45 protein-coding genes and 2 pseudogenes are annotated in these 48,759 nt (G+C 39.0%); 45 read left to right on the forward strand and 2 right to left on the reverse strand.

Features of this window, described 5'->3' with window-relative positions:
- The first annotated feature begins 422 nt into the window (after positions 1-422).
- The 9 genes from ACESZG_RS17710 to ACESZG_RS17750 all read left to right on the forward strand — a co-directional run bounded on the left by ACESZG_RS17710 (position 423) and on the right by ACESZG_RS17750 (position 11,409).
- The gene (locus tag ACESZG_RS17710; RefSeq protein ID WP_022380176.1) at positions 423-1,625 is read left to right on the forward strand and encodes a TlpA disulfide reductase family protein; all 1,203 of its coding nucleotides are present in this window, start codon (positions 423-425) and stop codon (positions 1,623-1,625) included.
- Positions 1,626-1,628: 3 nt separating this feature from the next.
- On the forward strand, positions 1,629-1,793 hold the full coding sequence (locus ACESZG_RS17715) for a CD1871A family CXXC motif-containing protein (RefSeq protein WP_044996303.1): 165 nt from the start codon (positions 1,629-1,631) through the stop codon (positions 1,791-1,793).
- Positions 1,794-2,705: a 4Fe-4S binding protein gene (locus ACESZG_RS17720; protein WP_022380178.1), complete on the forward strand. Its 912-nt coding sequence runs from the start codon at positions 1,794-1,796 to the stop codon at positions 2,703-2,705. It begins immediately after the preceding gene.
- Between the two features lie 242 nt (positions 2,706-2,947).
- Complete coding sequence (locus ACESZG_RS17725) at positions 2,948-3,886, forward strand: helix-turn-helix transcriptional regulator (protein WP_020993241.1); 939 nt, start codon at positions 2,948-2,950, stop codon at positions 3,884-3,886.
- 7 nt (positions 3,887-3,893) lie between these two features.
- Positions 3,894-4,403 carry a hypothetical protein gene (locus tag ACESZG_RS17730; protein WP_226840139.1) on the forward strand — a complete coding sequence of 170 codons (510 nt, stop codon included), beginning with the start codon at positions 3,894-3,896 and terminating at the stop codon, positions 4,401-4,403.
- Positions 4,404-4,729: 326 nt separating this feature from the next.
- Positions 4,730-6,019 (forward strand): ABC transporter substrate-binding protein, encoded by a 1,290-nt coding sequence (locus tag ACESZG_RS17735; protein ID WP_055054103.1) that lies wholly within the window; start codon positions 4,730-4,732, stop codon positions 6,017-6,019.
- Between the two features lie 197 nt (positions 6,020-6,216).
- The gene (locus ACESZG_RS17740; protein ID WP_020993240.1) at positions 6,217-7,116 is read left to right on the forward strand and encodes a carbohydrate ABC transporter permease; all 900 of its coding nucleotides are present in this window, start codon (positions 6,217-6,219) and stop codon (positions 7,114-7,116) included.
- Positions 7,109-7,936: a carbohydrate ABC transporter permease gene (locus tag ACESZG_RS17745; RefSeq protein ID WP_020993239.1), complete on the forward strand. Its 828-nt coding sequence runs from the start codon at positions 7,109-7,111 to the stop codon at positions 7,934-7,936. The genes ACESZG_RS17740 and ACESZG_RS17745 overlap by 8 nt, the downstream gene beginning before the upstream one ends.
- A gap of 326 nt (positions 7,937-8,262) precedes the next feature.
- On the forward strand, positions 8,263-11,409 hold the full coding sequence (locus ACESZG_RS17750) for a response regulator (protein ID WP_373218862.1): 3,147 nt from the start codon (positions 8,263-8,265) through the stop codon (positions 11,407-11,409).
- 129 nt (positions 11,410-11,538) lie between these two features.
- Here ACESZG_RS17750 and ACESZG_RS17755 read toward each other — a convergent pair whose 3' ends face one another.
- Positions 11,539-13,128 (reverse strand): response regulator, encoded by a 1,590-nt coding sequence (locus tag ACESZG_RS17755; protein ID WP_173679180.1) that lies wholly within the window; start codon positions 13,126-13,128, stop codon positions 11,539-11,541.
- Positions 13,125-14,882, reverse strand: coding sequence for a sensor histidine kinase (locus ACESZG_RS17760; RefSeq protein WP_119246023.1), 1,758 nt, complete (start codon positions 14,880-14,882; stop codon positions 13,125-13,127). The genes ACESZG_RS17755 and ACESZG_RS17760 overlap by 4 nt, the downstream gene beginning before the upstream one ends.
- Before the next feature lie 174 nt (positions 14,883-15,056).
- On the opposite strand from ACESZG_RS17760, the gene ACESZG_RS17765 reads away from it, so the two are divergent.
- The 36 genes and pseudogenes from ACESZG_RS17765 (at position 15,057) to ACESZG_RS17940 (ending at position 48,566) form a co-directional block, all read left to right on the forward strand.
- On the forward strand, positions 15,057-16,388 hold the full coding sequence (locus ACESZG_RS17765) for an ABC transporter substrate-binding protein (RefSeq protein ID WP_373218864.1): 1,332 nt from the start codon (positions 15,057-15,059) through the stop codon (positions 16,386-16,388).
- Positions 16,389-16,446: 58 nt separating this feature from the next.
- A complete protein-coding gene (locus tag ACESZG_RS17770) occupies positions 16,447-17,310 on the forward strand; it encodes a carbohydrate ABC transporter permease (protein WP_119246025.1) in 864 nt (287 codons plus the stop codon).
- Positions 17,310-18,137 (forward strand): carbohydrate ABC transporter permease, encoded by an 828-nt coding sequence (locus ACESZG_RS17775; RefSeq protein WP_118247769.1) that lies wholly within the window; start codon positions 17,310-17,312, stop codon positions 18,135-18,137. Before ACESZG_RS17770 ends, ACESZG_RS17775 begins: the two co-directional genes overlap by 1 nt.
- 56 nt (positions 18,138-18,193) lie before the next feature.
- Positions 18,194-19,009, forward strand: coding sequence for an MBL fold metallo-hydrolase (locus ACESZG_RS17780; RefSeq protein WP_118247770.1), 816 nt, complete (start codon positions 18,194-18,196; stop codon positions 19,007-19,009).
- A 289-nt stretch (positions 19,010-19,298) separates the two neighbouring features.
- Entirely contained in the window at positions 19,299-20,630 is a 1,332-nt protein-coding gene (locus ACESZG_RS17785) for an ATP-binding protein (RefSeq protein ID WP_195481399.1), read from the forward strand.
- 179 nt (positions 20,631-20,809) lie between these two features.
- Positions 20,810-22,015 carry an ATP-binding protein gene (locus ACESZG_RS17790; protein ID WP_055057922.1) on the forward strand — a complete coding sequence of 402 codons (1,206 nt, stop codon included), beginning with the start codon at positions 20,810-20,812 and terminating at the stop codon, positions 22,013-22,015.
- 216 nt (positions 22,016-22,231) lie between these two features.
- Positions 22,232-22,507, forward strand: a pseudogene (locus ACESZG_RS17795) (TnpV protein); the annotation flags it as partial.
- Positions 22,508-22,709: 202 nt separating this feature from the next.
- Complete coding sequence (locus ACESZG_RS17800; RefSeq protein WP_081026437.1) at positions 22,710-23,840, forward strand: YhcG family protein; 1,131 nt, start codon at positions 22,710-22,712, stop codon at positions 23,838-23,840.
- A 76-nt stretch (positions 23,841-23,916) separates the two neighbouring features.
- Complete coding sequence (locus ACESZG_RS17805) at positions 23,917-24,768, forward strand: tyrosine-type recombinase/integrase (RefSeq protein ID WP_055057923.1); 852 nt, start codon at positions 23,917-23,919, stop codon at positions 24,766-24,768.
- A gap of 666 nt (positions 24,769-25,434) precedes the next feature.
- Positions 25,435-28,098: a collagen binding domain-containing protein gene (locus tag ACESZG_RS17810; RefSeq protein ID WP_373218868.1), complete on the forward strand. Its 2,664-nt coding sequence runs from the start codon at positions 25,435-25,437 to the stop codon at positions 28,096-28,098.
- Positions 28,099-28,334: 236 nt separating this feature from the next.
- Positions 28,335-28,661 carry a YdcP family protein gene (locus ACESZG_RS17815; RefSeq protein WP_003059926.1) on the forward strand — a complete coding sequence of 109 codons (327 nt, stop codon included), beginning with the start codon at positions 28,335-28,337 and terminating at the stop codon, positions 28,659-28,661.
- Between the two features lie 15 nt (positions 28,662-28,676).
- Positions 28,677-29,060: a YdcP family protein gene (locus ACESZG_RS17820; RefSeq protein WP_002347267.1), complete on the forward strand. Its 384-nt coding sequence runs from the start codon at positions 28,677-28,679 to the stop codon at positions 29,058-29,060.
- Between the two features lie 101 nt (positions 29,061-29,161).
- Positions 29,162-29,599, forward strand: a complete 438-nt coding sequence (locus tag ACESZG_RS17825) for a hypothetical protein (protein WP_055273894.1) — start codon at positions 29,162-29,164, stop codon at positions 29,597-29,599.
- Positions 29,600-29,691: 92 nt separating this feature from the next.
- Positions 29,692-31,086: an FtsK/SpoIIIE domain-containing protein gene (locus ACESZG_RS17830; protein ID WP_195285011.1), complete on the forward strand. Its 1,395-nt coding sequence runs from the start codon at positions 29,692-29,694 to the stop codon at positions 31,084-31,086.
- Between the two features lie 183 nt (positions 31,087-31,269).
- Positions 31,270-32,466, forward strand: coding sequence for a MobT family relaxase (mobT, locus tag ACESZG_RS17835; RefSeq protein ID WP_195659001.1), 1,197 nt, complete (start codon positions 31,270-31,272; stop codon positions 32,464-32,466).
- A 33-nt stretch (positions 32,467-32,499) separates the two neighbouring features.
- Positions 32,500-32,613 (forward strand): annotated as a pseudogene (locus tag ACESZG_RS17840) (DUF3789 domain-containing protein); the annotation flags it as partial.
- Complete coding sequence (locus tag ACESZG_RS17845) at positions 32,614-32,835, forward strand: hypothetical protein (protein ID WP_055057929.1); 222 nt, start codon at positions 32,614-32,616, stop codon at positions 32,833-32,835.
- A gap of 67 nt (positions 32,836-32,902) precedes the next feature.
- Positions 32,903-33,322, forward strand: a complete 420-nt coding sequence (locus ACESZG_RS17850) for a nuclear transport factor 2 family protein (RefSeq protein ID WP_009243012.1) — start codon at positions 32,903-32,905, stop codon at positions 33,320-33,322.
- 91 nt (positions 33,323-33,413) lie between these two features.
- On the forward strand, positions 33,414-33,710 hold the full coding sequence (locus ACESZG_RS17855; protein WP_055057930.1) for a hypothetical protein: 297 nt from the start codon (positions 33,414-33,416) through the stop codon (positions 33,708-33,710).
- On the forward strand, positions 33,629-34,132 hold the full coding sequence (locus ACESZG_RS17860) for an antirestriction protein ArdA (RefSeq protein ID WP_173700319.1): 504 nt from the start codon (positions 33,629-33,631) through the stop codon (positions 34,130-34,132). The genes ACESZG_RS17855 and ACESZG_RS17860 overlap by 82 nt, the downstream gene beginning before the upstream one ends.
- 17 nt (positions 34,133-34,149) lie before the next feature.
- Positions 34,150-34,653 carry an antirestriction protein ArdA gene (locus tag ACESZG_RS17865; protein WP_002323345.1) on the forward strand — a complete coding sequence of 168 codons (504 nt, stop codon included), beginning with the start codon at positions 34,150-34,152 and terminating at the stop codon, positions 34,651-34,653.
- Positions 34,654-34,761: 108 nt separating this feature from the next.
- Positions 34,762-35,160: a conjugal transfer protein gene (locus tag ACESZG_RS17870; protein ID WP_055273902.1), complete on the forward strand. Its 399-nt coding sequence runs from the start codon at positions 34,762-34,764 to the stop codon at positions 35,158-35,160.
- A complete protein-coding gene (locus ACESZG_RS17875; protein ID WP_055273904.1) occupies positions 35,138-37,588 on the forward strand; it encodes an ATP-binding protein in 2,451 nt (816 codons plus the stop codon). The genes ACESZG_RS17870 and ACESZG_RS17875 overlap by 23 nt, the downstream gene beginning before the upstream one ends.
- Complete coding sequence (locus ACESZG_RS17880; protein ID WP_055273906.1) at positions 37,588-39,798, forward strand: CD3337/EF1877 family mobilome membrane protein; 2,211 nt, start codon at positions 37,588-37,590, stop codon at positions 39,796-39,798. Before ACESZG_RS17875 ends, ACESZG_RS17880 begins: the two co-directional genes overlap by 1 nt.
- The gene (locus tag ACESZG_RS17885) at positions 39,795-40,802 is read left to right on the forward strand and encodes a lysozyme family protein (RefSeq protein WP_195659000.1); all 1,008 of its coding nucleotides are present in this window, start codon (positions 39,795-39,797) and stop codon (positions 40,800-40,802) included. The genes ACESZG_RS17880 and ACESZG_RS17885 overlap by 4 nt, the downstream gene beginning before the upstream one ends.
- A gap of 16 nt (positions 40,803-40,818) precedes the next feature.
- Positions 40,819-41,730 (forward strand): conjugal transfer protein, encoded by a 912-nt coding sequence (locus tag ACESZG_RS17890; protein ID WP_055273910.1) that lies wholly within the window; start codon positions 40,819-40,821, stop codon positions 41,728-41,730.
- A gap of 144 nt (positions 41,731-41,874) precedes the next feature.
- Complete coding sequence (locus ACESZG_RS17895) at positions 41,875-42,189, forward strand: DUF6442 family protein (RefSeq protein ID WP_009243022.1); 315 nt, start codon at positions 41,875-41,877, stop codon at positions 42,187-42,189.
- Between the two features lies 1 nt (position 42,190).
- Complete coding sequence (locus ACESZG_RS17900; protein ID WP_005342572.1) at positions 42,191-42,400, forward strand: helix-turn-helix transcriptional regulator; 210 nt, start codon at positions 42,191-42,193, stop codon at positions 42,398-42,400.
- A 14-nt stretch (positions 42,401-42,414) separates the two neighbouring features.
- Positions 42,415-42,744, forward strand: a complete 330-nt coding sequence (locus ACESZG_RS17905; RefSeq protein WP_009243023.1) for a DUF3784 domain-containing protein — start codon at positions 42,415-42,417, stop codon at positions 42,742-42,744.
- Between the two features lie 15 nt (positions 42,745-42,759).
- On the forward strand, positions 42,760-42,990 hold the full coding sequence (locus tag ACESZG_RS17910; RefSeq protein ID WP_003060191.1) for a hypothetical protein: 231 nt from the start codon (positions 42,760-42,762) through the stop codon (positions 42,988-42,990).
- Between the two features lie 166 nt (positions 42,991-43,156).
- Positions 43,157-43,927, forward strand: a complete 771-nt coding sequence (locus tag ACESZG_RS17915) for an ABC transporter ATP-binding protein (RefSeq protein WP_003061398.1) — start codon at positions 43,157-43,159, stop codon at positions 43,925-43,927.
- Positions 43,917-45,884, forward strand: a complete 1,968-nt coding sequence (locus tag ACESZG_RS17920) for an ABC transporter permease (RefSeq protein ID WP_055057939.1) — start codon at positions 43,917-43,919, stop codon at positions 45,882-45,884. The genes ACESZG_RS17915 and ACESZG_RS17920 overlap by 11 nt, the downstream gene beginning before the upstream one ends.
- A gap of 58 nt (positions 45,885-45,942) precedes the next feature.
- Positions 45,943-46,602, forward strand: coding sequence for a DNA-binding response regulator (locus tag ACESZG_RS17925; protein ID WP_055057940.1), 660 nt, complete (start codon positions 45,943-45,945; stop codon positions 46,600-46,602).
- Positions 46,599-47,603, forward strand: coding sequence for a sensor histidine kinase (locus ACESZG_RS17930; RefSeq protein WP_055057969.1), 1,005 nt, complete (start codon positions 46,599-46,601; stop codon positions 47,601-47,603). The genes ACESZG_RS17925 and ACESZG_RS17930 overlap by 4 nt, the downstream gene beginning before the upstream one ends.
- Before the next feature lie 293 nt (positions 47,604-47,896).
- The gene (locus ACESZG_RS17935) at positions 47,897-48,316 is read left to right on the forward strand and encodes an RNA polymerase sigma factor (RefSeq protein ID WP_044998991.1); all 420 of its coding nucleotides are present in this window, start codon (positions 47,897-47,899) and stop codon (positions 48,314-48,316) included.
- Between the two features lies 1 nt (position 48,317).
- The gene (locus ACESZG_RS17940; protein WP_004613734.1) at positions 48,318-48,566 is read left to right on the forward strand and encodes a helix-turn-helix domain-containing protein; all 249 of its coding nucleotides are present in this window, start codon (positions 48,318-48,320) and stop codon (positions 48,564-48,566) included.
- Positions 48,567-48,759: the final 193 nt, after the last annotated feature.

Genomic DNA, 48,759 nt, shown 5'->3' on the forward strand with positions numbered 1-48,759 from the left:
AAAGATCCGTAACCGGATAAAAAAGAACCGCGGGACACGCGGGGATAGCCTGTTTTAGCTTTGCCCTGAAGGGCAATTGAGCAGGAAGCTCCCACTTCAAAATCTGTAAGATTTAAGTGGCGAGAGCATGTCACCAAGTTTCAGATTTGTCTGTGACTGGCCATGAAATAAAATTTTGAAAAAAGTTATTTTCTTAACACAGATTTTATTTCTCAGATGCTATAATGTGTGCATATCAATAAAACGATGCCTGTTATGCGGGGACAAAATCCAAATCTGCGGACAGACATAAGGAATTAACCAATTAAACTGTGAAGCAGTTATTTGGTTAGGAGCAGGTAGAGAAGTGTATGTTTTTATCGGCTTGGCTTAAAAGTAATATAAAAATCATAACAGTAAAAAATGAAGGGAGCTTACTTATAATGAAAAACAGAAGAATGAGATTAATGGCGATTTTTGCAGCAGGTGTATTAAGTGTGACATCTATGGGAGGTATTGTAACTGCACATGCAGAGGAAACTCTTTCAGTACCTGCAGAGGAAGCCGGTGCAGGTGCGGTTCAGATGGATGGAAAGGATGCTCAGGCAGCAGAAGATGGCAGTGTGGCAGCTTCCGAGGGCTTGATCGCAGGATCTTTCAAACCGTCAGAGATTGCTCAGCCGGCACAGGATACTTATGAATATCCATTCCTTGGAATGAAATTAGGGATTTCCAAAGATCTGAAAGAGCAGATGGAGAAGAAGAACATTTCCATGTTTACAGATGAGAGATGGAATGACAATGCAGATGCAGTCACATATGCCACAGCAAGCTGGTGCACCCTGACAGATGAGCAGAAGGATGCAGAGGTGGACAAGATGGGTACCGGATATGACGACTGGCTGAAAAGTCTCAGCAGAGTAGGTGTGATCGGAATGTATGATGAGGAATCCCAGAAAGATCTGGATACGATTACCGGCTGTACAGAGCATAAAGAACTGGGTACCAGCAGTGACGGTAAATATAAATATTATCTCAGCACAAACAAGGATGCAGATGCAGACCTGTTAAAGGATGTGGAGGGGATTGAGGTAACACTTACAGAAATGACTCCTTTCCAGATGCTCTCTGCATTTGACCAGCCACAGGATACTTCTGACAGTACAGAGGCGACTGAAGGAACAAATGTAGGTAAATTTGAAACAACAGGAGTTGATGGAAAAACTTACACACAGGATATCTTCAGCAAATATGATCTGACTATGGTAAATATTTTCACCACCTGGTGTTCTCCATGTGTCAATGAGATTCCTGATCTGGAGAAACTTTATCAGGAGATGAAGGATAAAGGTGTGGGAGTAGTAGGCGTGACACTGGATACAGTAGGCAGTGGTGGAAAGCAGGATGAGGAAGCAGTGAAAAAGGCTCAGGTACTTCAGAAGAAAACAAAGGCATCTTATCCATTCCTGATCCCGGATTCCGGAATGATGAACGGACGTCTCAATGGAATCTCTGCTTTCCCGGAAACCTTCTTTGTTGATAAGAACGGAAATATTGTAGGCGAAACTTACTCCGGAAGCCACAGTCTGGACGAGTGGAAAGAGATCGTGGAAAAAGAGCTGGAGAATGTAACAGAGGGAAAATAAAAAATGGATGAATTGAAAACCAGCAAAATATGGAACAGTAAATGGCCGGCGTTGATTCTTATGCTTGTAGGAGTCTGCTTTATGGGATATGGGATTTCCCGCGGAGAGCTGGCAGTGGTGTTTACAAAAGCCATTAATATCTGTATGGAATGTGTAGGAATAGGATAAATGAGTAACAAAAAGAACAGCGATAACAAAAGTAATAAGAAACAAAACACAAAAAATATGAAGATCAATGAGTGGCCCCGCCACGGAATCCAGGCACTGTGGGCGTTCATTACAAACAGTCATGTTACCGGCTTTGTCACAGGCAAAATTTACACAGGCAAATTGAAAAATGCCTGTGTTCCGGGCCTGAACTGCTATTCCTGCCCCGGTGCTGTTGGCGCCTGTCCTATCGGTTCTCTTCAGGCTGTGATAGGGAGTTGGAATTTCAAGATGGCTTATTATGTGGTGGGATTTCTTATCTTCATCGGAGCTATGGTGGGAAGGCTGATCTGCGGTTTTCTCTGTCCCTTCGGACTGATTCAGGATCTGCTGAATAAGATTCCATTTCCTAAGAAAATCCGCACATTCAAAGGCGACAAGCTGCTTCGTAAGCTGAAATATGTGATTTTCGCAGTATTTGTAATTCTGCTTCCATTGTTTCTGGTGGATATTATGGGACAGGGGGCACCCTATTTCTGCAAACTAATCTGCCCGGCAGGAACACTGGAGGGCGGACTGCCACTGGTACTTCTGAATAAATCCATGCGCAGTGCACTGGGCTGGCTGTACATATGGAAGAATGTGATCCTGATCATAACGATTATTCTCTCCATTTTGATCTACCGTCCGTTCTGCAAATATATCTGTCCTTTGGGAGCACTTTATTCCATCTTTAATCCTGTTTCCCTGTATAAATACAGAGTGGATAAAGATAAGTGTATAAAATGCGGAAAATGTGCAAAAGCATGCCAGATGATAGTAGACCCTGTGGAAAACTCCAACAGTCCGGAATGTATCCGCTGTGGCAGATGCCGAAAAGCCTGTCCGACAAATGCAATCCAGTGTGGAATCAGAAGAAAATCACAATCATGAAAAAAATAAAGTGATACCAGAGGTATGTATAGAACTGTTATCAGTCAAAATTATTCAGATCCAGCCCATAAAATGATTGATAACAACAGATATGGAAAAGGGATACCTGGCAGATTATAAAAAGTAGTCTGCCAGGTATTTTTGTATGTTTTTATTGAAAAATGTACAAAAATATCGAAAAATATATAAAAAACTGGTAAAATCATATTATGAAAATACAGAACAGAAAATGAGGTGACTGTATGGCAAAGAAGAGAAAAAAACCGAAGATGGAATTCCGTTATTATCAGATGCCTGCCGGAAGTCCGATCCTGGCTCTTCTGGGACAGAAGTGGGTTCAGAATTATGGAAATGATGTGGATTATCTTCATTTTCATAATTATCTGGAGATTGGTTTCTGTTACGAAGGGGATGGATTTATGGCGTTTGGTGAGGCTAAAATGCGGTTTTCGGGAAGAGAATTTACGGTGATTCCACCCAATTATGCTCATACGACTAACAGTGATCTGGGTACGGTCAGTAAATGGGAGTATCTTTTCATAGATGTGGAAGGTTTCATGAAAAAATTTCTGAACAATCCGGTAAAGGCTGAAAAAATGATTCAGAGAATATATTCTAAGGCTTTATTTCTGAAAGAGAATGAGTTCCCCTCTATAGCTGCAAAAATTCTTAAGATCATGAATATCATGCGTGAGGGAGAAGAATTTTATATTGAAGAATCCAGTGGAGTTCTTGCGGCATTACTAGTAGAAATTGCCAGACTGAACCGGGCTTCACCGGAAGACAGGGTGGAAGAGGAAACAGGGAAACTTACAAATATGATCACCCGCGTACTGGATTTTGTTTCTTATCACTATATGGAGGATATCCGGATAGAGGATCTGGCGAAGATCTGCCATATCAGTGAAACTCATTTCAGAAGAGTGTTTACATCGCATATGAAGGTAAGTCCTCTGGAGTATATTAATTCTGTGCGGATTCATACTGCCTGTGAATTTCTGCAGAAAACAGATATACCGGTGGCAGATATTGCGCACAAATGTGGTTTCACGACCAATTCAACGTTTAACAGGAATTTCAGACAGATAATGGGAGTGACTCCGGTTGAATGGAGAAAGCGGCCGGAGAATTATGAACAGCAGCTTTTGGATTTCTATATTCATTCAGAGGAAGGATGGTAAAAAAGTTATGAACTATAAGATTGTGGAGCAGGTATCAAGAAAGAAAAAGAGTATGTCCGGAGTCCTGCGTGTGGTAATGATTATTTTTGCAGTGCTTTTTGTGGTTATGGGAATCACGATTTCCCAGGCATTTATGCTTCCGGGATTTCTGCTTGCAGGGCTGTATTTTGTCTTTGATATATTCAGTCAGAAGGATTATGAATACATGATGGAAAACGGTCAGTTTGAAATAGATGTGATCTATGGCAAGAAGTATCGCAAAACAGCTCATATACTGGAACTGAGTAATCTGGAGACAGTGGCACCGCACTGGCATGAAAGTGTTGCAAGGTACAAAAAGAATGGTGGAACGGAGAAGCTGAAAAAATACGATTATACCTCTTATGATGAAGATACTCCTTATTATACAATGATCATCCGGGAAGACGGGCACAAAATAAAACTGCTTCTTGATCTTAATGAGGAACTGCTTCATGCGATGAAAACACAATATCCTGAAAAAGTCTATTTTGCATAAAATAAATTAAAAACTGTAAAATATGTACAAAAATTGAACGGAAAATTTATGAAATAAGAACAAAAGCCATTTTTAAAGACAAAAATATATATTTTTTTGTCCATGAAAGTGGCCTTCGTTATTAAAATTATATAGTAAAAACATAGTAAATGAGAAAGTGAACAAAAAATATATTTTTAAATATTTTTAATAGTGCAAAATACATAAAATGGTCGAAATTGCACATTATGTGTGCGGTTATGCAAACTATACCTGAAAATCGGATGCTATAATCAGCTTACAAGCAATTCGGAAGAAAGAATAAGCTTAATAAAGGAGGATATAATATGAGAAAAAAATTACTCGCAGTATTAATGACCGGTGCTATGGTAGCATCCTTTGCAGGATCAGCTACAGCTGTTTTTGCGAAATCTGATGATGACAACAAGTTAACTGTATGGGCGTGGGATCAGAACTTCAACATCAAATCCATGCAGATCGCAGCAGATCAGTATGCAAAAGATCATGAGGGATTTTCTGTAGATATCGTAGAGACATCTTCTGATGACTGCCAGACTAAACTGACAACAGCAGCAAATGCAGGCGATTACAGCACACTTCCTGATATCGTTCTTATGCAGGACAACAGCTATCAGAAATATCTGAAGAGCTATCCGGATGCATTCACAGATCTGAAAGATATCAACATTAACTGGGATGATTTTGGTAAACTGAAACAGTCCTATTCCATGGTAGATGATACACACTATGGTGTTCCGTTTGATAATGGTGCTGTTATTGCATGCTATCGTACAGATATCCTTGACGAGGCAGGATATACTATTGATGATCTGACAGATATCACATGGTCCAAGTTCATGGAAATCGGTAAAGATGTTCATGAAAAAACCGGAAAATATCTTCTTACAAGTGAAGCTACAGGTGGCGATACTCTGATGATGATGATGCAGTCCTGCGGAGCTAACTTCGTAAACGAAGATGGCGAAGCTTACATCGTAGGCAATGAAGTTGCAGAGAAATGCATCAATCTTTATGTAGATCTGGTTAAGAATGACGTTGTTAAACTTGTAAATAACTGGGATGAATATATCGCTACTATTACAGGCGGTGAGGCAGCAGGTATTGTAAATGGTAACTGGATCACAGCTACTCTGATGTCTACAGAAGATCAGAAGGGTCTGTGGCAGATCACAACAATGCCTAAAGTAGACGATGTTGATACAGCTACAAACTATGCAAACAATGGTGGATCTTCCTGGTATGTTACATCCAACTGCCAGAATGTAGAACTTGCAGAAGATTTCCTTGCAAGTACATTTGGTTCCAGCACAGATTTCTATGATGCAATCCTTCCGGAAGCAGGTGCAATCTCCTGTTATCTGCCGGCAGGTGAATCTAAGGTTTACAACGAGCCAAATGAATTCTTTGGTGGACAGCCAATCTTCTCCACAATTGTAGAATACTCTTCTCATATTCCGGAGTTCACAAAAACACCGTATCATTATGAAGCAAGAGAATGCGTCAACACAGCAGTTGTAAATATCGTAAACGGCACACCTGTAGAAGATGCTCTTCAGGAAGCTCAGGATACTCTGGCATTCAAGATGACTGAATAAATTCTGATCGCAGGATCAGATGATGTCAGGATTGCGGGAACAGTGAAACTGTGAAGCAATCTGTAGACAGTGATTAAGTGAATGAAAACAGGTAAGTGCGGGGGACTACCAGCAGTCCCCCATCTTACTGCAAAGAGTTGGTAATTGTCCGGCAAAATGCTGAACAGTTACAGAGTTTTTTGAAAGGAGGAGTTCACGTGAATTCTAAGAAAAAAGGTATGTCTCTGCTTGGCAAGCAGAGGGCAGCAGGATGGACGTTCCTGGCTCCTGCAACTATCATGATCGCGATCATGAGCTTTTATCCAATGATACGTGCATTTATCATTTCCCTGCAGACCGGAGCCGGAGCAAATATGAGATTTGCAGATCCGATCTTCAGCAACTATAAACGTATTCTGGCAGACAAGGTATTTCAGCAGTCTATTGCAAATACATTCCTGTATCTGATCATTCAGGTGCCAATCATGCTGATACTGGCAATTCTTCTGGCACAGCTTCTGAATAACAAAGATTTGAAATTTAAGGGATTTTTCCGTACCTGTGTATTTCTTCCATGTGCGACATCCTTGGTATCCTATTCATTGATCTTCCGTTCCATGTTTGCTACAGATGGTCTGATCAACAGTATTCTGATCAAACTTGGAATCTTATCTACCGGCTATAATTTCCTGGGGAATTCCGCCAGTGCCAAGATTGTAATTATCCTTGCGCTGATCTGGAGATGGACAGGATATAATATGGTATTCTATCTGGCAGGACTTCAGAATATTGAATATTCTGTATATGAAGCAGCAAAGATTGATGGCGCCAATGGCTGGAAGACTTTCTGGAAGATTACTGTTCCGCTTCTGAAACCGACAATTATTATGACATTTATCATGTCAATTAATGGTACACTGCAGCTGTTCGATGAGTCTGTCAACCTGACAAAGGGTGGACCGGCAAACTCAACAATCACAATGTCCCACTATATTTACAATACATGTTTTATTAACGTACCAAACTTTGGATATGCAGCAGCAATGTCATTTATCATATTCATTATGGTAGCTGTACTTGCATTTATTAATTTGAAAGTAGGTGATACACGTGACTAAGAAAAACAAATCAGCCATTCAGAGAAGATTGATTCCAACCTATATTTTTCTGATCATCGTGTCATTTATTTCAGTATTCCCGTTATACTGGATGATTTCAGCTGCAACTAATACATCCACAGATGTATCACGTGGACGAATTATTCCGGGAAGCCATTTTATGGAAAACTTCCGTAATCTTACATCCCAGCAGCCACTGTGGAGAGCACTTGGAAACTCTTTCTTTTATGCAATCCTTACTACAGTGATCTGTCTTCTGATCTGCTCTATCGCAGGTTACGGATTTGAAGTTTACCATGATAAGTGGAAAGACAGAGTATTTTCAATCCTGCTTCTGGCTATGATGGTTCCGCAGGTTGCAACTATGGTTCCGTTATTCAAAATGTTCTCCAAGGCAGGACTTTTGAATACAGCAGTAGGTTTTATCCTTCCGATTATTTCCACGCCGTTTATGATCATGATGTTCCGTCAGAATGCCAGATCATTCCCGGTTGATATTATTGAAGCTGCACGTATTGACGGACTCAGCGAAGTAAGGATTTTCTTCCAGATGTTCATTCCTACAATGAAATCTACATATGCGGCAGCTGCTGTTATTACCTTTATGAATGCATGGAACTCTTATCTGTGGCCAAAGGTAATCATGACAGACAACAAGGCAATGACCATGCCAATGCTGATCGCCAACCTGATCACAGGTTATGTGACAGATTATGGTATGCTGATGTGCGGTGTATTGTTCTGTTCTATTCCTACAATGATTGTATTCTTTGTATTACAGAAACAGTTTGCAGAAGGTATTACCGGAGCAGTCAAATAAAAAACTGAAAAAGAAAAATATAACTTCGACCGTCTGGAAGACATTATCAATAATCTATACAGAGAGGGCGAAAGAGAACACCCGGCAGATTATGAAAAGTAATTTTGCCGGGTGTTTTTGATGCCTGTTTGGAAATTTATAGCAAGCCTCTTAATTAATATGCATTACTGCAACTATACAGAACCATATGGTTCCGAAAAGGTAGCATTATTTTATGGAATCGATATAGTATTAATAAATTTGTGGTGGGCATAACGGAAAAAGTACGGTAAAATAGTTAGAATGCAGAAAGTATTTTTCCAAAATAAAACAAAAGGGGGAGGGCCATGTCTGAAGTAAAGAATAAGAAAAAGAAATCAAGTATTATTCAGGTCAGTATTGGTGTTCTGGCAGTTATTCTGGCTATCCTTATTATCATAATGATGGGAATTGTCTCAGATATTCAGGGAACGGCCCGTATTGTAAATTATACCGGTTTAGTCAGGGGAGAGACACAGAGACTCATAAAACTGGAGCTTTCCACGCAGCAGGAAAATGAGATGATCCATGATATAAGAACTTTTATTGACGGTTTGCGAAATGGAAATGATGAATTAAATCTTGTGCGTCTCGATGATGTTGATTTTCAGAATAAAATGCAGGAACTGGATGATAAATTCTCTGACCTGTATAAGAAAATTTATCTTGTGAGGTTTAAAGGGGCCAGAAACACAGATATTATTCCGGAAAGTGAGGAGTTTTTTGTAATCTGTGATGAAGCAACAGGTCTGGCTGAAAAATATTCGCAGAAAAAAGCCACATCCTTATCATTGCTTGAGAAATATATCACAGCAGATATAGTTGTGTTGATGCTGCTGATCGGATATGAGTTCATAAAAGCAATACAATATGCTGCAATGAACCGCCTGCTGCAGCGAAAAATATATCTGGATGATGCGACGGGACTTCCGAACAAAAATAAATGTGAAGAATTACTGAGTGAGGAAGAACCGGATGCAGATACCGGTGTCTGCAGTTTTGATCTTAATAATCTCCGGCGCATTAATGACAGCAGAGGTCATGAAGCCGGTGATGCCTATATCCGTAGATTTGCCATCTGCCTGCGGGCTTCCATGCCGGCAGAGCAGTTTGTGGGAAGAGCAGGTGGAGATGAGTTTCTTGCAGTTACCCATGGACTGGACAGGGAACAGATGACACAGTGCCTTGAAAAGGTGCGCAGAGATATGAGAGAGGAATCCAAAGTGTATCCGGATACTCCCCTGAGCTATGCAGCAGGCTTTGCACTGGCCGGCGATTTTCCCGGAAGTACAATGAGAGAACTGTTTAACTGCGCAGACAAAAACATGTATATCAATAAGAATCATGTAAAAAGGGAAGAAGCTGCTGCAGAAAAGCATCAGGGATATCAGCTGTTAAAGCTGCTTAATCAGCATGGCAGTAATTTCTCGGATTGTCTGTACTGTGATGCCAGGATGGATACTTATCGGGCAATCCGTTCCAGTGAAAAATTTTTCCTGGCCTCTGATGGTGCATATTCCGGAGCAGTGGAACAGATCATAGAGGAACAGGTTGAAAAATCCAGTCAGGCAGATATCCGCGAAGGACTGCAGATTTCGGAACTTCAAAAGAAGATGCATACGAAGAAAGATGTTCTGGAATATGAGTATAATATCGGAAAACAGGGGGCATATAACCGCTTGACACTGATTCCGGTGGACTGGGATGAGGACAAAAAGCTGCATCATTTTCTTCTGGCATTTGAAACCATCCGAAAGACTTCTGAAGGTCAGACAGGTGCGAAAGAGCAGCTGCAGCTCTATTATGAACAGCTGAAACAGTCTATCCTGGAAAATGACAGCTATGTGGATGCGCTTCTGGAATTGTCAGATGTGATCTATACAGTAAATCTGACAAAGGATGCTCTGGAAAGAAGGATCGTACTGAATGGAAAAGAACAGAAGAGCCGGGAACTTTTTATGGACTACCCGCTTCCATGTTCTTATCGGGATTATTGCTGGGAATATGAGAAAAAAATCACCCAGGAAACAATTGCCGGTTACTGCATGACAGATAACTGTGAAAAACTTCGTAAGAGGTTTGAGAACGGAGAAACAAATATGTCTGTGGAATATTGTGCCCGCGAAGATGATGGAAGTATCCGCTGGGTACAGAAAACAGTTCTTATGACCAGGATGGTGGTGTTTGATACAGAAATTCTTGCTGAGGTGCCTATGATCTATGCGATTATTCTGCTGCAGGATACCACACAGAGACATGAACGGGATGAGCAGGAACAGGCACGCCTTCAGGCCGCCTTCAATGAGATGCGTGCTGAAAGCAGGGCAAAAACGAATTTCCTCAGCCGTATGAGCCATGATATCAGGACACCTCTGAATGGTATTATTGGTCTGTTAAAGATTGACGAGACTCATTTTGAGGATAAGGAACTGATACAGGAAAATCATAAAAAGATGAAGATAGCAGCGGATTATTTGCTTTCCCTTATCAATGATGTTCTGCAGATGAGTAAAATAGAGGAAGGTCATATTGTTCTGACTCATGAATATATCTGCCTGAAAGATCTGGTCTATGAGATTGAGAGTATTATCACTCACAAGGCAGCAGATGAGGATATTCAGTGGATTTATGAGAAAAATAAGGAGAATATCCCTTATCCTTATGTCTATGGAAGCTCACTGCATCTTCGCCAGATTTTTCTGAACATCTATGGAAACTGTATTAAGTATAACCGGCCGGGAGGAAAGATTACTACGGTAATGGAGGCTGCAGATGTACAGGATGGGATCTGTACATACAGATGGACGATTTCTGATACAGGTATAGGGATGAGTCCGGAGTTCCTGAGTCATATTTTTGATCCGTTCTCACAGGAAAAAACAGATGCCCGTAGTGTTTATCAGGGAACCGGTCTGGGAATGGCGATCACTAAAGGCTTGATTGAGCAGATGAATGGAAGTATTGAAGTGACAAGTCAGGTGGGAGTTGGATCTGTGTTTGTCATTACCATTCCTTTTGAGATTGCCCGGGAACAGAAAAAGGATGAGGAAATTGCAGAGCAATATGATATTCGTGGATTGCATCTGCTGGCGGTCGAGGATAATGAGCTTAATGCTGAAATCATAGAAATGCTGCTGACAGATGACGGTGCGAAGGTTACAGTTGCAAAAAACGGCAGACAGGCGGTGGAGTACTTCGAAAGTAATCCTCCGGGAATTTTTGATGCCATATTAATGGATGTCATGATGCCTGTTATGGATGGTATTGCAGCAACAAAAGCCATACGTGCCATGGACAGGGCAGATGCAAAAACAATTCCGATCATTGCAATGACTGCAAATGCATTTGAGGAAGATGCCAAAAGATGTCTCGCAGCCGGCATGACTGCACACCTGGCAAAACCATTTCAGATAGAAGATGTGGAGAAAACCATTGTGGGGTGCTGTGGAAAGTAAAAGCATTAACATTAAACATTTTAAAAGGTGCTACCTGGGGGACAGTAGGAATCAGAACCAGGTCAGCACCTTTTGTTTGTCAGACAGTCTCTTAGGATATATTTCTGGTGGGCGGTCTTTGAAAGAATGTTACAACTGTTTCATGATAAAACGATAATCTGTAGGCGTCATCTGGAAATTAGCATAAAAAACCTGGTTAAAATACTTGGTAGAAGTATAGCCTACTTTTTCTGAAATATCAGATACTTTCATGGTAGTATGGGCAAGAAGATCCTTAGCGGCTTCCATTCGGCGTTCTGTGAGAAGTTGTGAAAAGCCCATGGAAAGTTCTTTCTTGAGTAATCGGGAAATATAGGAGCTATTACGGTTTATAAATTCTGCGGCATCATTTAATCCAATTTGTTTTTCGTAGTTTTTATGTATGTATTCTATAACAGCATTAACGATTATCCCTGTGTTTCGTGTGGTGACACTGGACAGCTCCTGGATGATGTTTTTAATACAGTTGGAAAAAACAGTTCTGCTGTGTTCGCTGCAAGGTTGTTCCATACAATAGCGTGTGATCGGAGTAGTAAGGTAATTACTATCTTTAGAGTCATCCAGGAAATTTTTAAGCTGGATATGGAGGTTTAATTCTACTAGTTTGATAGCATCCTGCTGATTGAGCAGATTTTCATTCTGTATCAGTGAAAAAAAAGCATCTCCGATTTCCAGCGCATCACAAAGATTACGTGTCTGAATGGCATTGATCAGATTGGAAATGATCTCGTTAATCTCAATAATACTGGAATTGTAATCATTTATTTCTGCAAAAAATAAAATGCTGTCTTCTAGTGAAACAATATCGGAAGCTTTATAGGAAAAGCAATACTGTATCTGTTTATTGAGCTTTGGAAACTGTTGAATAGAATTGCCAAGTTCACTGATTCCGATTGTGATAGAAGAAAAAAGTTTTTCCCTGGTATAGCAGACAAGTGAATGGGCCAGACTTTTGGCTTCAGCAATAGGATCAGCAGATGTAATAGGCATGAGAATATATACAATGTTTCCAATATAACAGGATGCAATGCCCTCATAATCTTTATTGATCTTCTTAGACAGAGAATAAGAAATATAGTATTCCTGATTCTGGAGGATGTTCATCCTGTTCGTAGTGTTACACTTAACCCCAATTAAATAAAATAGATCCGGGTTTAGACCAAGTGAGAGACATTGTCGGAGTTGTTCTGGTGAAAAACTGGTAACAGGATTAATCAGCAAAGTTTCTATAAACTGTTTTTTCAAAAGACTTTGATTTTCCTTAAAAAATTTGGAAAGTATTTTTTTCTGCTTTTCCATATTTTCCTGTTCCTGAATTGCATTTATGGCTTTCTTTAGACAGGAAAGAAATACCTCACTGTTCAGTGGCTTGAGAAGGTAATCAAAAGCATCATATTTCAAAGCTGCCTGTGCATAAGAAAATTCAGAGTATCCGGAGACAAAGATGACCAGCAGTTTTAGCTGTGATTCGGATATTTTCTGAAGAAGACTAATTCCGTTTTCACAGGGCATTTGAATGTCCGAAAACAGAATATCTGGATTCTCTGTCTGAATGATGGTCCAGGCATCTGCTGCATTAGAAGCTGTCAGGATGGTATGGGATTTAAAGTCAGACTGCCGGATTATATTTTCCATGGTCTGAAGTGCAATTGATTCATCGTCAACAAGTAATATTTTCATTTCAAATTTCCTGCTTTCTCAATTGGTTTTTCTACTAGTTTCAAAGGAAGGCGGACTATGATACATGCTCCGCTGTTTTCATTATTCTGTAGGATCAGTCCATGATCTTCGCCGTAATAGAGCTTTAGTCGTTTATCAATATTGTAAATGCCATAAGAGGTGGCTGGCTTTTGCTGAAAACTTTTGGAAAAATCTTCAAGAAATTCCCGGGAAAAACCTGGACCGTTATCTTTTACACAAATCTGAAGGTTGGTACCATTGGTACTTCCAAGAATGGCAATGATACCTTTGTCAGAGATTTTTGATGTTCCGTGGATCACTGCATTTTCGATTAGAGGCTGGATGATCAGTTTGGGAATATAGTAATGGTATAGTGATTTGGGAATATCAATTAAAATGGACAGATTATCTCCGAAACGGAGCTTCTGTATATAGGTATATTCTTTTACATAATACAAAGCTTCTTCTATGGTGCTGAATGGCTTGCCTTTCAGGGACATGCGTTCAATATCTGCAAGTGCAGTCAGAGCATGATGACATTCTTCTTTTCTATCCATATCTACCAGGCCGGAAATACAATTTAAAGTATTGTAAAGAAAGTGAGGATTGATCTGTGCCTGGAGGCTCTCAATTTCAATGTTTTTTGTAAGAATTTCCTGTTCATGGATCTTTTCAGATAATGCATGGATACGTGAAAGAGTCTGATTGTATACATTGGATAACTGGGAAAATTCAATGGAACTCTCCATATGGATAAATGCATCATTATTGATCGCTTTTGTTTTATTCAGTTTTTCCATAAAATAGTCAAATTCATCTGCTATGCTCCGGGAGATAAAGCGTGTTGCTCCGATGATTGCAATCAGAGCAAGAATAGAGGGGAAAAGCAACAGGATTACAAACATCCGGGCATTTTTATAAACTAATGACTGATTAGTTATCAGCAATAATTGCAGATTATTTATGCTGGTGGAAAAAGAAGATGCTGTATATTTATACGTCTGTGTATTCAGACGTTTATTTTCTACGAGCTCAAAAATGTTCTGTTCTGAAAGTTCAGTAGTATTTCTAAAAATATGATGATTATTATCAATTAAAACAAATTGGTACACGTTACTATTAAGGGAAAAGATTTTGTCAAAAACAGTAGCCTTGGGTTCTACGATTAGTGTACCAAGACGATTCTTTCCTGTAGTTTCAGTTTTTCCAGTCCATTGATAAATATTTCTACATATGTACAATTTATCTGAATCATCAGTACTCCCAAAGAGAAAAGGTAATCCGTGAAAATCATCACCTTTTTTCAGAATCTCTGTAATGTAAGAGGGAGAAAGATCGGATACCAGCTGTGATGAGTAGTTGGTTGTTGAAATCAGCTTTCCGTTGTTAGTGATAAAAAATACATTATCTGAATAGTTCATGCTTAAAGAAGGATAATAGGGAGCATCGTTTAATAAAAGTTGTTGGAATTCCAGCCCATCATCCTGTGTTATATTTATAAGATTGTTCTGTGTTGCATTTTTATAGAAAAAGATACTGGAATCGGAGGTAAACTGAGAAAAATAGGATTCCAGTGATGTGAGCGCCGTATTAGAGTAGGCTGTTTGTTCATGTTCGGAGGATTCCTTCACAGAATGAAAATAAAATATGGTATCAATTGCTCCGATGGAGAGAAATGTGATTAGTAAGATAGGAATCACATAACGTGTGTATTTGATTCGAATACTGACGGGGCGAGTTATTTTTTGTTTCATACAAACCTCTTTCTTATAAATGTATCAAATTATTCTGCTTTTTTATTATAACATATGAGATTCGGAAAAAAAGAGGTGGTAAAAAATTTGGTATAGGATGTCATTATTCTGGAATCGAAAAATACTATAAATGAGAATATAATAAAGACATCAAAGAACAGGAGGTTTTTATTTATGAGAAAGAGAGTAATCAGTACCTTGTTGGCAATGGCAACAACAGCAGGTTTATTTGCCGGAAATGTATCTGCAGTGTACGCAGAAGGAAAGTCATCCGGAGATTATGAATATCAAGAGCTTGAGGATGCCGAGATTACATATTATAATTATTCTGTAGAAGGAAAAGAACTGTATGAGAAGGAAATCGCTGCTTACAATGAAGTTCATCCGAACGTGAAAATTAATCTTGAACTTGTTGGCGGCGGTACAGACTGGTGTTCTACATTAAAGGCTGAAATTTCAAGTGGTCAGGCACCGGATCTTGTGGTTATGGAAGGTGCATCAGATTTTGATACATTTGGCGATATGATTGAAGATCTTAGTGACCAGCCATGGGTGGAGCATATATATGAAAACAATGTCAGTGACTGTAAAGTTGGGGATGCAATAGTTGGTGCACCATCAGGTGTAGTGTGCTATGGTCTGCTGTATAACAAAGCTGTTTTTGAGGCTTGTGGCATTGATGGTTCTACATTAAAGAGTTACGATGATATTGATGCAGCTTTTGGCAAAGTTCAGGATGCTATTGATGCAGGAGAACTTGCAGATCAGTTCCCAGATCTTGAAGCAGTTGTTTCACTTCCGGCGGCAGAATCATGGGTACTTGCAAATCATGGTGCAAATCCGGCAATTCAGGCAGAGTTTGGAACTGCATTTGAAACTTATAAAGCGAAGTCTCTTGATTTTAAATATGCAGATGCATTAAAGGACTATATTGATCTGATGGTAAAATATTCTCCTGATGCAGACAAACCAGAAGCATTGGTTGGAGTTGATTATGATAGTGCAATGGGCGGTTCCTTCTGTATTGGAAAAACAGCTGTTATTCAGATGGGGCAGTGGGTTGCTCCTGTAATCGATGAAATTGATCCGGAACTTCGTGAGAACATTGGCGTTCTTCCAATGCCTTTAAAGGGAGTGGACGAAGATAATATCTGTTATGGTATTGCTTCCTATTTTGTTGTCAACAAGAATTCAGATGATGCAAAAAAAGCTGCTGCAAAAGATTTTGTAAATTGGCTGCTTATGTCTGATGAAGGAAAAGCATTAATTACTTCTAATATCAGTCTTCCATTTGATAATTTTGCAGATTTTCCATCTGAAAACGTAATCAGTCTTGCATGTGAACCATATGCAAAAGAAGGAAATACTTTCTCATTAGTATTTGGTGGTTATCCAGATGGTTGGTCTGATTTATTAGGCGCTGGAATCCAGAGCTATATTGCCGGAGAAAAAGAGTGGGATGCTGTTGTTGAAGAAGCAAAAGCAAACTGGGCAGAAATGAGATAAAGAAAAATTTCAGGACAGCCGGAAAACACTCTGGCTGTCCTTTTATGGAGGAAACGATATGCGTAAATCGAAAAAAATATTCTGGCTTTTTCTTGCTCCCTGTTTGATTACTTTTTGTATTGCTGTTGTAATTCCTACAATAACAGGTATTTATTATTCTTTTACAGACTGGGACGGACTCCATTCAAATTGTGATTTTGTTTTCCTGGACAATTACATCAGTGCATTTCATGATATTTACTTTCAAAATGCTTTTGTTTTTACTTTTAAATTTGTAATTATAACAGTGATAGCGGTAAATGCGGTTGCATTTGCAACTGCTATGTTGGTAACTCAGAATATAAAGGGAAAAAATTTATTTAGAAGTATTTTCTTTATGCCTAATCTGGTAGGTGGTGTGCTGGTAGGATTTGCATGGCAGTTTATTTTTTGTGATGTATTTGACAGTGTTGGAGAGCTTCTTGGAATTAACTGGCTTTGTGATTGGCTTTCTACTAAGTCTACAGGTTTTTGGGGTTTGGTTATTCTTGTTGTATGGCAGATGAGTGGATATATGATGCTGATCTACATTGCACAGATACAGAATATTCCGGAAAATCTATTGGAGTCTGCGAGAATTGATGGTGCAAGTTCTTTTCAGTGTTTCTGGAAAATTAAGCTTCCATTGATGATGCCTGCTTTTACTATTGGACTTTTCCTTACTCTTACAAATTGTTTTAAACTGTATGACCAGAATCTGACTTTAACTGGAGGTGGCCCGGCGAAATCTACAGAAATGCTTACTATGGATATTTGTAATACAGCATTTTCAAGAAACATGTATGGAATGGCACAGGCAAAAGGAATTATCTTCCTTGTTGTAGTTGCACTTATTACAGTAAGCCAGCTGATGTTTACCAAATCTAAGGAGGTGGAGATGTAATGCAGAGGAAAAAAATAATCTCTAAAACAGTGATTATCTTGTGTTGTATTATACTGGCAGCATTTTTTATCTTCCCGATTTTATTATTGTTTATTAACTCATTTAAATCTTTAAAAGAAATTTATATTAGTGTTCTCCAGCTTCCTAAGACACTGAATTTGGACAATTATATTTCAGCGTTCAAAGAACTGGATTACCTGAATGCCATCAAAAATTCCCTGATCATAACCTGTACGGTAACGGTTGCAAACGTGATCTGCTGTTCTATGGCAGCGTGGGTACTGGTACGATATAAGACAAAAACAAGCAAACTGATATTTACCATTTTTTCTGTTGCAGTGCTTGTTCCATTTCAGTGTGTTATGCTTCCATTACTGGCAGAAATGGGAAAATTAAATATGATTAATATGCCAGGACTGATGCTTGTAAATCTTGGATTTGGTTCTTCTATGTCGATCATTTTGTTCCATGGATTTATGAAAAATGTTCCGGTAGAGTTAGAAGAGGCTGCGTCAATTGATGGTGCCAGCCAGCCAAGAATATTCTTTACAATTGTGTTGCCCCTGATTAAGGGAATTGCAGTAACCGTTGCAATCTTGAATGTTATGTCTCTTTGGAATGATTATTTACTCCCATCGTTGACAATCAACCGAAGTGGAACGCAAACTCTTCCTCTTCGGACTTATCTGTTCTTTGGTGCTTACACAAAGAAATGGAATCTTGGTTCTGCGGCGCTTGTTATGGCAATTATTCCGGTAATTATTTTTTATGTTCTTTGTCAGAAGCACATTATTAAAGGTGTAACTGAGGGAGCGGTGAAAGGTTAAGTTTTACTGGCTGTGATGAATAGTGACGGTTAATACGGAAAAAGGAGATAGAAAATATGTGTTGGACTGTAAATGAAATAAAAAAAGGTGTTTGGCATGTTGATGAGAGTGGATTGAATGCCATGTATGTAGTAAAGGGTAGTAAAATGTCTGCAGTAATTGATGCAGGAACTGGAATCGGTGATTTTAAGGGGCTGGTAGAGTCTTTGGTAGACAATCCCTATGTTGTGCTGATTACTCATGGACATGTAGACCATGCTGGCGGATGTGGTCAGTTTATAGAGGCTTATATTAATGAAAGAGATTATCAGGCTGCGCTGAATATAAAGGTAGAAGATCGAGAAAGATATTTAAAGAATATGGAAAGTGCCGGTGCTGTTGCACCTGGAAGCTTGAGTATTGCGGAAGAACTAAAAAATGATAAGAAACCAGAGTTTCGTTTTATGAAAGAAGGGGACATTTTTGACCTTGGAGATAAAAAGCTAGTTATATATGAGATGACAGGACATACGGCTGGATCTGTATGTATTCTGGATGAAGAGGATAGAATTTTGTTTTCCGGTGACAGTGTAAATGATTTGGAACTGATCTGTGCTCCGGCCAAGGATCGAGAGGCTTTACTGAAGGAATGGTATGAGGCTGGAAAAAGAATTTTTGCAAGAAAAGATTCATTTGACATCTGTGGCGGTGGGCATTGTCTGATTCCAATTGAAAAAGCAGAAGAAACACTGACATGTGGGGAAATGATTTTATCTGGTGAATTACAGGCAAAAGTTGAAAAGGTTCATTTTTTCCATGCACCGTTTTATAAGTATAAAGACAGTCGACTTTATAATGGAGATTTTGCAGCATTACATTCAGAGGATAAATAAAGAGAATTTGAAGCTATTACGTGAGGTGAGTTAATAGTATTGTTTCAAGTGAACTCTAACGGTATGACTAAAAAATTGTATATTGTAAGTATAAAAACACGAAAAATGTCCTTGGTAGCTAACCTGGGACATTTTTCTGTATGTGGAGATGGAATGTCTATGATGTAGTGCGAAGATGAGAAATTGAGTTAAAAACGTGAAAATATTATGAATAAAGGCTCATAAAACGTGAAAAATAAATTGACAAATCCTCATAAAACGTGATAGCTTTGAAGAAGGAGGCGGTTCTATGTATTTAAAAAGAAAGATAGATGAGTATCTGTTAGAGTGGAAAAAAAATGAAGAAAGACTTCCGTTAATTATAAAAGGTGCAAGGCAGATTGGAAAAACGGAATCTATTAATCATTTTACAGAACAAAATTACAGTAATATTGTGAGTATTAATTTTGTTCTGGAACCTAAATATAAAACAATATTAAGTGACGGATATGCTGTTGAAGATATTATAAAAAATATTTCTATGATAGATACATCAAAAAGATTTATAGTAGGTGACACTGTGATTATTTTTGATGAATTACAGGAGTTTCCGGATATTGCAACTGCTCTGAAGTCATTTAGTATAGACGGAAGATTTGATGTCATATGCAGTGGTTCTTTGCTTGGAATCAATTACAGAAAAATTCATAGTAACAGTGTGGGATATAAAACAGATTATGAAATGTTTTCGATGGATTTTGAAGAATTTCTGTGGGCGAAAGGATACTCAGAGAAGCACATTGAAGATATCCTGAAACATATGCAGACAGGAACTCCATTTTCAGAAACCGAATTATCAGTCTATAAAAAATTGTTTTTGGAATATTGTGTACTTGGCGGTATGCCTGCAGTAGTAAAAGTATATATTGAAAGGAATCTTTTTACAGATACTCTGGAAATCCAGAGACAGATCCAGATGGATTATGAAGAGGATATCAGAAAATACGCTGAAGGTCTGGATCAGACTAAAATTGTAAGCGTCTATCGGAACGTACCTGTACAGCTTGCAAAAGAAAATAAAAAATTTCAATTAAGTAAAATAGATAAAAAAGCCAGAAGTCGAGAATATATGGGATGTATAACCTGGCTCGAAGATGCAGGTGTGATTTCTGTATGCTATTGTCTGCAGTATCCGGAGCTCCCATTAAAGGGAAATCATGATGACTCAAAATTCAAAATCTATTATCCAGATACAGGATTGCTGATTGCTTCATTAGATGAGGAAGCACAAGAAGACCTTCGGGCGAATAAAAATCTTGGAGTATACAAAGGTGCTTTATATGAAAATTTTGTAGCAGAGGCGTTTGTGAAACAGGGGCTTGGACTATATTATTATAAAAAAGAAAATGCTACCTTGGAAGAAGATTTTTTTGTAAGAACAAAGGATGAGCTGGTTCCGGTAGAAGTGAAGGCGAACAGGAACCGGTCTAAGTCATTGAGGCAATTGATATCCGGTGATTCTTATGGAGATATTCACTGGGGAATAAAACTTGCAGACAGCAATGTTGGAATAGAAGACGGGATTTACACATTCCCATATTTCTGTACGTTCTTATTAAAACGATATCTCAGGGGAAAATGATAGCTATGTGGAGGCGAATCATACAGTAAAAAAATATTGATTCACGCAGAAACAGATAGTAAGTTGACTCTTGTTCCGATAAAAATATAAAAATCAATAGTCTTAGGATTGCGATCCAAAAACTATTGATTTTTATATCGCTTTTGGAATATAATTAGTAAAAAGAAGGGAGCATTATTATGATTATAGAAAGAAAAGAATATTTAGAAAAACTGATAGCCTGGAAAGATAAGCAGTTGATTAAAATTGTTACAGGTGTACGACGTTGTGGAAAATCTATGCTCCTGGAAATTTATCGCAATTATTTAAAAGAGCATGGGATTGAGGAAGAACAGATTATTTCTATTAATTTTGAAGATCTTGATTATGAAGAACTGACAGATTACAGGAAATTATATAAATATTTAAAGGAACGTCTGATTGATGGAAAAATGACATATATTTTCCTTGATGAAATTCAGAATGTAACAGATTTTCCGAAAGTGCTGGACAGTCTTTATATTAAAAAAAACATAGATATTTATGTGACTGGTTCCAATGCATATATGTTGTCCAGTGAGATTGCAACTATGATTTCAGGAAGATATATTCAGATTGAAATGTTGCCGTTGTCTTTTAAGGAATATATGAAGAGTACTGGCAGTATGAATGACAGAGGAATCAAATATGCTGAGTATTTGCAGAATAGTTCATTTCCGTTTACACTGGAATTAAAAAATCAGCCAGATGAGATCAGAGATTATCTGGAGGGAATCTATAATACGATTGTTGTAAAGGATATTATAAACAGGAAAAAAATCACAGATACTATGATGCTTAAGAGTGTCTTAAGATTTGTGTTTGATAATATAGGAAATCCATTGTCATCAAAAAAAATTGCAGATACGATGACCTCAGAAGGGCGAAAAATTGATACAAAAACGGTGGAAAAATATCTGGAGGCTTTTAGCGAGAGCTATATTATATATCAGGCAAAACGTTATAATATAAAGGGAAAACAATATTTAAAAACTCTTGAAAAATATTATATAGTTGATATTGGAATGAGGTATATGCTTTTAGGTTCGAGGCAGGCAGATGCAGGACATGTTCTGGAAAATATAGTCTATCTGGAATTGTTACGTCGAGGATATGATGTGTATGTTGGAAAAATCGATTCATATGAAGTGGATTTTGTGGCACAGAATAAAAAGGGAACGGTATATTTCCAGGTGGCACTGACTGTACGAGATGAAAATACACTTTTGAGAGAATTAAGACCATTACAGGCGATACGAGATCATTATCCAAAGATTATCTTAACAATGGATGAAGAACCAGAAGAACAATATGAGGGAATTCGACGTATTAATGCCAGAGACTGGTTATTGGGGATTGTAGACTGAGCAATGCAAATTAATTAGCACTCATCACTTGATAATGGAAGTTGATTTTTGTCCTGTCTTGTGTATCCCGGAAGTGCCTGTTTTACAGGCTTTCCGGGGCATCAGTCATTTTGTCTGGTATTGTAAAGCAGTGTCAGATTTGTCGTAAATGTCGTAAATTTGTGGTCAAAAAATGATGAGAAATGGAGAGTGCTAATAAAATGAACGCAGGCAGCGAAGCAACTTGGCAAGTATGGTTTTCTTCGCAGAGATTATCTGAAGAACCATCGAAATTAAACTTATCAGGTGATGCTTCTGCAGGACACCATTGGAGAGCATCTTCTGGAAGTAGATAAGGCAGCCAGAGAACGGGAAGAGGTAATTCTGAAACAGTTGGAAGAAAAAGAACCACTGCGGGATAAAGAAGCAGATCAAATGGCATGGGTAAGAGCTGCTAATCAGCACAGAGCAATTGCGAAAGAGATTATTCTCAGGAAATTAATTTATGTTTAAATGAAGGGGATGAGGTCGTGGATTGCGACCTCATTATTATATGTGAACATGAAATAGCAGTAGGCAGAATGAAAGAGTTGGGGTAAAATAAGAACATAGATTTTGGAGATTTAAAGAAATCGTTTTGAGGTATCAATCTGGAACTTCAAAATGGAAAAGTTGCGACAGTGTCGCAACAATTATCGAAAAGGAGGTTGCTTTGATGGAAAAAAAACATTCTGAAAAAGAAAAAACAAGTTTGGATTCACCGAGTCCAAAATTAAATAAAAGTATGATTGCTTACCATGAAACAGGAGATTTATTTGCTGATACATGTGAAATCGTGGAGAGTGCACAAAGTATTGCGTATGCGGCTGTCGATACAATTCTGGTTCAAAGGAACTGGTTGTTGGGAAAACGAATTGCTATAGAGTGTCTGAATGAAAATGGAAAAGCGGACTATGGCAAAAAAACTATGAAAAAGCTATCATCAGAATTAAAAGAAAAATATGGCAAAGGCTTTGACTTTAGTAGTCTTTATAAATATATGAAATTTCATCAGGAATTTCCTCAAATTTTGGACTCACTGCGTCCAAAGTCTGGGCGTCCCTTGTCATGGACGCATTATAGAATTTTGCTTCAGGAAACATCACCAGAGGCACGAGTATGGTATGCAAAAGAGGCACAGGAGCAAGCATGGTCCGTTCGGACTTTGCAACGGAATATTTCTTCACAGTATTATTACCGCATGCTCATGTCTCAAAATACAGAACCTGTAGAAAAAGAAATGAAAGAACTAACAGCTACTTATCAGGCTGATAAGCTGGAATTTATCAAAAATCCAGTAATAGCAGAATTTCTTGGACTATCTTCTAATACAGACTTTACAGAAAGTGAATTGGAGCAGAGAATTATCACGCATATTCAAAAATTTCTCATGGAGTTGGGGAAAGGATATGCATTTGTAGCGAGACAACAGCATATTCGAACTGAAAAAGAAGATTATTACATTGATCTTGTTTTTTACAATTACATTTTGAAGTGTTTTGTATTGATTGATTTAAAAACGTCGAAAATCACACATCAGGATGTGGGACAGATGGATATGTATATTCGTATGTATGATGAAATGAAGCGAAATGAAGGGGATAATCCAACATTAGGCATTATTTTATGTTCTGATACAGACGAAGATATTGCAAAATATTCTATATTGCATGGGCACGAACAATTATTTGCATCTAAATATAAAACTTGCCTTCCATCAGAAGAACAGCTTCGAGAAGAGATTGAAATTCAGAAGAGATTTTATTATCTACAGAAAGAAGAAGACAAAGAAAATAAAGATTTATAAAATATGAGTAGAGAAAGGCGTGAGTCATAGAAATATGGCTTGCGTCTTTTTCTTTGCCTGAAAGGAAGTGATAAGTTTGAACAAGAAGTTTTTGAAGCATTATATGGAAACCAATCCAGAAGGGACAGCACAGACCTATATCTTTCTGGTGGACAATCAGGATATCGCACTGAACATTGTGATGTCAGGTTATCAGGCACTTTGTCTGGTGCAGGAAGATGACGGATATTATTTCAGTGCAGATTCCTTTATAGAAGAAATGAGAGCTATTCAGTTTACTGGAAGTTGCCAGTGTGCCTATCATTATGTGGCTTCCTGTTCAGTGAAGTGGGTAAATGATAAGTTACTGACATTTTTCAAAGACGCTGGTCTTGATGGAAAAGCAGGCTGGCAGTTGTTCAAAGAGAAAGAGTATCTTGGCAAACTGGATAATCAGAAAGAAGTTGAGAAATTACTGGAACAGTATATTCTTCGGTTTGAGCGAAATCCAAAAGAAGAACCGGAACTGAGCCGTTTTCACTTATTTGATGCAAAAGGGAATGTGAAAGGTGTCCGGGATATGGAGATTGTAGATTACCTGGTGGAGAATATGAAGAATCGGGAGATCCATGTAGGTGGACAGCTTGTGTATTATGAAGGTGATGAAGGATATTGTTTCCATGATTCAGAAACCAAAACGGATGCAGGAATCAGAGACATTCCTATGACACAGATGGTATATGATGCGTTCCGTAAACAGAGAGAGCTGAACCTGATGCCTTCTATTTCATCGCATACTCTTCGTCATACGGGATGTACCAGATTGGGTGAGAACAATGTCAATCCCAAAGTTATGCAGTATGTGATGGGGTGCTGGATGTCCAGTGGACATCCGTTTAGCACCGACCGTAGCGGAGCGAAGAACATTCAGATGCACAGATTACAATGAATGTCTACAATCATATTGCAGAGAAGTCTCACGTGGAAAATGAGATGTCTAAAATGAATCTGCCGGAAACTGTACCTGCTGTGGTATAAACCATAAGCCGTTGTCGTAAAATGTGGTAAGAAAATCAGACGAATATATTTTTCCAAGAATTTGTCGTAAAAATGTGGTCAAATCAAGAAAATCGAGTGCGAAAGAGAATGTTACGCCATGCACAGCTCGGGAAAGAATTCCCTCGCTGTAGGGCTGTCGCCCTATAAAATAGCAAAAAAAGACGCCTTTGCAAGTAAACTAGCAGGGCGTCTTTTTTCACCATTTTGCATGGCTCGTAGCGTTCACAAAATCTTCACAAAAAATTAGCACTCACCTCTTGTTATTACAGCGTAGCTTTTGTCTTAGTTCATAGAGTGCCGTAAAGTGCTTATTTACAGGCTTTTTACGGGTTTTATGAATTTATCACATTTCATCAAAAATCGTCAATATACAAAAATTTGGTGTCAAAATTGGTGTCAAATAACCTTGATTTGAGATTTTGATGAGTAACACATCAGTAAAAAAATTGAATATTTTATAGACTATGGAACGCCTAAAATGACGTTCCTTTTCTATTTCCAGCCGTTCTTATTGGACGGCTATTTTATTACCAAAAATGAAAGGAGCATTAGATTTATGAAAAAGACATGGAAACGATTGTGTATGGGCTTCTTAGCTCTTGCAACTGTCGTTACTGCTTTACCGACTACACCCGTTCATGCAGAAAGCAAGCAATACTGGACGGAAAGTGCGGAGCGTGTCGGTATCATTGAAAAAGTAATGAATGACGGTTCTATCGGTTCGACATTCAATGAGGGCTATATGAAAGTCGAGGGCGAAACTGCCTATTGTATTGACATCAATACAGATTTTAAGAACGGCTACAAGACCAGAGCTGACGCAAGCTCACGCATGAGTGCCGACCAGATTTCAGATGTGGCGTTATCCTTAGGGTATGTCAAACAGTATGGCGAAACTCACAAGGAATTGAACTACAAGCAAGTCTATCTGTTGGAACAATGTGTGGTCTGGCAGAGATTAAGCGTACATCTTGGCTGGCAATGTGATAACGTGCGAGCTTCTTATGATGAAATACCAAAGGCTACGCAGGACGAAGTTTTCGCTGGTGCAAGAGCCTTTGTCAAAGAAAATAAAGGACGCTATGAATGTGGCGGTTATATCTACTCTGGCGAGGGGCAGGAATTAGGGCAATTCTGGGCGAAACTGAATGTCGGAAATGCGAAACTGCAAAAGACTTCCAGTAATACCAGCATTACAGACGGTAACGGGAATTACTCTATTGCAGGTGCAACCTATGGTGTCTTTTCTGATAAGGACTGCACGAAACAGCTTGCCACCCTTACGACTGATGAAAACGGAAATACAGATGTTGCAGAGGTAACGGCTGGCACAGTCTATATCAAGGAATTATCCGCACCAGCAGGATATAAAGTGGATAAAACTGTATATTCCTTAAAGGTTGAAGCTGGAAAGACAGCAACCTTGAAAGTATCAGATACACCAAAAGTAATAGACACTTTGATTGAGCTTTTCAAGATTGATATGGAAACACAGAAAGACAATCCGCAAGGGGACGCTTCTTTAGCAGGTGCGGAATTTACATGGAAGTATTATGCTGGCTTCTATAACAAAAACAACCTCCCTGCCGAAGTTACTCGTACATGGGTTACAAAGACAATCGCTGAAACAGACAGCGACGGAACAACCCACTACATCACAAAATTAGCGGACGCTTACAAGGTATCTGGCGACAACTTCTATATGCAGGGCGGTAAGGCGGTTCTTCCACTTGGGACACTAACCATTGAGGAAACAAAAGCTCCAAACGGCTACTTGTTGGACGGTGCATATATGCAGGCTGGCGATAAGTCCGAACAGATTAAGGGCTTATATGTAACACAGATTACCGAGGACGGAGACCTTGCCGTATTATCTGGAAGTAACCAGTTTTCCGTATCAGACAAGGTTATCCGTGGCGGTGTCAAAATTCAGAAACGAGATTTAGAAACGGGCGATACAAAGCCACAAGGAAGTGCCACTCTGAAAGATACTGTCTTTGACATCATTTCCTTAAATGATAATTCTGTTTTAGTTGAGGGCAAGCTATATAAGAAAAATGAAGTCGTAAAAACTATTCGTACAGATATTGAGGGTATCGCTTCTACTTCTTCTGACCTCTTACCTTATGGAAAATTCCGTATTGTTGAGAGTGAAGCTCCCGACGGTTACTTAACTGACGGTGCAAAACCGATTGATTTTACAATCACAGAAAATGGAAAAATCGTGGACTTAACAGAAAAAGCCCATTCTATTTATAATCAGATTAAGCGTGGAGATATTGAGGGCGTAAAAATCGGTGCAGGCACACATAAGCGTCTTGCTGATGTTCCCTTTAGGATCACAAGCAAGACAACGGGCGAAAATCATGTAGTGGTAACTGATGATAACGGGCAATTCTCCACTTCTGCCGACTGGGCTTCTCATAAGCACAATACAAACGCAGGCAAGACCAGTGAGGACGGTGTGTGGTTTGGGACTTCTGAACCAGACGACAGCAAGGGGGCATTACCTTATGATACCTATATCATTGAAGAATTACGCTCTGATAGTAACAAAGGCTTTGAACTTATCCCACCGTTTGAAATCGTAGTATCAAGAAATAATCTTGTGATTGATTTAGGGACTTTGACTGATGAATACGAAAAAGAAATCTCTATCCATACCACAGCAACCAGCAAGGACGGCGATAAGACTATCCTTGCAGGAAAAGAGGTTACAATCGTTGATACTGTCAAATTGGACGGACTTACAAAAGGCACAAAGTATCAGTTAAAAGGCTGGCAGATGTTAAAGGAAGAAAACGCCGAGCTTATCATTGACGGGAAACGTGTGGAAAGTGATTATACGTTTACTGCTGACAGCGAAACTATGAAAGTGGAAGTTGCCTTTACCTTTGACGCTACTTCTCTTGACGGCAAACAACTTGTAACTTTTGAGGAATTATACGATTTAAGCAATCCAGACGAGCCGAAGAAAGTTACCGAGCATAAGGATATTGAGGACAAAGGACAGACGATTACCTTTAAGGAAAAAACCAAAGTCCCAAAAGAACCAGAGAAACCCGAAACACCACAGACACCAGATACACCGCATAAAACAGACAGTCCAAAAACTGGCGATAGCACAAACCTTTACGGACTGCTTGCACTTCTTTTGACTTCTGGTGCTGGACTGGCAGGTATCTTCTTCTGCAAACGCCGTAAAATGAAGAAATCATAAGGCGGTAACGGTATGAGAAAAGAAAAATCACGTTCTCCGCCGATACCGTGTCGGCAGACTTCCGCTTATTCTGGCTTGTCTGCTACTTACCTGCAAGAACACGGATAGTCAAGGGTGCGTAAGCATTTATTTTACCCTTTACTATCTGGGGGCTTGCTGGTACTTCCTTAACTGCCAGAATAAGAAATCACTATCAACAAACTTATCAAAAATAGAAAGAAACGAGGTAAAACAATATGGAAATGAAATATGTCGTGCCAGATATGGCACAGTCTTTTGGAACTCTTGAATTTGCAGGCGAAAGTGAGCCTATCTTTGAAAGAGATAAAAATAACCGCAGGGTCTTAGCCAGACGAAGCTATAACCTTTATTCTGACGTACAGAAAGGCGAAAATGTTGTGGTGGAAATTCCCGTGCAGGCTGGCGAAAAGCATTTCAAGTATGAACAGAAAGTGAAACTTGTCAATCCGAAGTTATATGGCAGAGGTTACGCAATCGGGGATATGGGACATACCGATTATGTGTTGCTCGCTGATGATATTGTAGCAGTTGAAGAAAAGTAAAGGAGTGAAGAATTTATGAGATTATCAAACGGGTTTGTTATTGACAAAGAGAAAACATTTGGAGAATTAAAATTTACAGCGGTGCGTGATGTGTTCTTACAGAATGAGGACGGGACACCGAGTACCCAGCTTAAAAAACGTATCTATGATTTAAAATGTAGTCTGCATGGTGGAATTATCCCCGTGTCTGTACCGCCAGAAGTACCGTTAAGGGAATTTCCATACAATGCAGTTGTGGAGCTTGTCAATCCCGTAGCCGATACGGTATCAAGAAAGACCTATACGGGTGCAGATGTGGATTGGTATGTAAAAGCAGAGGACATTGTATTGAAGAATAAAGGCAATCAGAACGCAGGCAATCCACAGAACCATACACCGCAGGGACAACCGAAAAAATAAACTTGGTGGGTAGATTTTTATTGTAGCAGATATATGGAACTGTTATAATATGGGTATGAAGAAAGTAACACATTTGAAGTTGCAAAAGGAGTGAAATTGAAATGTGTATGGAATGTTATGTTGACGAAAATAGAATAACACCACTCTTAAATCCATTGGATTGTTTAGAAAATCATACACAATACATTTGTGGGACTTGCGGGAGGTGCATTTGCATTGAACATGACCCCAAACGTGGATTACAACGGTGGAATTTCCCTTTTAAATCGTTAGAAATTGCAAAATTATATTTGCGTACTGCTGATTATAGTACCAAAAAGTCATGTGGTATTTATGAACTGAAAAGTGAAAATGGCAGACTTTCATACAAAATCTTTGCGGACAGTGAGGACTTGCTGTTATATCTAAAAAAGAACAAAGGAAAAACTTGCAAAGATATGAAACCTGTTTTTATGATTGAAGAATACAGAGAATATGCAAATACGCAGATAAGAAAATTGACCTCTGATGAAATACAGAAATATATGTCAGAGCGATAACTTCCAGTTTCACAATTTCATATCTATACATACATAGCAGTTAGTCTTAGGATTGACTGCTTTTTTCGTACCCAGAAAGGAGTGATTGATTTATGAGAATGATTTTAAACAAAGGACACCGTATCAGAGCCAGCAACAAGAACCTTGTCTACCACTTTTCCATAGGGACGCTTCTGTTTGTATTTGTGGCGGTTCTTCTGCTACTGAATATCAAACAGCTCATGCGTACCGATTGGGAGCATTTCAGCTTGTTAGAAAACGGCTTGACGCTTTCCCCTTACAACTTCATAACCATACTGATAGCGACTGGTGTTTGTGCATTGGTCGCTTTTCTGTATTACCGCTTTTGTTACGACAGTTTCAAGAAGCTCCTGCACCGTCAAAAGCTGGCAAGAATGGTACTGGAAAATAAATGGTATGAAGCTGATACCGTACAAGACAGCGGTTTTTTTACTGACCTGCAAAGCAGATCAAGGGAAAAAATCGTCTGGTTTCCAAAGATTTATTATCAAATGGAAAAAGGCTTGCTTCATATCCGCTGTGAAATCACGCTGGGAAAATATCAAGACCAGCTTTTACGGTTAGAGGATAAGCTGGAAAGTGGCTTGTATTGCGAGCTGACTGACAAGACCCTGCATGACGGCTATATTGAATATACCCTGCTTTATGATATGATAGCGAACCGCATTACCATTAATGAAGTACGGGCAGAAAACGGCTGTCTTAGATTGATGAAAAATCTTGTCTGGGAATATGACGCACTCCCTCACGCCCTTATCGCTGGTGGGACTGGTGGCGGTAAAACCTATTTTCTGCTGACGCTCATTGAAGCCTTACTGCATACAAACGCTGTCCTTTACATTTTAGACCCAAAGAACAGCGACCTTGCGGACTTGGGAACAGTCATGCCAAACATCTACCATACTAAAGAAGAAATGATAGATTGCGTCCATGCCTTTTATGAGGGCATGGTACAGCGAAGTGAGGAAATGAAACGACACCCGAACTATAAGACTGGCGAAAACTATGCCTATCTGGGACTGCCACCCTGCTTTCTTATCTTTGATGAATATGTAGCATTTTTTGAAATGCTGGGGACAAAAGAAAGCGTGGGCTTACTTAGCCAGTTAAAGAAAATCGTCATGTTAGGGCGACAAGCAGGATATTTCCTTATCGTTGCCTGCCAGCGTCCAGACGCAAAGTATTTCTCGGACGGTATCAGAGATAACTTCAATTTCCGTGTGGGACTTGGGCGTATCAGTGAATTAGGTTACGGTATGCTGTTCGGTTCAGATGTGAAAAAGCAGTTTTTTCAGAAGCGTATCAAGGGGCGTGGCTATTGTGATGTGGGAACAAGCGTCATAAGTGAATTTTACACGCCTTTAGTCCCGAAAGGACATGATTTTTTGCAGACTATCGGCTCTCTTGCACAAGCAAGGCAGGACGGGACGGCGACGTGCGAAGCGAAAGGCGACGGCACGGACTAGCCGTTGCTGGTGTGGCGTAAGCCACGCCAGCAGGTAAAACCCCTCGGTATCTAACAGAGGGGTACGTTTGCAAATAGACAATAGACAAAAAACATAGGAAACATAAGGCTTCTGGCATGGTTTTCTAGCAAAAATCGGCTGTGAAGTCGCCTTAAAAAACTTCACACTTTACAGATTGGGGGTATGGTTCTGAATGAAGAACAATGGATAAAAGAATTACGGGAGAAACGGATTGCTTATGGTATCTCACAAGGCAGGCTGGCGTTGGCTTCTGGTATCACAAGGGAATATCTCAACAAGATAGAAAGTGGAAAAATGAAGCCGTCAAAAGAACTTCTGGAAACTCTGCATAAAGAACTGGCAAGGTTCAATCCAGAAGCACCGCTTACCATGCTGTTTGATTATGTAAAAATTCGTTTTCCCACGCTGGATATACAGCACATCATCAAAGATATATTAAAACTGAATATCAATTATATGCTCCATGAAGATTACGGACATTACAGTTATACGGAGCATTATTCTCTGGGGGACATCTTTATCTATACGTCGGCTGACGAAGAAAAAGGTGTCCTTTTAGAGTTAAAGGGGCGTGGGTGCAGGCAGTTTGAAAGTTACCTGCTGGCACAGCAAAGAAGCTGGTATGACTTCCTCATGGACGCATTAGTAGACGGTGGCGTGATGAAGCGTATCGACCTTGCTATCAACGACCATACGGGCATTTTGGATATTCCAGAGCTTGCGGAAAAATGCAGGAAACGGGAATATATCGGAAAGTCCAGAAGTTATAAGTTTTACCAGTCGGGCGAGCTTATCAAGCACAGAGAGGACGACAGAGAATATATGGGACGTACCCTTTATCTTGGTTCTCTGAAATCAGATGTGTATTTCTGTATCTATGAAAAGGACTATGAGCAGTACGTCAAGTTAGGGACACCGCTTGAAGAAGCCGACATTATCAACCGTTTTGAGATACGGCTTAGAAATGAACGTGCTTACTATGCAGTACAGGATTTGCTGACCTATTATGACGCAGAGCAGACCGCCTTTTCTATCATCAATCAGTATGTGCGGTTTGTTGATGAAGAACCCGACAAGCGAAAAAATGACTGGAAACTCAATGACCGCTGGGCTTGGTTTATCGGCGATAACAGACAGAGCTTGAAGCTGACGACAAAGCCAGAGCCTTACACCTTAGACCGTACATTGCGGTGGGTACAACGGCAGGTAGCACCAACCTTGAAAATGCTGAAAAAGATTGATAAGGGAAACGGTACAGACTACATGGAAACAATCGAACAGCAGGCAAAGCTCACAGAAAAGCATGAAATGATAATCAAACAGCAGACGACCCCTGCAAAAGATTTGGTGGAAAGTTAGGAGTGATAAAAAATGTGGGTATTATTAAAAGACTTCCTACTGGTATCTATGGGAATGGGTATCGGCGTAGTCTTGATGTGTATTTTGAATGTCGGCAAAGAAGCTGACTATGAAATGAAACAATTAGAAGAAAGCGAGGACAATTAAATGAATTTCGGACAAAATTTATATCAATGGTTTTTATCAAACGCACAGAGCTTAGTGCTTATGGCGATTGTGGTTATCGGTATCTACTTAGGTTTCAAGCGTGAGTTTTCCAAACTTATCGGCTTTTTGGTGGTTGCCTTGATTGCTGTCGGTTTGGTATTCAATGCTGGCGGTGTGAAAGATGTACTGTTAGAGCTGTTCAATAGGATTATAGGTGCGTAAAATTTTATTGTGGTGCTGATGTATGGGTGCTATAATGTGAAAAAAGAAGTAATCGAGGTGTTCTATTTTGAATGAGAGAGAGAAAATTATTCGTTTATGGTTTGATATGTGGTTGAAACAGCAAGACTTAGGAATGGATAAAATTTTTACAGAAGATGTTGTTTATACGGAAAGCTGGTGTCCTAAATATGAAAATCTTAAAACAGTAAAACATTGGTTTAATGAATGGAATACTCGTGGTAAAGTCATTATTTGGGATATTAAACAGTTCTTTCATAAAGAAAATCAAACTGTCGTAGAATGGTATTTTAAAAATGAAATGAATACGGGAAGTGTTGAAGAATTTGACGGTATTTCCTTAATTGAATGGACAGAAGATAACAAAATCAAATCATTAAAAGAATATGGTTGCAATCTCAATAACTACAATCCATATCAGCACAGCGATAACCCTCAATTTAGAGATGAAAAAACAAACTGGTTTTAAAACTTAATCAAATTATATCCATATACACAAAGCAGTTAGTCTTAGGATTGACTGCTTTTTTCTTGCCAAAATTTCAGATTGGAGTGATGAAATGAATGATATTGTTAAGGATATGCAGGAAAAAGTCGGCTGTGAATACATTTCAGACCTGCCCTCCTACAAGCGTAAGGTGTGGCAGGAAATGAAACGGTTGAACCCTGCCGACTATGAAGAAAGACAGTTAGAAGATTTTTCTAAATATGTGTTTGGTATGTCGTACCAGACCTTACAAGATGTGATGAAACAACAGAAAGGACGTGAGAAACAATGCAGGAAACAAGGGTGCTGGTGGAAACGAAAGGAACAACTGGCGAAGAAACAATATCATACTGGTTCGACTTGCCGATAGATGTTGCCGAGTTTGAAGAAAAGCTAGGTGTCGGTGCAGAAAGTGGGGATTACCGCATTATCGAAAAGGTGTTGCCTTATGCTGATGAAGTTCACGAACATACCAGCGTGTATCAGCTCAACGAATTAGATTTTATGTACCGCCAGCTTTCAAGTGATATGCAGGAAGAATATGTATCACTACTTACGGTGTTTGAGAATTTAGAAGCACTTTATATTTGCAGGAACGTGATTACGGTTTATCCCGACTGCAAAAGCATGATAGATGTTGCAAGGCAAAAGCTGATGAACGACCCGACGTTCAAACATCTGTCCGACGACTGTCAAGAATACTACTTTGACTTTGAAGCCTATGCTTCTCACTTGCAGGAACACGGGAAATTTTTAGTAACAGAACACGGTATCTTTGAACTGCCAGAGTAGGAAATGAGGTGGTGCTTATGATTGATGATATGGCGGTTTATATTGCTAATCTTGGCAAATACAATGAGGGCTATTTAGTCGGTGCTTGGTTCACGTTTCCTATTGACGAGGAAGATGTGAAAGAAAAAATCGGCTTGAATGAACAGTATGAGGAATACGCTATCCATGATACCGACAACTTTCCCATTGCGATTGGCGAGTATGTTTCCATTGAAGAACTCAATGAGATGTATGAAATGATAGAGGAACTTCCCGACTATATTGTAGAGTGTCTGGACGAATTTATCAGCCACTATGGGACGCTGGAAGAAGTCGTGGAACATAAGGACGATATTTACTATTATCCCGACTGTGAAACCATGACAGATGTTGCCTACTACTACATAGACGAATTGCAGGCACTTGGGGACATTCCACCCAGCTTACAGAATTACATTGACTATGAAGCCTACGGGCGAGATTTGGATATGGGCGGTTGCTTTATTGAAACAAGCCGAGGTATGTGCGAGATACCATATTAACGCTGGAAGATCAGCGACAAGCATTGTTGCTACTGACAGCGTATTTCTCTTTTAAGGGACAGTCTGAAAATGGCTGTCCTTTTCTATTTTGAAAGGAGCTGAAAGAACTTGAAAAAGATTAAAAGCTACACGGGTATCTGGAACGTGGAAAAAGTCTTATATGCAATCAATGACTTTAACTTACCCTTTCCCGTTACTTTTACACAGATTACATGGTTTGTGATTACGGAATTTATCATCATTCTGTTTGGGGATATTCCCCCACTTTCCATGATTAAGGGAGCATTTCTCAAATACTTTGGTATTCCCGTTGCTCTCACTTGGTTCATGTCGCAGAAAACCTTTGATGGAAAGAAGCCGTACTGCTTTTTGAAATCACAGATAACCTATGCCCTGCGACCAAAAATCACTTATGCAGGAAAAGCCGTAAAACTGCATAAGCAGATATTGAATAAAACAATCACGGCAGTAAGGAGTGTGAACTATGTTCCCGATAAAATATATTGACAATAACCTTGTCTGGAACAAGGACAATGAGGTGTTCGCCTACTATGAGCTGATACCATACAACTATTCTTTTCTATCCGCAGAGCAGAAATTTATCGTGCATGACAGTTTCCGACAGCTTATCGCACAGTCCCGTGAGGGTAAAATTCATGCGTTGCAGATTGCCACAGAAAGCTCAATCCGCAGTATGCAGGAACAGTCAAAGAAACTGGTAACTGGAAAATTAAAGGAAGTTGCCTGCCAGAAGATAGACGAACAGACCGAAGCGTTAGTATCTATGATTGGGGACAATCAAGTGGACTACCGCTTTTTTCTTGGCTTTAAGCTCATGGTTACGGAAGAACAGCTCAATCTGAAGAACATCAAAAAATCGGCGTGGCTGACGTTCACAGAATTTCTCCATGAAGTGAACCACACGCTGATGAATGATTTTGTTTCCATGCCGAATGATGAAATCAACCGTTACATGAAAATGGAAAAGTTACTGGAAAATAAAATCTCCCGTCGCTTTAAGGTGCGTCGCTTGGAAATCAATGATTTTGGGTATCTCATGGAACATCTTTACGGCAGGGACGGTATCGCTTATGAAGATTATGAGTACCAGCTACCAAAGAAAAAATTGAACAAAGAAACGCTGATAAAATACTACGACCTTATCCGTCCGACAAGGTGTGTGATTGAAGAAAGCCAGCGGTATTTACGCTTGGAACATGAGGACAAGGAAAGTTATGTGTCCTATTTTACCGTCAATGCGATTGTCGGCGAGCTTGATTTTCCGTCAAGTGAAATCTTCTATTTCCAGCAACAGCAATTCACATTCCCCGTTGATACTTCTATGAATGTAGAAATCGTGGAGAACCGAAAAGCATTAACGACCGTACGCAACAAGAAAAAGGAATTGAAAGACCTTGACAATCACGCTTATCAAGCAGGAAGTGAAACCAGCTCAAATGTGGTGGACGCATTAGACAGCGTGGACGAGCTGGAAACGGACTTAGACCAGACAAAAGAAAGTATGTATAAGTTAAGCTACGTTATACGGGTGTCTGCATCCGATCTTGACGAGCTGAAACGCCGTTGTGATGAAGTCAAGGACTTTTACGACGACCTCAATGTAAAGCTGGTGCGTCCTGCTGGGGATATGCTGGGGCTTCATTCTGAATTTTTACCTGCCAGCAAGCGATATATCAATGACTATGTGCAGTATGTAAAATCAGACTTCTTGGCAGGGCTTGGCTTTGGAGCGACCCAGCAGTTAGGGGAAACTACGGGTATCTATATGGGCTATTCCGTTGATACGGGAAGAAATGTGTACCTGCAACCGTCTTTAGCTTCGCAGGGCGTAAAAGGTACAGTTACCAACGCTTTAGCGTCTGCTTTTGTCGGTTCGCTTGGCGGTGGAAAGTCGTTCTGCAACAATCTTCTGGTGTATTATTCGGTGTTGTTTGGCGGTCAAGCAGTCATTTTAGACCCCAAAGCCGAGCGTGGCAACTGGAAAGAAACACTTCCAGAAATCGCCCATGAAATCAATATCGTAAATCTTACCAGCGATAAAGACAATGCAGGACTTCTTGACCCATTCGTGATTATGAAGAATGTAAAGGACGCTGAAAGTCTGGCAATCGACATCTTAACATTCCTTACGGGTATTTCCTCTAGGGACGGCGAAAAATTCCCCGTGTTACGAAAAGCGGTTCGTTCCGTTACCCAGAGCGACAGTCGGGGCTTGCTCCATGTAATAGACGAGCTACGCCGTGAAGATACGCCCATATCAAGAAATATCGCAGACCATATCGACAGCTTCACGGACTACGACTTTGCACATCTGCTGTTTTCAGACGGTACGGTGGAAAATGCAATCAGCCTTGATAACCAGCTCAATATCATTCAAGTAGCCGACCTTGTACTGCCAGATAAGGACACGACCTTTGAAGAATACACGACCATTGAATTATTGTCGGTATCTATGCTGATTGTGATTAGTACCTTTGCCCTTGATTTTATCCATTCGGACAGAAGTATTTTTAAGATTGTCGATTTGGACGAAGCGTGGGCGTTCTTAAATGTGGCACAAGGAGAAACGCTCTCTAACAAGCTGGTGCGTGCTGGACGAGCTATGCAGGCAGGCGTTTATTTCGTTACACAATCTTCTGGGGACGTGGCAAAGGAAAGTCTGAAAAACAATATCGGCTTAAAATTCGCTTTCCGTTCTACTGACATCAACGAGATAAAACAGACCTTAGAATTTTTCGGTATCGACAAGGACGATGAAAACAACCAGAAACGGCTTCGTGATTTGGAGAACGGACAATGCTTATTGCAGGACTTATACGGGCGTGTCGGTGTGGTACAGATACACCCAGTTTTTGAAGAACTGCTACACGCCTTTGATACCAGACCGCCCGTACAGAGAAATGAGGTGGAGTGATGAAAGAAAGGATAAAAGGTGCGTTCACAAAAAGGAAGATACTTCACTTTCTCAAAATGGCTCTGTTCGTGGTGGCACTCTCCCTTATCCTGCTTTCACTTTTGGGGACGGTGGCTCATGCAACGGGACTTGTAGACGATACCATAAACGCAGAAAATCTTTACTCAAAATATCCCCTTTCCAACTACCAGCTTGATTTTTATGTGGATAATAGCTGGTCATGGTTGCCGTGGAACTGGCTGGACGGCATTGGAAAATCGGTACAGTACGGGCTTTACTGCATTACCAACTTTGTCTGGACGATAAGCCTTTATTTAAGCAATGCCACGGGCTATGTGGTGCAGGAAGCCTATAAACTTGATTTTATTAACGATATGGCAGACAGTATCGGAAAGAGCATACAGACCCTTGCAGGTGTAACCGAGAACGGCTTTTCTTCTACGGGCTTCTATGTTGGTTTCCTGCTTCTCATTATCTTAGTGGTGGGAATGTATGTTGCTTATACGGGACTGATTAAACGGGAAACCAGCAAGGCACTTCACGCTGTTATCAACTTTGTGGTGGTGTTCGTGCTGTCCGCTTCGTTTATTGCCTACGCTCCCGACTACATCAAGAAGATAAATGAATTTTCATCAGACATCAGTACCGCTTCTTTGGACTTGGGAACAAAAATCATGCTCCCCAACTCCGACAGCGAGGGCAAGGACAGCGTGGACTTGATACGGGACAGCCTATTTTCTATTCAAGTGGAACAGCCGTGGCTACTTCTGCAATTCGGTAACAGCAACACAGAAGAAATCGGGGCAGACCGTGTCGAAGCTCTTGTATCGGCAAGTCCAGAGGACGAGGACGGGAAAACCAGAGAGGAAGTCGTGAAAACAGAAATCGAGGACAACGACAACAACAATCTGACGATACCGCAGGTAGTGAACCGTTTAGGTATGGTGTTCTTCCTACTGTTCTTCAATTTAGGGATAACGATATTTGTATTCTTGCTTACGGGCATGATGTTGTTTAGCCAGATACTTTTTATTATCTTTGCAATGTTTTTACCTATCAGCTTTCTACTTTCCATGATACCGAGCTATGAAAGCATGGCAAAACAGGCAATCGTTAGGGTGTTTAATACCATTATGACACGGGCAGGAATAACGCTCATTGTAACGGTGGCGTTCAGCATTTCCAGTATGTTTTATAACATTTCCACGGACTATCCGTTCTTCATGGTGGCGTTCTTGCAGATAGTATGTTTTGCTGGTATCTATATGAAGCTGGGCGATTTAATGAATATGTTCTCTTTGAACGCTAATGATAGTCAAAGCATGGGACGAAGAATTTTCCGCAGACCGTATCTGTTTATGCGACATAGAGCTAGGCGTATGGAACACCGTATTGCAAGGGCGGTAAGTGCTGGCGGTATTTCGGGCGGTGTCGCTGGTGCGGTGGCTGGAAGTGCCGTTGCTGGCAAGAGGGCTGAAAGAAAAAATACAGCTTCTAAAGAAAATCGGGGCAATATCACTTCCAGCATGGGACAGCGTGCAGGCTCAAAGGTGGGTGCTGTCTTAGATACGAAAAATAAAGTGAAAGACAAGGCAAACGCTGTCAAAGAAAACATCAAGGATATGCCGACACAGACCGCTTATGCGGTGTATTCCGCAAAGGAAAAGGCAAAGTCCAGCGTGTCTGACTTTAAGCGTGGCATGGTGCAGGAACAGCAGTCCAGACAGACGGGACAATTGGAAAAGCAGGAGCAACGCAGACAGAATATCGCTGACAAGCGTATGGAACTTCAAAAGGCACAAGAAGCAAGGCAGGCACAGCGAAAGGCTGACGGATCAGCGACAACGGGAGCTACCCGTCCCCATGAGCGACCAGCCACAGCTTCAACCATTCCAAAGCCGAGTGCGGAAAAAATGCAGGAAGTGAAACGCCCTGCCACAGCGACCACTTCAAAAGCAAGTGAGCCAGTCAAGACAAATGTTATCAAAGAGCGTCCGCTATCTTCTGGTGCTTCTGATAGAAAAGCGACCCAGCCTGCACAGCCAGTACATAGGCAGAATGTAGAAAAAGTGGTATCGCAGGAAACACACCAGAATGACACCAAAGACCGCAGGATAAAGGTTCAGCAAACACAAACCGTCCAGAAGAACCAACAGACCATAGAGAAAACTCGTAACCTTGTAACGAAGAAAGGACAGAAGAAAAAATGAAACTGAAACATATCGCTCTTATCGGCAATCTGTTTCCTATCCTCTTTTCTCTGGTGCTTTTCTTTGGGGTGCTGATTAGTGCGGACAGCGACGATGAGAACAGCAACTTTTCTTCTGGCATTACGGGTATGAACTTATCCGCAGAAGTCTTGAAACATCAGCCTATGGTGGAAAAGTACGCCAGAGAAAACGGTATCTCCGAGTATGTCAATGTGCTACTTGCTATCATTCAAGTAGAAAGTGGTGGTACGGCAGAAGATGTTATGCAGAGTTCGGAAAGTCTGGGTTTACCGCCCAACTCTTTAGATACGGAAAGCTCAATCAAGCAGGGGTGTAAGTATTTTGCGTCCCTGCTTTCTTCCTGCAAAAATCAAGGTATCGACGACTTGAATGTAGCAATACAGTCTTATAACTATGGCGGTGGCTATGTGGGATATGTGGCAGGAAAAGGAAAAAAACACACTTTTAATCTTGCAGAGAGCTTCGCCCGTGAGAAATCGGGTGGAAAGAAAGTAACCTACACCAACCCGATAGCCGTTGCTAAGAATGGGGGCTGGCGGTATGGCTATGGAAATATGTTCTATGTGGAAGTAGTCAATCAGTATTTAGCAGTTCCGCAGGTATCGGGAGAACTGGCACAAAAGGTAATGAATGAAGCGTTGAAATATCAAGGCTGGAAGTATGTGTATGGTGGCAGTAACCCGAATACTTCCTTTGATTGTTCGGGATTGACGCAATGGTGCTATGGAAAAGCTGGTATCTCCTTACCGAGAACAGCACAAGCACAGTATGACGCAACCCAACATCTGCCACTCTCGCAGGCAAAAGCAGGCGATTTGGTGTTTTTCCATTCCACCTATAACGCTGGTTCGTATGTAACACACGTCGGTATTCTTGTTTCGCCGACACAGATGTACCACGCAGGCGACCCGATAGGATATGCAGACCTAAGTAGTAGTTACTGGCAACAGCACTTAATCGGTGCAGGACGAGTAAAACAATAGAAAGGACTTGAAAAATATGTTTAAGAAGAATAAGAAACAGACAGAAACTATCAAAGAACCAAAAGAAAAAAAGGTGCGTACTGTCAAGGTAGGCACACATAAGAAAACCGTGATTGCGTTGTGGGTGGTGCTTGTCGCAAGCGTGAGCTTTGGGGTGTATAAGAATTTTACGGCTATCGACCAGCACACCACCCATGAAAAAGAAATCATTGAACTTCGCTTGCAGGACACCAACGGGATAGAAAATTTCGTGAAAAACTTTGCGAAGTCCTATTACACATGGGATAACAGCAAAGAAGCTATCGAAGCAAGGACGCAGGCAATCAGCGGTTATCTGACAAAGGAATTGCAGGACTTAAATGTAGACACCATTAGAACCGATATACCGACCAGCTCCACGGTTACAGATGTGATTGTATGGCATATCGAGCAATCGGGAGCGGACACTTTTTCTGCTACCTACGAAGTAGATCAGCAGATAAAAGAGGGAGAACAGACAAGCAATGTGAAAGCAACCTATACTGTAAAAGTCTATGTGGACGCAGACGGGGATATGGTAATCGTTCAAAACCCTACCCTTGCACCAGCAGTTGAAAAATCAGACTATGAGCCTAAGACACCAGAAGCAGACGCAAGCGTGGACGCTGATACGGTAAATGACGCTACCGCTTTTCTGGAAACATTCTTTAAGCTGTACCCAACAGCGACGGAAAAAGAGCTTGCTTACTATGTATTGGGAAATGTGATTGAACCTATCGGCAGGGACTACCTTTATTCTGAACTGGTAAACCCTATCTTTATAAAGGACGGCGACAATGTGAAAGTCAAGGTTGCGGTAAAATTCATTGATAATCAGACAAAGTCTACGCAGGTATCGCAGTATGAGCTTGTGCTACATAAGGATAGTAACTGGAAGATTGTAGGATAAATGATATAGCGTGCATTTCTTATCAGATTTGCACGCTTTTACAAAACGACAAGAAAACTGTGCAAAAATATTGACTTGTAATGACCGAATGCTATAATATAAATGACAAGTGTACTTGGTATTATTTGAAAGGAGCGTTATATAATGGATAAAGAAAAAATACTATCACAAAACAAAAAAGAGAATCTATATCTTGATGAATACGAAAAACATATTAAACTTCAAGGGAAATCTTTTGGCTTAATGTTTGTTTTATTTATCTGCATTTTAATTCTTCTCATTAAAGCAGTTTGTAAAGAACCCTACTATGACATAATGACAATTATTGGGTCTGTGGCATTTGGCTCTATGGGTTATGAAGCACATATTTCAAAAAATAAATCCAAATTTGTTATTGCTTTATTCTTTCTTCTATTTATGGGGTATTACTTTTATAAATTTTTAATGATAGGTTTATAGAATGGACGAACATTTAATTTTGCGAAACAGATTAAAAACTGTACGAAAAGAAAAAAAATTATCACAAACAGAATTAGCTGAACTAGTCGGGGTTTCTCGGAATACAATTAGTTCTATTGAAACTGGACAATTCAATCCAACAGCAAAATTGGCATTAGTGCTTTGTATAGCTTTAGATAAAAAATTTGAAGAATTATTTTATTTTGATTAAAGGAGAGAACGATTATGGAATTAGAGGAATTGATTGTTGAAATAGTTATAGGATTGTTTTTACTTTTTATATCTTATCAAATAGGAATAAAAGAGAATATTACTTTATTACATGGTTATCATTATACACAACTTGACCCTAAAGATAAAAAGGTGTTTACAAAAAAAATAGGAATAGGCACTTTACTGGTTAGTATTGGTATTCTTGTTATGCCGATTATCAATTTAATCTCTCATTCTGAATTAGGCTATTACATAGGTCTTATTTTGATTGTTGTAGGAGTGTTTTATATCATATTCATCATTGTAAAATACAATGGAAAACTTATTAGCTTTAAAAAGTAGAATTGAGGTATGAATATGATAGGACTGAACAAAAGAGATATAAAAAAGGCATTGAAAGCTGGTGCAAAAGCTGGCGGTGTATCATTGGCTGATGTTCGGGCGGATATTGAAGCTACGATTGATGAAGCTATGAATAGCACCGACCCAGAGGTGCAGGCAAATTTCAAAAAGTATTTTGGGAATAAACGCCCTACACCAGAAGAATATATTTATATCATTACGAAAAAGACAAAGGCAAAATTATAATAAAAGGGTCGTGGAAATGCTTCACAAAATTGTGATCTGCATTATCACGGCTCTTTTACTCTCTGTTTACTTTCAAAACTGTAAGTGTAATTGAATACTGCCCTTGCTATAATTTAATTGTATTCCAAAACAAATAAATGTGGCAGGAAGAAAGGAGCGATTTTTAATGGAACACATTTTAAATTTAGAGCAAGTAAAAAAATACTACGGGGGTAACTCTGGAAATATCACAAAGGCAGTAGACGGTATTTCTATGTATGTAGATAAGGGCGAATTTGTCGCAATCATGGGAGCTAGTGGTTCTGGAAAGACTACCCTATTAAACTGTATCTCTACGATTGATACTGTAACCAGCGGACACATTACAGTCAATAATCAAGATATTACCAAAATCAAGGATAAAGATTTTGCTGATTTCAGACGTGAAAATTTAGGGTTCATTTTTCAAGATTTCAACCTTTTAGATACTTTAACGATTGGAGAAAACATTTCTTTATCATTGGTTATCAACAAACAGAACCCTACTGATATTGAGAAAAGAGTTCATGCTATCGCCGATAAATTGGGTATTCGTGATATTTTATCGAAATTTCCTTATGAAGTTTCTGGCGGACAAAAACAGCGTTGTGCTTGTGCTAGAGCCTTAATCAATGAACCGAAACTGATTTTAGCTGATGAACCGACGGGAGCTTTGGACTCAAAAGCTTCCAGATTATTACTGGAAACAATGTCTGAAATCAACAAGAAAATGCAGGCTACTATTTTAATGGTAACACATGACCCGTTTAGTGCGTCTTTCTGTGAACGTATTTTGTTCTTGAAAGACGGTAAAATATTCAATGAAATTTTCAGAGGGGAAAAAAGCAGAAAAGATTTCTTCAATGAAATACTGGATATATTAACCTTGCTCGGAGGTGAAGTGGGAAATGTTAGGTAAGTTAGCGTATAGAAATACAAAAAGAAATATTAAAGATTATTTGATTTATCTGATAACCGTTACTGCATCCTTTTCTCTTATATTTGCTTTTAATTTGGTGGCAAATTCTGATGAAATTGTAAAGTTATGTTCCAGTATGGATGCATTTAAGAATTCATTGTTCGCTGTAAATATTCTTATTATTTTTGTGATATGCTTTTTGATCAACTATACAACGAAATTTATGTTTGAAAAAAGAAGTAAAGAATTAGGAACATATATGCTTCTTGGCATTAAGAAAAAAGAAATTGCCCACTTAGTTGTAATTGAAAACATACTGTTGGGAATTTTAGCAATTGTATTAGCTATTCCTATTGGCTTTTTATTCAGCCAGTTTGTGTCGTTAGTAATTGTAAACTTACTGGGTATTCCAAAAACTCTCTTTATTTCTTTGAATTTTGTTTCTATTGGACTATTGATAATTTATTTTTTAACTATTTATGTTTTGGTTTTACTTAATCTATTAAGAAGAATAAGTAAAATGACGATACGTGATTTTCTTTACTTTGATAAACAAAATGAAAAGAAAATGTTCCGTGACAGTAAAAAAAGAAATGTCATTTTTGTTTTAAGTATTATTCTTGGTGTGATTTCTCTTTTTCTCTGGAATTCACGTTGTACTATGGATAATTTTAATAAGCAAGAAACACTCACCTGTTTGATGGTAAGCGTAATCATGTTGATTATCAGCATTTATGGTATATCTACAACTTGTGCAGATATGTTCTTGACTGTTTTGTTAAAGAATAAAAAAATGAAATATCAAAATGACAATCTGTTTGTAGCAAGAACATTTGCTTCTAAAGCAAGAACAATGAGCTTCACATTTGGTACATTGTCTATGTTGATTTTAACTTCACTGCTGGCTCTGAATTATTCTAGTATCAACAAAGCTTCGTATGATATCAGCGTGAATTTAAATGCACCATATGATATACAACTCTTTGATGATAAGCAGGTATTTGATGAATATATTCGAGTAATTGAAGAAGAATATACGATTGATAATACCATTGAGTACGACATTTATAAAGAGCCGAATCATCAGGTACAAAAATTCTTCCAATCAGAATATTATGATTTTGACCCAGTCTTGAAGTTAAGTGATTATAATAGGTTACTAGAATTAAGAAAGATGCCGTTGCTTTCTTTAAATGATAACGAATACTATATAGTTACAAATAGCAAGTTTGCATATGAGGTTGAAGATAACAAAGACATTGAAACCATAACAGTAGCAAATAAAAATTTGAAATTAAAAGGATATGACACTAAGTCTTATTGGAACTCTATAACTAATACTGGCAGATTTGTTGTTGTACTTCCAGATAAATATGTTCAAGGACTTGAAGTATCAGAAAATCATTTGATTATAGATACAAAAGAAGATACAGACGCAGAATTAGAAAATAAGATAAAAGAAGATATGCAACATCAATTAGTAAAGGTTGATGAAAATGGAGAAATAAATGATGAGTCGTATAGAGTAAACGTAAGAGGTGCAGAAATAGAACAACAAAAAGCAATGGTTGCAATAGTAGTCAGTCTGTTTATGTACATTGCATTTATTTTGATTTCCGCAGTAGGAACAATTTTGGCAGTTCAATCATTGAGCGACTCTACTAAATACAAATATCGCTACCTGACCTTGCGAAGATTAGGAATAAATGATAAGTCGCTATTTAAGACAATCAGAAAACAATTATTGATATTATTTTGTGTCCCTGCAATATCAGCAATATTGTGTTCTTTTGTGATGATGTCGTCATTGAATAATGTGTATCAACAAATTTTGGGAGATAAACACCTTTATCTAATGTACTTTGGCTTGAATTTAATTATCTTCTTCCTAATTTATAGTATTTACTGGATAGCGACGTATATCGGTTTCAAACGAAATATCAATGAGGAGAGTTAGATTTTTCTAGCTCTCCTGCTGTGGAATTATTATAATGGTAAATCAAGGGGGTGTTGAAATGAGAATAGCGATTATCGAAGATGATGAAATCACTCGTTTGGAGCTTTCTAAACTATTGAACACACAAGGATATGAAACAGTTTTATTGACTGACTTTGGAAATCTGACAGAGGAATTAAAGCAATATTCCATAGAACTGGTTCTGCTTGATATTAACCTGCCGTATGAGAATGGCTACGAAGTATGCAGGAAAATAAAACAAGTCATGCCAGTACCGATTATCTTTGTAACAAGCAGAGATACAAATGCTGACGAATTGAAAAGTATTCAAGTGGGCGGAATTGACTTCATCACAAAGCCGTATGACACGCTTATTCTTCTTGAGAAGATCAAGCGTGCATTGCAGTTGTCAAACCCGAGTAATTTCCGTGAGCTTGTCAAAAAAGATTGTACCCTTGATTTACATTTATCCATTTTGAAGTATCAAGAGCAAAGCATTGAACTGACAAGAAATGAATTTCGTATTTTGTACTACTTCTTTATGAACGAAGATAAAGTTATTAGCAAAGAAGAACTATTGGAAAAGCTGTGGAATGACAAATATTATATAGACGAAAATGTATTATTGGTTAATATGACCCGTCTAAAAAAGAAAATGAAAGAAATCGGTATTGTTCATTTATTGGAAAATATACGAGGAAAGGGTTGGAAACTGTGAGTTTTTTTACATTCTTAGAAGAAAAAATAACAGAGATATTGTTTCAGCTTTTCTTTCTTGCCGTAGTAGCATTTCTCTTGATTTTCTACGGTGTAGATACGCTGTTTGTTGTATCGCTGGTAATTCTGTTCATCAGCATACAAGGGCTTTTTCAATGGTGTTTGTATCGGAAGAAACGTAACGCTTCACAACATATTATTGATTTAGTAGACGGACTGGAAGAAACCTATTATATTGCAGACGTTTTACCAAAGCCAAAAGAATTTCAAAATAAAGCCTATTGCTACGCACTAAAAAAAGCCTGCAAATCTATGAATGATGAAATCGGCAAAATCACAGAGGAAAAGCAGGACTATCAAGAATATGTGGAAAGTTTCGTCCATGAAATTAAAATACCGATAGGAGCATTGTCTTTGACGTTTGACAATACAAAAAATTACACATTAAAAAAAGAAACAGACAAAATATTTCAGTTAGTGGAACAAATGCTCTACTATGCAAGAAGCGAAAATACGGAAAAGGACTATTTTGTAAAACAGTTGCAGTTAGACGAAGTGATACATAATGTCATTCTGAAATTCCGTCATTCGCTTATGGAAAGAAAAGCAATTATCAATATCCATGACATAGAAAATGTCATTTATACTGATGAAAAATGGCTGACATTCATTCTATCTCAAATCGTGCAAAATGCGATTAAGTATTTTGATAAGCAAGAAAATAAGCTGACGATATACAGTCAAGACAATGGTACAAATATATTACTTGTGGTTGAAGATAATGGTTGTGGAATAAAAGCGTCTGATTTATCCCGTGTATTTGAAAAAGGTTTTACGGGTTCAAATAGAAACAAGGCAAATGCAACGGGTATGGGACTGTATCTATCGAAAAAATTATGCGATAGGTTGGGCTTGAAATTGGATATTGCTTCTACGGAAAAAGAATATACAAGACTGACCATTACATTTCCAAAAGGAACAGTTCATAATTTTTCAGAGTAATTTGAAAACCATGCCAACATTGATACGGTGCTTTAAGGGGGCTTGCATTATGGAAAGCTTTAAGTACAATTCTTTGCAATCAAATTCCACCTAATAGCACACTATTAAAAATTGAATATGTTTTAGCTTTAAAGGCTCGTACAGACTATATGTTTTGTGCGGGCTTTTTTCATACCCGAAAAAAATTTAAAAATTTTTCAAAAGAGGTCATTAAATCACACCTTTCATTCCCTATATGGTGCGGAAAGAGGGATAAACACTTTTCAAATCATAGTGGAAAGGGGGTGAGATTGATGAAACCGTCTGACTTCCAGAAAACAGTTCAATGTCGCTTTGAAAGTTGTTTGAAGAAAGTTGTCCGTCATATTGTAAAGGACTACCAACAAGGATTGAAACGACGAAAAGATAAAGAAATTCCATTCTGTGAACTTCCAGAAATTTTCGTTGAAAATTTTGCTGTGTGGGATGACTACGAAACAGATTATACAATCTTTTCAGTATGTGGCATTGATATTCGTGTCCTTGATGATGAGCTGGCAGAAGCCTTGAAAAAACTTCCAGAAAGAAAGAGAAATACTCTGTTAATGTATTACTTCTTGGAAATGACAGAAAGTGAAATTGCCAACTTACAAAAGATTACGCAAAGCGGTGTATTTAGAAACCGACATCATGCTTTGGAAACTATGAAAAAAATACTAAAGGAGAAGCAGTAAAATGAAGCAAACATTTAAGAAGCCGTCCTACTATTTGCTTTCGCAAGCAATGGACGGGGACGAAAAAGCGATTGAAAAAATACTGGCATTTTATGACCCGTACATATCAAAGTGCTGTTTGCGCCCACTCTATGATGAATACGGCAATGTCTATATTGTTGTAGATATGGAGTTAAAGGGACTTATCCGAGAAGCACTTATCAAAATGATTTTAGGGTTTGATATTGCCTTAGAAATCGAAGAAGAATAAGCAGTTTTTAGCAGAGCATGGTTTAATGTTCCCCTCTTTCCTGCTCTGCCCTGCTTTTACATGAAAGCAACACGCTTTCGCCACAGCTCTTTGCTACGAAAATAAAACACGTAGCAAAAAACTGAACCTTGACAACAAATGTTTTCAACAATTATGAAAGCATCACTATAAAGCAGTCACAGTATTGGCTGCC

The organism is Blautia sp. Marseille-P2398 (assembly GCF_964240315.1).
Taxonomy (GTDB): Bacteria; Bacillota; Clostridia; order Lachnospirales; family Lachnospiraceae; genus Blautia_A; species Blautia_A wexlerae.

Coding starts and splice junctions, on each gene's coding strand:
- ACESZG_RS17710 (WP_022380176.1), top strand. CDS start 423: ATGAAAAACAGAAGAATGAGATTAATGGCGATTTTTGCAGCAGGTGTA.
- ACESZG_RS17715 (WP_044996303.1), top strand. CDS start 1,629: ATGGATGAATTGAAAACCAGCAAAATATGGAACAGTAAATGGCCGGCG.
- ACESZG_RS17720 (WP_022380178.1), top strand. CDS start 1,794: ATGAGTAACAAAAAGAACAGCGATAACAAAAGTAATAAGAAACAAAAC.
- ACESZG_RS17725 (WP_020993241.1), top strand. CDS start 2,948: ATGGCAAAGAAGAGAAAAAAACCGAAGATGGAATTCCGTTATTATCAG.
- ACESZG_RS17730 (WP_226840139.1), top strand. CDS start 3,894: ATGAACTATAAGATTGTGGAGCAGGTATCAAGAAAGAAAAAGAGTATG.
- ACESZG_RS17735 (WP_055054103.1), top strand. CDS start 4,730: ATGAGAAAAAAATTACTCGCAGTATTAATGACCGGTGCTATGGTAGCA.
- ACESZG_RS17750 (WP_373218862.1), top strand. CDS start 8,263: ATGTCTGAAGTAAAGAATAAGAAAAAGAAATCAAGTATTATTCAGGTC.
- ACESZG_RS17755 (WP_173679180.1), bottom strand. CDS start 13,128: ATGAAAATATTACTTGTTGACGATGAATCAATTGCACTTCAGACCATG.
- ACESZG_RS17760 (WP_119246023.1), bottom strand. CDS start 14,882: ATGAAACAAAAAATAACTCGCCCCGTCAGTATTCGAATCAAATACACA.
- ACESZG_RS17765 (WP_373218864.1), top strand. CDS start 15,057: ATGAGAAAGAGAGTAATCAGTACCTTGTTGGCAATGGCAACAACAGCA.
- ACESZG_RS17770 (WP_119246025.1), top strand. CDS start 16,447: ATGCGTAAATCGAAAAAAATATTCTGGCTTTTTCTTGCTCCCTGTTTG.
- ACESZG_RS17775 (WP_118247769.1), top strand. CDS start 17,310: ATGCAGAGGAAAAAAATAATCTCTAAAACAGTGATTATCTTGTGTTGT.
- ACESZG_RS17780 (WP_118247770.1), top strand. CDS start 18,194: ATGTGTTGGACTGTAAATGAAATAAAAAAAGGTGTTTGGCATGTTGAT.
- ACESZG_RS17785 (WP_195481399.1), top strand. CDS start 19,299: ATGTATTTAAAAAGAAAGATAGATGAGTATCTGTTAGAGTGGAAAAAA.
- ACESZG_RS17790 (WP_055057922.1), top strand. CDS start 20,810: ATGATTATAGAAAGAAAAGAATATTTAGAAAAACTGATAGCCTGGAAA.
- ACESZG_RS17800 (WP_081026437.1), top strand. CDS start 22,710: ATGGAAAAAAAACATTCTGAAAAAGAAAAAACAAGTTTGGATTCACCG.
- ACESZG_RS17810 (WP_373218868.1), top strand. CDS start 25,435: ATGAAAAAGACATGGAAACGATTGTGTATGGGCTTCTTAGCTCTTGCA.
- ACESZG_RS17815 (WP_003059926.1), top strand. CDS start 28,335: ATGGAAATGAAATATGTCGTGCCAGATATGGCACAGTCTTTTGGAACT.
- ACESZG_RS17820 (WP_002347267.1), top strand. CDS start 28,677: ATGAGATTATCAAACGGGTTTGTTATTGACAAAGAGAAAACATTTGGA.
- ACESZG_RS17825 (WP_055273894.1), top strand. CDS start 29,162: ATGTGTATGGAATGTTATGTTGACGAAAATAGAATAACACCACTCTTA.
- ACESZG_RS17830 (WP_195285011.1), top strand. CDS start 29,692: ATGAGAATGATTTTAAACAAAGGACACCGTATCAGAGCCAGCAACAAG.
- mobT (WP_195659001.1), top strand. CDS start 31,270: ATGGTTCTGAATGAAGAACAATGGATAAAAGAATTACGGGAGAAACGG.
- ACESZG_RS17845 (WP_055057929.1), top strand. CDS start 32,614: ATGAATTTCGGACAAAATTTATATCAATGGTTTTTATCAAACGCACAG.
- ACESZG_RS17855 (WP_055057930.1), top strand. CDS start 33,414: ATGAATGATATTGTTAAGGATATGCAGGAAAAAGTCGGCTGTGAATAC.
- ACESZG_RS17860 (WP_173700319.1), top strand. CDS start 33,629: ATGCAGGAAACAAGGGTGCTGGTGGAAACGAAAGGAACAACTGGCGAA.
- ACESZG_RS17865 (WP_002323345.1), top strand. CDS start 34,150: ATGATTGATGATATGGCGGTTTATATTGCTAATCTTGGCAAATACAAT.
- ACESZG_RS17875 (WP_055273904.1), top strand. CDS start 35,138: ATGTTCCCGATAAAATATATTGACAATAACCTTGTCTGGAACAAGGAC.
- ACESZG_RS17880 (WP_055273906.1), top strand. CDS start 37,588: ATGAAAGAAAGGATAAAAGGTGCGTTCACAAAAAGGAAGATACTTCAC.
- ACESZG_RS17885 (WP_195659000.1), top strand. CDS start 39,795: ATGAAACTGAAACATATCGCTCTTATCGGCAATCTGTTTCCTATCCTC.
- ACESZG_RS17890 (WP_055273910.1), top strand. CDS start 40,819: ATGTTTAAGAAGAATAAGAAACAGACAGAAACTATCAAAGAACCAAAA.
- ACESZG_RS17895 (WP_009243022.1), top strand. CDS start 41,875: ATGGATAAAGAAAAAATACTATCACAAAACAAAAAAGAGAATCTATAT.
- ACESZG_RS17900 (WP_005342572.1), top strand. CDS start 42,191: ATGGACGAACATTTAATTTTGCGAAACAGATTAAAAACTGTACGAAAA.
- ACESZG_RS17905 (WP_009243023.1), top strand. CDS start 42,415: ATGGAATTAGAGGAATTGATTGTTGAAATAGTTATAGGATTGTTTTTA.
- ACESZG_RS17910 (WP_003060191.1), top strand. CDS start 42,760: ATGATAGGACTGAACAAAAGAGATATAAAAAAGGCATTGAAAGCTGGT.
- ACESZG_RS17915 (WP_003061398.1), top strand. CDS start 43,157: ATGGAACACATTTTAAATTTAGAGCAAGTAAAAAAATACTACGGGGGT.
- ACESZG_RS17920 (WP_055057939.1), top strand. CDS start 43,917: ATGTTAGGTAAGTTAGCGTATAGAAATACAAAAAGAAATATTAAAGAT.
- ACESZG_RS17925 (WP_055057940.1), top strand. CDS start 45,943: ATGAGAATAGCGATTATCGAAGATGATGAAATCACTCGTTTGGAGCTT.
- ACESZG_RS17935 (WP_044998991.1), top strand. CDS start 47,897: ATGAAACCGTCTGACTTCCAGAAAACAGTTCAATGTCGCTTTGAAAGT.
- ACESZG_RS17940 (WP_004613734.1), top strand. CDS start 48,318: ATGAAGCAAACATTTAAGAAGCCGTCCTACTATTTGCTTTCGCAAGCA.